This window comes from Aeromonas sp. sif0611 (assembly GCF_019218845.1).
GTDB lineage: Bacteria > Pseudomonadota > Gammaproteobacteria > Enterobacterales > Aeromonadaceae > Aeromonas > Aeromonas media.
In genome coordinates this window covers 57,672-115,342 of the sequence record NZ_JAHUWU010000001.1, presented here as the reverse complement: position 1 = coordinate 115,342, position 57,671 = coordinate 57,672, and the positions used below count along the sequence as shown (strand labels likewise).

The 57,671-nt window shown below is 60.5% G+C and carries 51 protein-coding genes (2 of these 51 cut by a window edge); 22 read left to right on the top strand and 29 right to left on the bottom strand.

Annotated features, from left to right (window positions below):
• Nucleotides 1–175: the end of a hypothetical protein gene (locus tag KW824_RS00500; RefSeq protein ID WP_218408566.1), read on the top strand. The gene continues 308 nt to the left of window position 1, outside the view; only the last 175 of its 483 coding nucleotides appear in the window; its start codon lies off the left edge, out of view; the stop codon is at nt 173–175.
• A complete protein-coding gene (locus KW824_RS00495; protein WP_218408565.1) occupies nt 172–1,830 on the top strand; it encodes a diguanylate cyclase in 1,659 nt (552 codons plus the stop codon). The genes KW824_RS00500 and KW824_RS00495 overlap by 4 nt, the downstream gene beginning before the upstream one ends.
• 63 nt (nt 1,831–1,893) lie before the next feature.
• On the opposite strand, the gene KW824_RS00490 is transcribed toward KW824_RS00495, so the two are convergent.
• The 7 genes from KW824_RS00490 to KW824_RS00460 all read right to left on the bottom strand — a co-directional run bounded on the left by KW824_RS00490 (nt 1,894) and on the right by KW824_RS00460 (nt 8,653).
• Nucleotides 1,894–2,922, bottom strand: coding sequence for a substrate-binding domain-containing protein (locus tag KW824_RS00490; protein WP_042648233.1), 1,029 nt, complete (start codon nt 2,920–2,922; stop codon nt 1,894–1,896).
• Nucleotides 2,922–3,854: a ribokinase gene (rbsK, locus tag KW824_RS00485; protein ID WP_218408564.1), complete on the bottom strand. Its 933-nt coding sequence runs from the start codon at nt 3,852–3,854 to the stop codon at nt 2,922–2,924. The genes KW824_RS00490 and rbsK overlap by 1 nt, the downstream gene beginning before the upstream one ends.
• Nucleotides 3,855–3,956: 102 nt before the next feature.
• Nucleotides 3,957–4,832 carry a ribose ABC transporter substrate-binding protein RbsB gene (rbsB, locus tag KW824_RS00480; RefSeq protein WP_041205808.1) on the bottom strand — a complete coding sequence of 292 codons (876 nt, stop codon included), beginning with the start codon at nt 4,830–4,832 and terminating at the stop codon, nt 3,957–3,959.
• Nucleotides 4,833–4,853: 21 nt separating this feature from the next.
• A complete protein-coding gene (rbsC, locus tag KW824_RS00475; protein WP_041205806.1) occupies nt 4,854–5,819 on the bottom strand; it encodes a ribose ABC transporter permease in 966 nt (321 codons plus the stop codon).
• Nucleotides 5,816–7,387, bottom strand: a complete 1,572-nt coding sequence (gene rbsA / locus KW824_RS00470) for a ribose ABC transporter ATP-binding protein RbsA (RefSeq protein WP_218408563.1) — start codon at nt 7,385–7,387, stop codon at nt 5,816–5,818. Before rbsA ends, rbsC begins: the two co-directional genes overlap by 4 nt.
• 21 nt (nt 7,388–7,408) lie before the next feature.
• Entirely contained in the window at nt 7,409–7,828 is a 420-nt protein-coding gene (gene rbsD, locus KW824_RS00465; RefSeq protein WP_139750710.1) for a D-ribose pyranase, read from the bottom strand.
• A 207-nt stretch (nt 7,829–8,035) separates the two neighbouring features.
• Nucleotides 8,036–8,653 carry a glutathione S-transferase family protein gene (locus tag KW824_RS00460; protein ID WP_218408562.1) on the bottom strand — a complete coding sequence of 206 codons (618 nt, stop codon included), beginning with the start codon at nt 8,651–8,653 and terminating at the stop codon, nt 8,036–8,038.
• A gap of 279 nt (nt 8,654–8,932) precedes the next feature.
• Between KW824_RS00460 and KW824_RS00455 the strand changes: the two genes are divergently transcribed.
• On the top strand, nt 8,933–9,691 hold the full coding sequence (locus tag KW824_RS00455) for a hypothetical protein (protein ID WP_005329651.1): 759 nt from the start codon (nt 8,933–8,935) through the stop codon (nt 9,689–9,691).
• A gap of 16 nt (nt 9,692–9,707) precedes the next feature.
• Nucleotides 9,708–10,385, top strand: coding sequence for a DUF2987 domain-containing protein (locus KW824_RS00450; RefSeq protein ID WP_218408561.1), 678 nt, complete (start codon nt 9,708–9,710; stop codon nt 10,383–10,385).
• A gap of 72 nt (nt 10,386–10,457) precedes the next feature.
• Here KW824_RS00450 and ttcA read toward each other — a convergent pair whose 3' ends face one another.
• From ttcA to ccoN, 11 genes are all read right to left on the bottom strand, one after another.
• Nucleotides 10,458–11,366, bottom strand: coding sequence for a tRNA 2-thiocytidine(32) synthetase TtcA (ttcA, locus tag KW824_RS00445; RefSeq protein ID WP_042648240.1), 909 nt, complete (start codon nt 11,364–11,366; stop codon nt 10,458–10,460).
• A gap of 67 nt (nt 11,367–11,433) precedes the next feature.
• The gene (uspE, locus tag KW824_RS00440; RefSeq protein WP_005329645.1) at nt 11,434–12,381 is read right to left on the bottom strand and encodes a universal stress protein UspE; all 948 of its coding nucleotides are present in this window, start codon (nt 12,379–12,381) and stop codon (nt 11,434–11,436) included.
• 137 nt (nt 12,382–12,518) lie between these two features.
• A complete protein-coding gene (locus KW824_RS00435) occupies nt 12,519–13,274 on the bottom strand; it encodes an FNR family transcription factor (RefSeq protein ID WP_043131810.1) in 756 nt (251 codons plus the stop codon).
• A gap of 68 nt (nt 13,275–13,342) precedes the next feature.
• Nucleotides 13,343–14,029, bottom strand: a complete 687-nt coding sequence (locus tag KW824_RS00430; RefSeq protein WP_218408560.1) for a sulfite exporter TauE/SafE family protein — start codon at nt 14,027–14,029, stop codon at nt 13,343–13,345.
• A complete protein-coding gene (ccoS, locus tag KW824_RS00425) occupies nt 14,013–14,201 on the bottom strand; it encodes a cbb3-type cytochrome oxidase assembly protein CcoS (RefSeq protein ID WP_005329639.1) in 189 nt (62 codons plus the stop codon). The genes KW824_RS00430 and ccoS overlap by 17 nt, the downstream gene beginning before the upstream one ends.
• Nucleotides 14,202–14,336: 135 nt before the next feature.
• Nucleotides 14,337–16,721 carry a heavy metal translocating P-type ATPase gene (locus KW824_RS00420; RefSeq protein ID WP_218408559.1) on the bottom strand — a complete coding sequence of 795 codons (2,385 nt, stop codon included), beginning with the start codon at nt 16,719–16,721 and terminating at the stop codon, nt 14,337–14,339.
• An 89-nt stretch (nt 16,722–16,810) separates the two neighbouring features.
• Nucleotides 16,811–17,299, bottom strand: a complete 489-nt coding sequence (locus KW824_RS00415) for a FixH family protein (RefSeq protein WP_182310707.1) — start codon at nt 17,297–17,299, stop codon at nt 16,811–16,813.
• A gap of 125 nt (nt 17,300–17,424) precedes the next feature.
• Nucleotides 17,425–18,402, bottom strand: a complete 978-nt coding sequence (gene ccoP / locus KW824_RS00410) for a cytochrome-c oxidase, cbb3-type subunit III (protein WP_218408558.1) — start codon at nt 18,400–18,402, stop codon at nt 17,425–17,427.
• Nucleotides 18,402–18,581 (bottom strand): CcoQ/FixQ family Cbb3-type cytochrome c oxidase assembly chaperone, encoded by a 180-nt coding sequence (locus KW824_RS00405; RefSeq protein ID WP_005329633.1) that lies wholly within the window; start codon nt 18,579–18,581, stop codon nt 18,402–18,404. Before KW824_RS00405 ends, ccoP begins: the two co-directional genes overlap by 1 nt.
• A gap of 11 nt (nt 18,582–18,592) precedes the next feature.
• Nucleotides 18,593–19,207 carry a cytochrome-c oxidase, cbb3-type subunit II gene (gene ccoO / locus KW824_RS00400; protein ID WP_005329630.1) on the bottom strand — a complete coding sequence of 205 codons (615 nt, stop codon included), beginning with the start codon at nt 19,205–19,207 and terminating at the stop codon, nt 18,593–18,595.
• A gap of 18 nt (nt 19,208–19,225) precedes the next feature.
• Nucleotides 19,226–20,650 (bottom strand): cytochrome-c oxidase, cbb3-type subunit I, encoded by a 1,425-nt coding sequence (gene ccoN, locus KW824_RS00395; RefSeq protein ID WP_005329626.1) that lies wholly within the window; start codon nt 20,648–20,650, stop codon nt 19,226–19,228.
• A gap of 281 nt (nt 20,651–20,931) precedes the next feature.
• Between ccoN and KW824_RS00390 the strand changes: the two genes are divergently transcribed.
• The 14 genes from KW824_RS00390 (at nt 20,932) to rmf (ending at nt 41,426) form a co-directional block, all read left to right on the top strand.
• The gene (locus tag KW824_RS00390; protein WP_042648243.1) at nt 20,932–21,390 is read left to right on the top strand and encodes a hypothetical protein; all 459 of its coding nucleotides are present in this window, start codon (nt 20,932–20,934) and stop codon (nt 21,388–21,390) included.
• Between the two features lie 111 nt (nt 21,391–21,501).
• Nucleotides 21,502–21,960, top strand: a complete 459-nt coding sequence (locus KW824_RS00385; RefSeq protein WP_005329612.1) for a GAF domain-containing protein — start codon at nt 21,502–21,504, stop codon at nt 21,958–21,960.
• A 101-nt stretch (nt 21,961–22,061) separates the two neighbouring features.
• Entirely contained in the window at nt 22,062–22,703 is a 642-nt protein-coding gene (gene proQ, locus KW824_RS00380; protein WP_042648245.1) for an RNA chaperone ProQ, read from the top strand.
• An 8-nt stretch (nt 22,704–22,711) separates the two neighbouring features.
• The gene (gene prc / locus KW824_RS00375; RefSeq protein ID WP_218408557.1) at nt 22,712–24,724 is read left to right on the top strand and encodes a carboxy terminal-processing peptidase; all 2,013 of its coding nucleotides are present in this window, start codon (nt 22,712–22,714) and stop codon (nt 24,722–24,724) included.
• A gap of 138 nt (nt 24,725–24,862) precedes the next feature.
• Entirely contained in the window at nt 24,863–27,487 is a 2,625-nt protein-coding gene (gene pepN / locus KW824_RS00370) for an aminopeptidase N (RefSeq protein ID WP_218408556.1), read from the top strand.
• Between the two features lie 63 nt (nt 27,488–27,550).
• The gene (locus KW824_RS00365) at nt 27,551–27,772 is read left to right on the top strand and encodes a DUF2835 family protein (RefSeq protein WP_005329605.1); all 222 of its coding nucleotides are present in this window, start codon (nt 27,551–27,553) and stop codon (nt 27,770–27,772) included.
• Nucleotides 27,773–28,228: 456 nt separating this feature from the next.
• The gene (locus KW824_RS00360) at nt 28,229–33,091 is read left to right on the top strand and encodes an NAD-glutamate dehydrogenase (RefSeq protein WP_218408555.1); all 4,863 of its coding nucleotides are present in this window, start codon (nt 28,229–28,231) and stop codon (nt 33,089–33,091) included.
• A gap of 46 nt (nt 33,092–33,137) precedes the next feature.
• Complete coding sequence (gene pyrD, locus KW824_RS00355) at nt 33,138–34,148, top strand: quinone-dependent dihydroorotate dehydrogenase (protein WP_218408554.1); 1,011 nt, start codon at nt 33,138–33,140, stop codon at nt 34,146–34,148.
• A gap of 85 nt (nt 34,149–34,233) precedes the next feature.
• Entirely contained in the window at nt 34,234–34,770 is a 537-nt protein-coding gene (locus tag KW824_RS00350) for a cell division protein ZapC (RefSeq protein ID WP_218408553.1), read from the top strand.
• Nucleotides 34,771–35,053: 283 nt separating this feature from the next.
• The gene (rlmKL, locus tag KW824_RS00345; RefSeq protein ID WP_218408552.1) at nt 35,054–37,225 is read left to right on the top strand and encodes a bifunctional 23S rRNA (guanine(2069)-N(7))-methyltransferase RlmK/23S rRNA (guanine(2445)-N(2))-methyltransferase RlmL; all 2,172 of its coding nucleotides are present in this window, start codon (nt 35,054–35,056) and stop codon (nt 37,223–37,225) included.
• On the top strand, nt 37,225–37,455 hold the full coding sequence (locus tag KW824_RS00340) for a glutaredoxin family protein (RefSeq protein WP_218408551.1): 231 nt from the start codon (nt 37,225–37,227) through the stop codon (nt 37,453–37,455). Before rlmKL ends, KW824_RS00340 begins: the two co-directional genes overlap by 1 nt.
• A 68-nt stretch (nt 37,456–37,523) precedes the next feature.
• A complete protein-coding gene (locus KW824_RS00335) occupies nt 37,524–39,434 on the top strand; it encodes an ABC transporter ATP-binding protein (RefSeq protein ID WP_218408550.1) in 1,911 nt (636 codons plus the stop codon).
• A gap of 8 nt (nt 39,435–39,442) precedes the next feature.
• Complete coding sequence (locus KW824_RS00330; protein WP_182310714.1) at nt 39,443–41,089, top strand: DUF3466 family protein; 1,647 nt, start codon at nt 39,443–39,445, stop codon at nt 41,087–41,089.
• Between the two features lie 157 nt (nt 41,090–41,246).
• Entirely contained in the window at nt 41,247–41,426 is a 180-nt protein-coding gene (gene rmf, locus KW824_RS00325) for a ribosome modulation factor (RefSeq protein WP_005315693.1), read from the top strand.
• Nucleotides 41,427–41,509: 83 nt separating this feature from the next.
• On the opposite strand, the gene fabA is transcribed toward rmf, so the two are convergent.
• The 4 genes from fabA to KW824_RS00305 form a co-directional block, all read right to left on the bottom strand.
• Nucleotides 41,510–42,070, bottom strand: coding sequence for a 3-hydroxyacyl-[acyl-carrier-protein] dehydratase FabA (gene fabA, locus KW824_RS00320; protein ID WP_005329590.1), 561 nt, complete (start codon nt 42,068–42,070; stop codon nt 41,510–41,512).
• A 78-nt stretch (nt 42,071–42,148) separates the two neighbouring features.
• Nucleotides 42,149–44,125 carry a Lon protease family protein gene (locus KW824_RS00315; RefSeq protein ID WP_202045767.1) on the bottom strand — a complete coding sequence of 659 codons (1,977 nt, stop codon included), beginning with the start codon at nt 44,123–44,125 and terminating at the stop codon, nt 42,149–42,151.
• 201 nt (nt 44,126–44,326) lie between these two features.
• Entirely contained in the window at nt 44,327–45,604 is a 1,278-nt protein-coding gene (locus tag KW824_RS00310) for a site-specific integrase (protein ID WP_139750699.1), read from the bottom strand.
• Nucleotides 45,605–45,893: 289 nt separating this feature from the next.
• A complete protein-coding gene (locus KW824_RS00305) occupies nt 45,894–46,199 on the bottom strand; it encodes a YebG family protein (RefSeq protein WP_218408549.1) in 306 nt (101 codons plus the stop codon).
• Between the two features lie 223 nt (nt 46,200–46,422).
• Here KW824_RS00305 and KW824_RS00300 point away from each other — a divergent pair, with 223 nt between their 5' ends.
• From KW824_RS00300 to rsmF, 4 genes are all read left to right on the top strand, one after another.
• The gene (locus KW824_RS00300) at nt 46,423–47,067 is read left to right on the top strand and encodes a paraquat-inducible protein A (protein ID WP_218408548.1); all 645 of its coding nucleotides are present in this window, start codon (nt 46,423–46,425) and stop codon (nt 47,065–47,067) included.
• Nucleotides 47,045–47,653 carry a paraquat-inducible protein A gene (locus KW824_RS00295; RefSeq protein WP_171268971.1) on the top strand — a complete coding sequence of 203 codons (609 nt, stop codon included), beginning with the start codon at nt 47,045–47,047 and terminating at the stop codon, nt 47,651–47,653. The genes KW824_RS00300 and KW824_RS00295 overlap by 23 nt, the downstream gene beginning before the upstream one ends.
• Before the next feature lie 55 nt (nt 47,654–47,708).
• On the top strand, nt 47,709–50,261 hold the full coding sequence (locus KW824_RS00290) for an MlaD family protein (protein ID WP_218408547.1): 2,553 nt from the start codon (nt 47,709–47,711) through the stop codon (nt 50,259–50,261).
• 129 nt (nt 50,262–50,390) lie between these two features.
• Nucleotides 50,391–51,821, top strand: coding sequence for a 16S rRNA (cytosine(1407)-C(5))-methyltransferase RsmF (gene rsmF, locus KW824_RS00285; RefSeq protein ID WP_218408546.1), 1,431 nt, complete (start codon nt 50,391–50,393; stop codon nt 51,819–51,821).
• Nucleotides 51,822–52,016: 195 nt separating this feature from the next.
• Here rsmF and KW824_RS00280 read toward each other — a convergent pair whose 3' ends face one another.
• The 7 genes from KW824_RS00280 to pabC all read right to left on the bottom strand — a co-directional run.
• Complete coding sequence (locus KW824_RS00280) at nt 52,017–52,274, bottom strand: RepB family protein (RefSeq protein ID WP_139751745.1); 258 nt, start codon at nt 52,272–52,274, stop codon at nt 52,017–52,019.
• 212 nt (nt 52,275–52,486) lie between these two features.
• Nucleotides 52,487–53,515: a site-specific integrase gene (locus tag KW824_RS00275; RefSeq protein WP_371316566.1), complete on the bottom strand. Its 1,029-nt coding sequence runs from the start codon at nt 53,513–53,515 to the stop codon at nt 52,487–52,489.
• Nucleotides 53,516–53,802: 287 nt separating this feature from the next.
• The gene (locus KW824_RS00270; protein WP_218408545.1) at nt 53,803–54,582 is read right to left on the bottom strand and encodes a TatD family hydrolase; all 780 of its coding nucleotides are present in this window, start codon (nt 54,580–54,582) and stop codon (nt 53,803–53,805) included.
• An 18-nt stretch (nt 54,583–54,600) separates the two neighbouring features.
• Complete coding sequence (holB, locus tag KW824_RS00265; RefSeq protein ID WP_218408544.1) at nt 54,601–55,548, bottom strand: DNA polymerase III subunit delta'; 948 nt, start codon at nt 55,546–55,548, stop codon at nt 54,601–54,603.
• Complete coding sequence (gene tmk / locus KW824_RS00260) at nt 55,533–56,174, bottom strand: dTMP kinase (RefSeq protein ID WP_218408543.1); 642 nt, start codon at nt 56,172–56,174, stop codon at nt 55,533–55,535. The genes holB and tmk overlap by 16 nt, the downstream gene beginning before the upstream one ends.
• The gene (mltG, locus tag KW824_RS00255) at nt 56,174–57,175 is read right to left on the bottom strand and encodes an endolytic transglycosylase MltG (protein WP_218408542.1); all 1,002 of its coding nucleotides are present in this window, start codon (nt 57,173–57,175) and stop codon (nt 56,174–56,176) included. Before mltG ends, tmk begins: the two co-directional genes overlap by 1 nt.
• Nucleotides 57,165–57,671: the 3' portion of an aminodeoxychorismate lyase gene (gene pabC, locus KW824_RS00250; protein ID WP_218408541.1), read on the bottom strand. 300 nt of this gene lie beyond the right edge of the window; only the last 507 of its 807 coding nucleotides appear in the window; the start codon falls outside the window, past its right edge; the stop codon is at nt 57,165–57,167. Before pabC ends, mltG begins: the two co-directional genes overlap by 11 nt.

The following is a 57,671-nucleotide window of genomic DNA, read 5'->3' as shown; positions in this document are numbered from 1 at the left end:
GTTTGCCCAGGTGCCGCTGACTCTGGTGCGCTATCAGGATGACAAGCCGTTGACCCGTCGCAACAAGGGGCCAGTCTGGCTGCTGATGCCCTTCTCGGAATATCCTGAACTCGATGTCTCATCCATCCACAGCTACATGGTGTGGCAACTGGTGCGCATCGAGGTCATCCCGTGACTCGTCGACAGCGCCACAATCTGCTGCTCGCGGCCATCTCTCTGCTGTTTCTCTTTTCTTCCGTCTGGGGGCTGTTGCTGCAGAATCGGCACGAGCAACTGGTCGATATGTTCTATCGCAACACCCACTGGAACATCAGCCAGGTCATGCTGGAATCCCAGCGTTTCCTTTACGATTTGCGCCTCTATCGGGCGGGAGCCCTCGAGATGGAGACCCTGAGCCTGGATTACGATCTGCTGTGGAATCGGCTGGATGTGTTTCTGGTCAGCAGCGAAACCGCCGATGCGCGCACTCGTCATGGATTGGGAAGCGTGTTGGCCAGGTTGTTTGAGGAGGTCAAGGCACTCGAACCCCAGATGCAGGCCGGTAAGCTGCAAGAGGGCGAGGCCCTTGTCCGTTCGCAGGCCCGGATTGCAGCACTGACCCGCCAGGTGGAGCAAATAGGGGATCATATTCTCTCCGGGCAGGAGCGGGAAGCCTCGCTCAATCAATTGCGCCAGAGCCTGTTCTGGATCCAGATCTGGCAATTGATCCTGCTGGTGATGGGAGGCGTGCTGGTGTTTGCCCTGATCCGCACCAATCTGCAGAATCGCCGCCTCTCCCTGCTTGACCCCATGACCCGGCTGGGCAATCGCCGCGCCTTGCAGGGGCAGCTCAGACAATCCCTGCAGCGCAATCATGCCCAGGCCCTGGTGGTGCTGGATCTGAAACGGTTCAAGCAGGTCAATGATCTGCTCGGTTACCAGGTCGGCGACCGCCTGCTGCAGGCGGTCTCCGCCCGGCTGCGGCAAGCCTATCCCGGTCGGGCTTACCGGCTGGGGGGGGACGAATTTGCGGTGGTCCTGGCCGGCGAGCAGCCCGGCCTCGAATCCCAGATGGACGCCATGGTGAGCCTGTTGCAGTTCGAGTTCGTGACCCGGGAGAGCAGCTTCGATCTTGCCTGTCGTTTCGGGGTAGCCAGGGCTATGGAAGGGGAGGACGCGGATCAGCTGTTGGAGCAGGCCATACTGGCACTGAATCAGGCCAAGCGGGACAATGCGACCCTGATCTGGTTCCAGCCAGCGATGAAGGCCTCCCTGAGCATGAGTCAGCGTCAGCTGCATCAGTTGCGGGAGTGGTTGGCGGGGACGGCACCCTCGCCGCTGGAGACGATATCACAGACCCTGGAGGATGAGCGGGGGCAGCGGGTGCTGAACATCAGCCTGCGCTGGCGGGTGGGACAGCAGGGGTGCGACATGGACTGGATGCAGGAGCGCGGTGTGCTGGGACAAGTGGTGGCCCGATTGCTGACGGACGCCGAGCATCAGCAGCCGTTGCTGCTGGTGCTCCATCAGCAGTCTCAGCTGGCTCATGTCCTGGCCTACCTGCCCCCCTTGGAAGAGAAAGTGCTCATCCTGGCGCTGCCGACCCTGACGGAGGATGCCGCCCTGCTGGAAAAAGTCAGCCAGCGCGGCTGCGTACTGGCATTGCGTGAGCTGGGCAGTCGCGCCCCCGCACTGTTGCGCGCGGGCTGGCCGGTGCGCTACTGGCTGCCCGACCCTTCGGATCACGATGTCTTGTTGCAGCCACTGGCGCGGCAATTGGGGCTGTTGCGTCTGGGTCGCCCGGCAGAAGAGCAAGAAGGGGAGATGAGGAGACAGCGGGAGCCCTGTTGACTCGGTGGCGATGAAGGAAAGCGACAAGGGCGGCCCGAGGCCGCCCTTGTCGCTTTGAGCAAATCACTGCGGGTGGAGGGCTGCGGGGGGCGGGAAGGGGGCGCAGGAGTCTCTGATCACCAGATCTGGGTCCACGGTGATCATGCGATTATCTATCCGTTCACCGTTGATCCGCGCCAGCAAGCGGGTGACGGCGAGGCGACCCAGCTCCTCTTTCGGTTGATTGACCGTGGTCAGCGGGGGGGACATAAACTCGGCCAGTGCCACGTTGTCATAGCCGACGAGGGAGAGATCCCGCGGTATGACGAGCCCGGCTCGATGGGCGGCACTGATGACCCCCATCGCCATCATGTCATTGCAGACGAAGAGGGCGGTGGGGCGTGCAGGCAGGGCAAGCAGGCGGGTCATGGCGGCAAAGCCGCTGGCGCAGTCGAAATCCCCCTCCTGGATCCAGGCCGGATTGATGGCCCGTCCGGCCTCCTGCATGGCCTGCTCGAAGCCAGCCAGGCGCTGGTTGGCTGGGGCGCGGCGGTGGGGGCCGGTGATGCAGCCGATGTCGGTATGACCGAGTGAAAGGAGATGGCGGGTGGCGAGATAGCCGCCGCGATGGGAGTTGTCGGCGATGAGATCCACCTCCTTGCTCTCCATGCCCCAGTCCATCACCACCACCGGCAGGCTCTTGAGCCAGTCGAGCTGGTTGAACACCTCCTGCTGTCCTTCACTGCACATGATGAGCAGACCGTCGACCCGTTTGCGCAACATCATTTTCAGGTAGGAGAGGGCCGTCTCGGCCTGCCCCTCGGTGTTGCCCAGCATCAGGTTGTAGCCCTGCTCGAAGCAGTAGCGCTCCACCCCGCGCACCACCTCGGCGAAGAAGGGGTTGCTGGAGGTGGTGACCAGCATGCCGATGCTGTTGGTCTCCTTCACCTTGAGGCTGCGGGCCACCAGGCTGGGGGCGTAGTTGAGATCGCGCATGGCACTGAAGACCCGCTCCCGGGTCTCCTCGGCCACGAAACGGGTCTCGTTGATGACGTGAGAGACGGTGGTGGTGGAGACGCCCGCTCGCGCCGCCACCTCCTTGATATTGGCCATCAGTGCCCCTGCGCCGCTTGTGCCTGCAGGAAGGTGTCGACCTCCTGCTTGCTCGGAATGGAGCTTTGGGCGCCGAACCGGGTGACAGAAAGCGCCGCCGCCCCGTGGGCGAAGCGCACCGCCTCATGGAAGTCAGCGCCGGCCAGCTCGGCCGCCAGCAGGGCGCCGTTGAAGGTATCTCCGGCGGCCGTGGTGTCCACCGCCTCGACTCGAAAGCCTGGAATGAGCGCCTGTTGTCGGCCGTTGCTGCAATAAACGCCCTGAGAGCCCAGGGTGATCATCACCTCCCCAATGCCCATCTGGTGGAAGCGGGCGGCCGCCTGTGCCGCGCTCGCCTCGTCACTCACCTTGACCCCGGTCAGCAGCTCGGCTTCGGTCTGGTTGGGAGTGATGAGATCCACCAGCGCCAACAGCTCGGCCGAGAGCGGCCGGGCGGGCGCCGGATTGAGCACCACCCGGGTGCCGTGGGTGCGGGCCAGACGGGCAGCCTCGAAGACGCTCTCCAGCGGTACTTCCAGTTGCAGCAGCAGGGTGTGGGCGTCCGCAATCAAGGCTTCGTGGCATTTCACCACGGCAGGAGTGAGGGCGCCGTTGGCCTCGGCGGAGATGCCGATGCTGTTCTCCCCCTCGTCGCTCACATAGATGATGGCGATGCCGGTGGGGAGGTGCTCGTCCTGCTCCACTGCGCTCACGTCGATGCCATCGTTGGCGAAGCCCGCCTTCATCTGGCGGCCGATGGCGTCGTCGCCGATGCGGGCGATAAAGGAGACGGCAGCACCGAGGCGAGCGGCGGCCACCGCCTGATTGGCCCCCTTGCCGCCGGGCACCACCTGATAGCTATGACCGGTCAGGGTTTCACCCGGGCGAGGAAAGTGGGGAACGCGCAGCACATGGTCTGCATTGACACTGCCCAGAACGACGAGACGATTCATGTTGACTACTCCTGATGCATCTTGGCTTGGACGCTCGGGTTGGAGCACCCAGGCCGGGAGGCATGGTAAGAGAGCGGGGGAGGCGAGCCTCCCCCGTCATGTTTACTTGCTGACGATTTGCAGCGGTACCGGGATGGACTGCTCCACCGGCTGGCCCTTGAGCACCTTGTCGGCGGTTTCCACGCCGATGGCACCGATCAACGCCGGCTGCTGGGCCACGGTGGCGGCCAGTTTACCCTTGGCCACGGCGGCCTTGCCATCGTCGGTGCCATCGAAGCCGACGATCATCACCTCTTTGCCGGCGGCTTGCACGGCGCGGATGGCACCCAGCGCCATCTCGTCGTTCTGGGCGAACACCGCCTGTACGGTCGGGTGGGCCGCCAGCAGGTTCTCCATGACGTTCAGACCCTTGGTACGATCGAAGTCGGCGGGCTGGGATGCCAGCACCTGCAACTTGTTGGCGGCCACGGCCAGGGCGAAGCCCTCGCCACGGTCACGGGCGGCGGAGGTGCCGGCGATCCCTTCGAGCTGGATCACCTTGGTGCCGGCACCCAGCTTCTCGGTGATGAAGTCACCGGCCAGCTTGCCACCGGCCACGTTGTCGGAGGCGATGTGGGCCTTGACCTCCCCCTGGGCCGCGCCGCGGTCCAGGGTCAGCACCGGGATGTTGGCTTTGTTGGCCAAGCGGATGGCGTTGCCCACCGCTTCGGAGTCGGTCGGGTTGATCAGGATGGCGTTGACCTTGCGCACGGTGAGATCTTCCACGTTGGAGAGCTCCTTGGCCGGGTCATTCTGGGAGTCCAGCACCACCAGCTCGTAACCAAGCTCCTTGGCCTTGGCTTCGGCACCCTCCTTCATGGTGACGAAGAAGGGGTTGTTGAGGGTGGAGACCACCATGGCCAGCGTCTGATCGGCGGCCTGGGCGGTACCCAGCACGGACATGATGGCGGCAGCGAGCAGGGTATTGAGCTTTTTCATCATTTCATTCCTTGTGTGTGCTTACTTGCTTTTGTTATCGATCATCACGGCGAGCAAAATGACGCTGGCCTTGGCGATCATCTGGTAATAGGAGGATACGTCGAGCAGGTTGAGGGCGTTGTTGAGGAAGCCGATGATCAAGGCACCGATCAGGGTACCCATGATGCGGCCCTTGCCGCCCATCAGGCTGGTGCCACCCAGCACCACGGCGGCGATGGCATCCAGCTCGTAACCCATGCCGGCAGTTGGCTGGGCCGAGGAGAGGCGGGAGGTGACGATGAGCCCCGCCAGCGCAGACAACATGCCGCACAAACCATAGACCGCGAGCTTGACCCTGGCCACGTTGATGCCGGAGAGGCGGGTGGCCGATTCGTTGCCGCCGAGGGCATAGATGTAGCGACCGAGGCGGGTGTGGTTGAGCAGGTACCAGGCCAGCAGGAAGACGATGGCCATCAGCCAGATGGGCACCGGCAGGCCGAACAGGTAACCAGTCCCCAGCCAGGCGAAGTGATCGGCGCCGTCACTGAAACCGGTGGAGATGGGACGCCCCTCGGTGTAAACCATGGTCACGCCGCGCAGGGCGGTCATGGTGACCAGGGTGGCGATGAAGGCCTGCACCTTGCCCTTGGCAATGATGAGGCCGCTGACGCCGCCGAGCAGGGCACCGGCCCCCAGGGTGAGGGGTACTACCAGCCAGATGGGCAGCTCCATGGCCACCATGGTGGCCGCCAGGGCGCCGCACAGGGCCAGCACAGAGCCGACCGACAGGTCGATGCCGGCGGTGAGGATGACCAGCGTCATGCCGACCGCCATGATGGCGTTGACCGAGGTCTGGCGCAGTATGTTGAGCAGGTTGTCGGCGGTGAAGAAGTTCGGGCTCAGGAAAGAGACGACGCCGATCAGCACCAGCAGCGCCACCAGGGATTTGTTCTCGATCCACCAGGCCTTGCTCATGACGCCGCGGCGGGAAAGGGTTTGGGTTGTCATTGTGCTGCCTCTTGCTCTGCTTGCCACTGTTTGCCGACTGCCGCCGCCATCAGTTTCTCCTGATTGGCCTCGCGGGTGTTGAACTCTGCGCTGATGCGCCCTTCGTGCATCACCAGGATGCGATCACTCATGCTGAGCACTTCCGGCATCTCGGAGGAGACCAGGATGATGCTCATCCCCTCCTTCTTGAACTGGTTGATGAGTTGATAAATTTCCTTCTTCGCCCCCACGTCGACGCCGCGGGTCGGCTCGTCGAGGATCAGCACCTTGGGCCTTGTCAGCAACCCCTTGGCGATGGCCACCTTCTGTTGGTTGCCGCCGGAGAGGAGCTTTATCAACTGATCCTGACTCGGGGTCTTGATGTTGAACAGGCGCACATAGTCGCCCACCGCCTGGCGTTCGGCCTTGCCGTCTATCTTGCCGTGAGTGATGAACTCGTCGAGGGCGCAGAGGCTCATGTTTTCGCGTACCGAGAGCTCCAGCACCAGGCCATCCCCCTTGCGATCCTCGGAGATGTAGGCGATGCCGGCGGCCAGGCCGTCGGCGGGGGTGCGTGGCACCAGTACCTTGCCATCAACTTCGACCGCGCCGCTGCTGATGGGGCTGGCGCCGTAGATGAGCTTCATCAGCTCGGTACGCCCGGACCCCATCAGGCCGCTGAAGCCCAGAATTTCCCCCTGGCGCAGGGAGAAACTCACCCCGCGCACGCCGAGGCCGGCCAGATCCTTCACTTGCAGGCTGACGGGACCGAGCTCGCGCGCGAGGCGCGGGTATTGCTCCTCCAGCCGGCGACCCACCATCATCTCGATGATCCTGTCTTCGTCGAGCTCACTCACCGCTTGCTCGCCTATCCACTTGCCATCGCGCAGCACGGTGACCCGGTCGCAGATCTGGAAGATCTCTTTCAGGCGGTGGGAGATGTAAACGATGCCGCAACCCTGCTCGCGCAGCTCGCGGATGACCACGAACAGCTGCTCTGTCTCTGTGTCGGTCAGGGCGTCGGTGGGCTCGTCCATGATGATGACGCTGGCATCGAACGACAGCGCCTTGGCGATCTCCACCATCTGCTGCTCGCCGATGGAGAGATCCCCGAGCCGGGTGTCCGGCCCGTGCTTGACGCCGAGGCGTGCCAGGAGGGTGCTGGCACGCTCGCGCAGTTGCTTGTGGTCAATGCTGCCAAAGCGGGTGCGCGGCTCGCGGCCGAGGAAGATATTGGCGGCAATAGAGAGCTCCGGCAGCAGGTTCAGCTCTTGGTGGATGATGCTGATCCCCTGATCCTGGGAGTCGCGCGGTCCCTTGAAGTGGACCGGTTGGCCACGATAGCTGACGGTGCCAGCATCGGCCTGGTAGATGCCGGTCAGTACCTTCATCAGGGTGGACTTGCCAGCGCCATTCTCGCCGAGCAAGGCCATCACCTGACCCGGGTAGACTCGCAGACCCGCTTCGTCGAGAGCGCGCACCCCGGGGAAGGTCTTGACGATCCCGGTGAGCTCAAGAATGGGCGAGGGGGGCGTGTTAACGCTCCCGGTGAGCCCAACAAGGGGTGAGAGGGGGGAGGTTGTGCTCATTTGCAGCTTCCTTGAAGAGGCTTAAAACGCCACACCGGCGCAGAGAATAATATTGGCGTAGGGGGTGACCTCGCCGCTGCGCACGATGGCCTTGCTCTGGTGGGAGCGGGCTTTGAACGCCTCGTGCAGGCAATATTCGACGGCGATGGGTTTGCCCTGGGCCAGGGCGTGAGCCTCGATCTGCGCAACCAGCGCCTGATGGGCATCCGGGCTGATCAATTTTATTTCGCTCGCCATGATCACCTTCTCCACCACCAGATCGGTGAGCAGAGCGGTCAGCACGGTGTCCAGGCTGGGAGTGCCCGCCATCAGTGCCAGATCGATGCGCTCAGGCCCCGCCGCAATGGGCAGGCCTGCATCGCAGACGGTGATCTCGTCGGTGTGACCCATTCGTGCCACCAGAGCACTCAGGGGAGCATTGAGCAGCTTGCCTCGTTTCATACAACACCTCGGCGGCCTGTGACCGCATCGTCGATATTTATCTGGGCAACCGGTTACGCAACCGGTTGCGTCGTTGAGGTGAAAGATAGGCGCTAACCGTTAACGGGTCTAGGAACAGATGACGAAAATGTGAAAACGATCTCAATGAAGTGGCTGACAGCAGGAAAACGGGTGCCAGAAGAGCACCCGTACAACCAGAGGAGGGGATCAGAGAATCAGGGCCTCCTGCACGGCGGGGCGTGCCAGCATGCGTCGAGTATGGGCCGCCACCTTGGGAAACTCGTCGATGGCGACCCCGTCGCTCGCGAGCCAGCTGGCCACCACGAACAGGTAGATATCGGCCAGGCTGAAACGTTCCCCCAATACCCAGGGACCGGCCAGATAGTGGTGCTCTATCTCGGCGAAACCGTCGCGCATGTTTTGCGGCATCCTGGCCTTCATGGCAGCGATGGCGTGTTCGTCATCCGCCCAGCGGCTACCGCGACGGCCATGGGCATGGGCGACGTGCACCGTCGAGGCGAGGAAGCTGTGCACCTCCTGCATTCTGGCCAGCAGGAAGGGGTCATCCAGGGGCGCCAGCCCGGCATCCGGGAAACGCTGGGCCACGTACAGCAGCAAGGCCGGGGTTTCGGTCAGTACGCCGCGCTCGGTCACCAGGGCCGGCACCCGCCCCTTGGGGTTGATGGCAAGATAGGCGGGGGTGCGTTGCTCCCCGGCGGCGAGATCGAGGCGCTTGATCCGGTGCGGGGCACCGGCTTCCACCAGGGCGATGCGCACCGCCATGGCACAGGTACCGGGGGCGAGATAGAGCGTCAGTTCGGACATTGCAGCTTTCCTTGTATGGGTTATCCGGGATGGACTGCGCGAGAGTGCGAGTCTGTCGAGTCTTGGTCATCCATCCTACGCCCATGCCGGGCGAGGGCCAAGCCAGGCAACCACGGGGCACGAATACCGGGCTGGCGACAGTGCCCTTGTCTGTGAAATCAACAGCTTTCTGAACGGAAGATAACAGGAAAAACGACTACGCATGCCCGGTCAAACCGCTATAATGTGCCACCTTGGAACAGTCGTATTTGAATGTTGGATAGTCAATTGAGTAATAGAATGCGGATCGGTGGAACCCTCGAACAGTCCCTCAGCCAGGGATACCGTCTGGACCTGCAAGGGGTGTTGAAAGAGGCCTGGCAACAGACTCGCCGCACCGGTTTCGGTCTGGCGCTGGCCATCGCCGGGGTCATGGCAATCTGGATCCTGCTGAGCAACACCCTGCTGGCCCCCTATGTCAGCCAGGAAGGGGGTGACATGGACATGGCCCTGATATTGAGCCTGCTCATCACCGTCATCATGTCCCCCATGACCTCTTCCCTCGACATGCTGGGACTGCAGCAGTCGGTGGGCGTGCGGGCCCGCCCTAACCAGGTGTTCGACTTCTTCCGTCACTTTCTGCGTCTGGGCTCCCTGAGCCTGCTCGGCAGCCTCATTACCAGCCTGTTTGGTCCCCTGTTCGAGCTGCTGGGGCTGCCGGTGATGCTGGCCTTTGTTCCTTCTGCCCTGGTGGGCATGGGGCTGGTGTTCACCGTGCCCCTGGTGCTGGAGCGCGGCCTGTCGCCGGCTCAGGCCATCCTGGTCTCCCTCAAGTTGTTCGCCCGTGGCTGGCCCAGCATAGTGCTGCTGCATGGCGTCATGCTGGCACTGTTCTTCCTGGCTCTCATTCCCATGGGCATAGGCCTCATATGGGTGGCTCCCCTCTATTTCAACCTCAAGGGGATCCTCTATCGGGATCTGTGCGGGGTTGCCGTGGAGGTGACCGAAGTGGCGGACAATGCCACCACCGGGCAGGGACCCGATCATTTCAACGCGTGATGCAAAAGGATGGCATATGAAGCTGGTTCGACATGGCATGGCGGCAAGTCTGCTGATAGTGCCCGCGCTGTGCGTGGCGGCGCCCTCGCTGGATCTGCAATACAGCACCTTCTACAGCCAGATGAAGACCTTTGCCAAGGGCGAGTTTGGTGATGCCAGGCTGGGGTTTTATCTGACCGATCCGCAAACTGGCCAGCGCTGCGGGCTCGCCTCGGCAAGGGTCTCGACCCTGGATCGGGATGTTGCCGCCGAGGTGACCATCGACAGCGAGCTGCGTCTGCCCTATGACGACGATCTCAATCTCGACAAAGCGACCGTGGTGGTGGAGCTGACCGAGCCACATGCCACCTGTGACATGTCGGTGCAGGTGATGGCCGATGCGCCCCCAGCGTCGGATAGCCAGGGGTTCAGGGTGAGCGAGGTGGTGACACGCCAGCAGGAGATGCAGTCGCTGTTGGACAAGCTGGCAGGCATGGTCGGCAAACACTTCCTGCCGGAGATGGCGGGGGTGCGGGTGACCCTGGTGCAGCCGAGCGGCACCGCCTACCTCATCGACGGTGCCCGTCAGCAGCCTCTCTCCTGGCAGGATGGCCAGCTACTGCTTCGCAATGAGCAACTCGCCGATTTCGCGGCGGGCAGGTTGCAGCTTGCGGGAGAGATACTGCGACTGACCCCCTGGTTGCACAAGGGCTGAAAAAGCCGGGTGAAAGACAGATAAAGAAAAGGAGCGCATGGCGCTCCTTTTTCGTGGTGGCTGGCAGGGCGCTCAGCGCACCTCGATCACATCCAGCACGTCCATCTCATCGATGTTGAGCAGGGGGGCGGTCGGCAGCTCGGGGGGATCGAATGCCTTGTCGCCGCCGTCGATGATGCCGGAGTCGCGGTTGATGCTCTTGAAGTCAAACAGCTTGTGATCGAGCAGGTGGCTCGGGATCACGTCCTGAATGGCGGTGAACATGGTCTCTATCCGGCCGGGGAATCGGCGATCCCAGTCCTGCATCATCTGCTTGATGGCCTTGCGCTGCAGGTTCTCCTGCGAGCCGCACAGGTTGCACGGGATGATGGGGAAGGCCTTGACCTCCGCATAGCGCACCAGATCCTTCTCCTTGCAGTAGGCCAGGGGGCGGATCACCACGTTCTTGCCATCGTCGCTCACCAGCTTGGGGGGCATGGACTTGAGCTTGCCGCCGTAGAACATGTTGAGGAACAGGGTCTCGAGGATGTCATCCCTGTGGTGGCCGAGGGCAATCTTGGTGCAGCCCAGCTCCTGGGCGGTGCGGTAGAGAATGCCGCGGCGCAGGCGGGAGCAGAGGGCGCAGGTGGTCTTGCCTTCCGGCACCTTGTCTTTGACGATGGAGTAGGTGTCTTCCTCGACGATCTTGAAGTCGACGCCGAGGGTGGCCAGGTATTCCGGCAGCACGTGTTCGGGGAAGCCGGGTTGCTTCTGATCCAGGTTGACGGCCACGAGATCGAAATGGATGGGAGCGCTGGCCTTCAGGCTCATCAGGATGTCGAGCATGGCGAAGCTGTCTTTGCCGCCAGACAGGCACACCATGATCTTGTCACCCTCTTCAATCATGTTGAAGTCGGCGATGGCCTGACCCACGTTGCGCCGCAGGCGTTTCTGCAGCTTGTTGAAACTGTATTTCTCTTTGGCGTTAAGCTCTTCTAGCATGGCCTCAAACCCGGGACAAAAATAAGCGGCTTATTATAGCCATGTCCCGGGGGAGGGCAAGAAACGCTTATGCAGGATGACGCTTGTCATCCACCGGGCAGCTGTAATCGTCCGGTTTGAGGATCAGGATGTCGCAGTTGAGCCGATCGACCACATGCTCTGCCGTGTTGCCGAGCAGGGCGGCGGAGAGGCCGGTACGGCCGACGCAACCCATGATCATCAAAGTGGCCTTGAGCTCGTCGGCCATGTCAGGCAGCACCTCCTCCGGTAATCCTTCCGCCACCTTGGTCCACATGTGATTGATGCCGAAGTGATCGGCATGTTCTCGCAGCAGATCTTCGTGATGCTTGCGGATGGCATCGTTGTAAGCGTTGGGATCGAACTCGGGCAGCTCGATGGCCACATTCACCGGTGTGCCGGGGTAGGTGTTGACCAGATAGAGGTTGGAGCCGAGCAGATCGGCGATGGCGACGCCTTCGCGGGTGATGCGCTCATTGAGGACTTTCTGCTCCAAGTCATCGCTCGAGCAGTTGATGGCTGCGATGATATTGCCGCCCCGCTGCCAGTGACCCTCTTTGACCAGCAGGACGGGACAGGGGCACTTGCGCAGCAGGTGCCAGTCGGTCGGGGTGAAGATGAAGGTTTGCAGGAAGGAGTGCTTGTGGGTCGCCTTGACCACCAGATCGTGGCGATGCTCCAGCACTTCCTGGATGACACACTCGAAGGGGCGATTGTGCCACAGCACCTTGATCTCGCACTCCAGGCCTCTGGCGCGATAGGGTTGGAGTATCTCGTCCAGCCATTCCCGACGCTGGGCAATGACGCCGTGGCGCATCTCTTCCCGCTCATCTACCGACAGCATGGCTGTCATCTCGTACGAGAAATCGTAAATCGTCAGGAGCAGGGTCAGCTGGGCGCCCTCGTCCAGCTCGGCGACCTTGACCGCGCGCTCGAGCGCGATCTGGCGCTCCTCCTCCGGGTTGATCACCACCAGAATGTTTCGGTACTTGACCATGTTCTCCTCCTTGGCAAAAACGCCAATGATGGCAACTCTTTAGCCATTACAGCTTAGCCCAAGGGGGGAGACGGGAAGGTGTGCCGGATCAAATTTCAGGGTAAACCGATCCGGCAATACAGTGGGAAAGGGCGTGATCAGCCGCAGGGAGGGCGAGTGGCACCGGCCATGACACCGAGGGCCACGTGATCCAGCACGGTGATGTATTTGCCCTTGACACTGATGAGGCCGGACTTCTGGAAACGACCGAGCAGACGGCTGATGGTCTCGACGGTGAGGCCAAGGTAGTTGCCGATGTCGCCACGGGTCATGGAGAGACGGAACTCCTTGGCGGAGAAACCGCGCTCGGAGAAACGCACCGAGAGATTGTGCAGGAAGGCGGCGAGGCGCTCTTCCGCATTCTTCTTGGAGAGCAGCAGGATCATCTCCTGATCCCCCATGATCTCGTTGCTCATCAGTCGCATGATCTGCTGGCGAAGCTTGGGCATCTTGCCGGAAAGATCGTCGAGTACATCGAACGGGATCTCGCACACCATGGCGGTTTCCAACGCCTGGGCGAAGGAGGGGTGCGCCTGCTTGTGGATGGCATCGAAACCGACCAGATCCCCTGCAAGGTGGAAGGCGGTGATCTGCTCATCGCCCTGCTCGGTGATGGTGTATGACTTGATGGTCCCGGAGCGGATGGCGTAGAGCGATTTCAGTTCATCGCCAGCCTTGAACAGTTCCTCACCCTTCTGGATCGGCTTCTTGCGCTCGATGATGCTGTCCAACTGATCGAGCTCACTGTCGTTCAGGGTGAAGGGGATGCAGAGCTGGCTGATGCTGCAATCCTGGCAATGAATTGCACAGCCACCGCTCTGAACACGTCTGCCAGGTTTCTTGTCCGGGATCATAGGCTCATATGAATAATTGATTTATATCAAACAAGTTTACCACCAACTCATCCGTTTTGGATAGGGTTTCAAAAGGACGCCAGCCCGATCCAGAGGGTATGCAGCCCATAGGCAATGAGCAGCAAGGCTCCACCCAGACGCAGGCTGCGCAGGGTCAGCCAGTAACGCAATCTGTCTGCCAGCCCGCCCAGGGCAAACAGGGTCGGCAGGGTCCCAAAACCAAAACTCAGCATGATGAGCGCCCCGCCGCCAGCGGAGCCCGCTGCCGCGCTCCAGGTCAGCATGGAGTAGACCAGGCCGCAGGGCAGCCAGCCCCACACCATGCCAAAGGGGAGCGCCTGCCAGGCCGACGTGAAGGGAATGAACTTGCCTGCCAGCGGCTTGATGAAGGGCCACATCTTGGCGCCGAGTCGCTCCAGCAGCAGGATCCCCTGCCACCAACCCGCCAGATAGAGGCCCAGCGCTATCATCAACAGGGCCGCAATGAGGCGCAAGCCGGCGATGGCATGCTTGCCGGCCCCTAGCTCGCTGGTGGTGGCGAGCAATCCCCCCACCAGGGCACCGGCAATCACATAACTCAGGATCCGGCCAAGGTTGTAGTTGAGCAGGTAACCCAGCCTGCCCCAGAAGTGCTGCTTCTCGGCGGGGATGGCCATAGAGAGGGCGGCGGAGACGCCACCACACATGGCGATACAGTGGCCTGAGCCTGCCAGTCCCACCAGCAGGGCCCCCATCAGGTCAAGGCTGCTGGTCATCGCGCGGCTTATCCTTGCTCTTGGTGGCGGGTTGCTCCTCGTCAAACAGGATGTTGGAGCCCTGTCGGTCGAGATCCTCGAACTGCTCCGAGCGAATGGCCCAGAAGAAAACGGCCCCCGCGATGATGACGAACAGGATGGCGATGGGGATGAGGACAAAAATGATGTTCATGGAAACTACCTTGGCATTTATCCGTGGCAATCGACCCCCATGGTAACCCTGTTCGGGCAGGGGGCCAGCCGCTATCAGTGAGAAATGTGGCCTGCATCGGAGGCAGGCCACATGTTCAGCGTTTTCCCTGCTTGCTCATCGATTGAGACGCATCGAGTTGGTGACGACTATGAGGGAGCTCAGGGACATGCCTGCCGCTGCCAGATAGGGGGGCAGCCAGCCGCTTGCCGCGAGTGGCAACACCAGCAGGTTGTAACCGATGGACCAGGCAAAGTTCTCCTGGATGATCCGGCGGGTGCGCAGCGCCAGGGTGCGCGCCGTCAGCAGGCGGGAGAGGTCATCGGCCAGCAGGATGGCGTCGGCGCTGTTTTTCGCCAGATCCGTGCCGCCCGCCATGGCGAAGGAGGCATGGGCACCGGCCAGCACGGGGGCGTCGTTGATGCCATCCCCCACCATGATGCTGATGTCTCCCGCCGCTTCCTGCGCCTTGAGGTACGCGAGCTTGCCATCTGGGGTGACCCCTTTCACCAGCTCATCGACCCCGAGTTCACGGGCCACAGTGTCGGCCTGAGGGGAGCTGTCGCCGGTGAGAATGGTGGTTTGCAGGCCGGCCGCCTTGAAGGCCTGGATCAAGGCCCCTGCATCCGCACGCACGGTATCAGCCAGGGTGAAGCGGGCCAGCGGCCCTGTCTCGTCGGCCAGATAGATGGCCAGTCCCTGAGCAGCATTCTGTTTGTCACTCAGCCCGAGCCAGCGGGCACTACCGATGCGGTAATGTTTGCCTGCGATCCTGCCCTCGATGCCGTGGCCGATGACGGGCGTCACCCCGCTGGCTGCCAGCAGCACGGCATCGTCTGCTCCTTTGCTGCGAAACGCGCGGGCTATGGGGTGTTCGGAGTAGGCTTCCAGCGCGCGGGCGATGGCCAGGCACTCGTCTTCGCCAAGCTCCGCCAGGAGCTGGACGCCCACCAGGCTGATATTGCCGGTGGTCAGGGTACCTGTCTTGTCCATCACGATCCGGTTGGCCCGGGTCAGCACATCCAGCACGTGGCCGCGGCGCAGCAGGATGCCGCTGCGGGTCAGGTGGGCTGTGGCCGAGGTGAGCGCCGTCGGGGTCGCCAGTGACAGGGCGCAGGGGCAGGTGGCCACCAGCACTGACAGAGTGACCCAGAAGGCCCGTTCCGGGGCATGGAAGTGCCAGAAGGTCCAGACCGCGGCGGCGATGAGCAGCAGCACCAGGATGAAATGGCGGGAGAGCACATCAGCCAGCTGGGCGATGGCGGGTTTGTCATCCAGTGCGCTGTCCTGCAACCGCATGATCTGGGCGAGGCGCGACTCTTCGATGGGGTGGTTGACCCGGATCTCCAGCGGCGCATCCGTGCTGATGGTGCCAGCGAAGACGGGATCTCCCGCCTGCTTGAGCAGGGGCAGTTGCTCGCCGGTCAGCATGGCTTCGTTGAGGCTGGCCTGCCCCTGGGTGATGATGCCGTCTGCGGGCAGGGTGGCACCGGCCAGCACCCGGACCCTGTCCCCCACCCGCAGCGTCTTGGCGGGCACCTCGTGTTCGCCCTCTGCATCGATGCGGGTGGCCATGATGGGCACCAGGCGCGCCAGGTTGGAGCTGGACTCGGACGCCTTGCGCCTCACCCTCAGCTCGAGCAGGCGCCCCAGCAGCAGGAAGAAGACGAACATGGTGATGGAGTCGTAATAGACCTCCCCCGTGTTGAAGACGGTGGCCCAGATGGAGGCGATGAAGGCACCGATGAGGGCCAGCGACACCGAGACATCCATGGAGAGGTGGCCCTGTTTCAGGCTGCGCCAGGCGCCTGCGTAAAATGGCTGGGCCGAGTAGATCATGATGGGGGTGGAGAGCAGCAGGCTTATCCACTTGAAGTAGATCATGAACTCCTCTTCCACGCTGATGAAGAGATCCATGTAGAGCGCCACGGCGCACATCATCACCTGCATGGAGCCCAGACCAGCCAGCGCCATGCGGAACATGTAGCTGCGCACCTCGCGGGCGTAGAGGGCTTCTTGCTGATGAGTCTGGAAGGGGTAGGCGCGGTAGCCTATCTTGGCGAACCCCTTGAGGATGTCGCTTAACGAGAGCCTGTCCGGATCCCACTTGATGCGGGCGCGGTGGGTGGTGGTATTGACGTTGACATAATGCAGACCTGGCAGCCCCATCAGGTGGCGCTCGATGAGCCAGGCGCAGGCGGCGCAGGTCAGCCCTTCCACGCTGAGCTGGATCTCCCGCAGCGTGCCCGTCTCGGTGACGAACTCCTGCTGCACTTCGGCCAGATCGTAGTGGGTGAGGGCCGCCAGCTCGCTCGGCACCAATTCCCCCTTGATGCCGGGGGCGGTGCGGTGCTCGTAGTAACTGGCAAGGCCGCATTCGAGAATGGTCTGTGCCACGGCCTGGCAACCAGGGCAGCACATGGGTTGCACTATCCCCTTGATCTCCAGGGTAAAGTCACTGCCAGTGGGAACCGGTTCACCACAGTGAAAACAGCCGGTCATGGTCATTATCCCTCTTGGAAGCTGCCCGCGTGGGCGAAAAAAGGGAGGACACCGTCATGCCTGGATGAACGCTGCCGCTCATCCAGGGTTCAGCGTCCCCTGGGATCGAGTTCCACTGGGGCCTTGGTCGGCAACTGCGCCGTCTCTTGCAGGCGCCACTCGTGGTTGAAGGCATCGACCCGGATGTGCCACTTGCCGGTGAGGGGCTTGTCCAGCATCAGGCGATAGACTCCCTTGCCATCGGCAGTGAGCAGATGATCGCTGTCCAGACCGGCCAGGGTCGGGTGGAACAGGGAGAGGTGCAGCGCCTGACCGGCGGGGATCGCTCCCGACAGGGGCTTCAGGGTCAGCTCCTTGTCGCTGACCGAGAGCTCGACGCGGATGCCGAGGGCCTCGGCGCGATCGAACTTGCTGAGATCCTGATTAATCTCCTTGCCCTGCTTGTAATAGTCTTCCGCCACCAGGTTGACCCCATCCTTGCTGGCGATGATGGCGGTGGCGATGCTGCCTACCACGGCGGCGCAGGGGAGGGCGATGATGAACCAGGGCCAGAATTGGCGATACCAGGGTTGAGTCATGGTGCTACCGAAACAAATGGTTAACGAAATGGAGGGATTCTAGCCAACACAAGATAACAAAAAGCCTCGAAGAGTCGAGGCTTTTTGCTGCGTAATCACGTGGTTATCACATGTTACTGCTTATTTTACTGCGCCTGGTGGGACAAACTGTAGACATAGGACGCCAGCAGGTGGACCTTGTCTTCTCCCAGGATATCCTTCCAGGCTGGCATCACGCCGTGACGCCCATGGGTGATGGTCTGCTCAACCACCTGACGGGAGCCACCATACAACCAGGTGTTGTTGGTGAGATCCGGCGCGCCGAAGGCGATGCCGCCCTTGGCATCCGGGCCGTGACAGGCGGCGCACATGGCGAAACGGGCTTCCCCCTTCTTGGCTTCCACCAGATCCACCTTGCGGCCGGAGAGGCTCAGCACGTAGGAGGCCACTTCCTTGACCCCGTCCTGACCCAGGATCTCGCCCCAGGCGGCCATGATCCCCTGACGACCGCCCATGATGGTGGTCTTGATCTGATCCGGCGCTCCGCCCCACTGCCATTCGCTGTCGGTCAGGTTCGGGAAACCGCGACCACCGCGGGCATCGGAGCCGTGGCACTGGGAGCAGTTCTGCAGGAACAGACGCTGACCCACTTTCAGGGCTTCCGGGTCCTTGGCGATCTCGGTGATTTCCTTGTAGTTCTTGCCGTCGGCCTGGTAGGTCAGCTCACGGAACTTGGCGCCATAGACCTCGTCGGCCTTGGCCAATTCCCGATCGTACTCCACCGCGCGCCCTTCATCCTTGGCAGAGGCAGCCGCCGCCTTGGATTCGGCCAGGGAGCGAACGTCCTGGTTGGAGCTCTGCCAGCCCAGCAGACCCTTCCAGTTGCCCAGACCCGGGAAGGCGAGCAGGTAGATGAGACCGGTGACGATGAAGAAGAGGAACATATAGGACCACCACTTCGGCAGGGGATTGTTGATCTCCTCTATGCCGTCGAAGGTGTGCCCCATGGGCTTGCCCTCTTCGGTCCCCATCTTGTCCTTCATGCACCACATCAGCAGCAGGAAGCAGCCGAGTATGGTGCCCAGACTTATGACGGTCACAAAAATGCTAAACAAAGTGCTCATTATTGCTTCGCTCCTGCGTTCTTGTTATCAGCACTGGGTTGCTCGTCATCGGCAAAAACCAGGTTGGCAGCCTCATCGAAGGAGGCCTTGCGGCGTTTGCTGTATGCCCAGACGATGATGCCGATCATGATGATCATCAGCAGCAGGGTGTACAGGCCGCGAAATGTGCCGTAATCCATATCCCGACTCCTTATTTCAGGGCATGACCCAGTGATTGCAGATAGGCCACCAGGGCATCCAGCTCGGTCTTGCCCTTGACTGCCTCAGACGCACCCTCGATGTCGGCATCGGTATAGGGCACCCCGAAGTGATCCCGGAACAGCGCCAGCTTCTTGCCGGTCAGCTCACCGGTCAGGACGTTGGTCTCGAGCCAGGGGAAGGCGGGCATGTTGGATTCCGGTACCACGTCCCGCGGGTTGATGAGGTGGGCGCGATGCCAGTCGTCGGAGTAGCGGCCGCCGACCCGGGCCAGATCCGGACCGGTACGCTTGGAGCCCCACAGGAAGGGGTGCTCCCACACGCTCTCACCGGCGACCGAGTAGTGGCCGTAACGCTCGGTTTCGGCGCGGAACGGACGGATCATCTGGCTGTGGCAGACGGTGCAGCCTTCGCGGATGTAGATGTCGCGTCCTTCCATCTGCAGGGCGGTGTAGGCCTTGAGGCCTTCCACCGGCTCGTTGGTCTGCTTCTGGAAGAAGAGCGGCGTGATCTCCACCAGGCCCCCCAGGCTGATGGCAAAGATGATGCCTATCACCAGCATGGGGACGCTCTTTTCAAAAATTTCGTGACGGTTGTTGTTGCTCATGCTTTAAACCCCTTCAGATCAGGCTGGCTGTGCGACGGGTTCCAGGGAACCCTTGGGCGCAGTGACGGTGCGATAGGCGTTATAGGCCATCAGCAGCATGCCGGTGACGAAGAAGCAGCCACCCAGGAAGCGCACGAAGTAGAAGGGATAGGAAGCTTGCAGCGCCTCCACGAAGCTGTAGGTCAGGGTGCCGTCATCGTTGACCGCACGCCACATCAGACCCTGCATCACCCCGGAAATCCACATGGAGACGATGTAGAGCACTGTGCCCACGGTCGCCAGCCAGAAGTGGACGTTGATCAGGCGGATGCTGTACATGCGGCCCTGATCGAACAGGTTCGGGATCAGGTGATACACGGCGCCGATGGATACCATGGCAACCCAGCCCAGGGCACCGGAGTGGACGTGACCTATGGTCCAGTCGGTGTAGTGGGAGAGGGCGTTGACCGTCTTGATCGCCATCATGGGGCCTTCGAAGGTGGACATGCCGTAGAACGACAGGGACACGATCAGGAAGCGCAGGATGGGGTCATAGCGCAGCTTGTGCCAGGCACCGGACAGGGTCATGATGCCGTTGATCATGCCGCCCCAGGAGGGGACAAACAGGATGAGGGACATCACCATGCCCAGGGACTGGGCCCAGTCAGGCAGCGCGGTGTAGTGCAGATGGTGCGGACCGGCCCAGATATAGAGGGAGATCAGCGCCCAGAAGTGCACGATGGAGAGGCGGTAGGAGTAGACCGGACGTCCCGCCTGCTTGGGCACGAAATAGTACATCATCCCCAGGAAGCCGGCGGTGAGCAGGAAACCGACCGCGTTGTGGCCATACCACCACTGCACCATGGCATCCATGGCGCCGGAGTACATGGAGTAGGACTTCATGCCGGAGAGTGGCACTTCCATGTTGTTGACGATGTGCAGCACGGCCACCGTGATGATGAAGGCACCGAAGAACCAGTTCGCCACATAGATGTGGGAGGTGGTGCGCTTGACCAGGGTGCCGAAGAAGACAATGGCATAGCTCACCCAGACCACGGCGATGGCGATATCGATGGGCCATTCCAGCTCGGCATACTCCTTGGAGGTGGTGTATCCCAGTGGCAGACTGATGGCGGCGGCGAGGATGATCGCCTGCCAGCCCCAGAACACGAAGGAGGCGAGCGGGCCGCCAAACAGTCTTGCCTGGCAGGTGCGCTGTACCACGTAGAAGGAGGTGGCCATCAGGGCACTGCAACCAAACGCAAAGATGACCGCGTTGGTATGCAGGGGACGCAGGCGACTGTAAGTCAGCCAGGGGGTATCAAAGTTGAGGGCAGGCCAGATCAACTGGGCTGCGATCAGTACACCAACCGACATACCGACAATTCCCCAGACAATCGTCATGACGGTGAACTGGCGCACAACGGTATAGTTGTACTCAGGGTGGTTTGTTGTATGGCTCATCGTTGTATTCCGCTTCCGATGCTGTTGTTTGTTTTTCGCCCGGTAATCGGGGCCATTTTCACCCCTGATTTGCAAAATCCTCTCGTTAACATCTGTTAATAAAAGGAAAAGCAAAAGGTGGTTAAATGAAAATTCATTGAGAATGATACTGAACTGACCGGTAAAATAACAGTACAAACAGTGATATATTTGGCTCCAGCGGGTCTGGTGCCCGCCAGTTTTTACCTTGCGCAAGATCACGAAAATCGCATTTTTAAAGTACCTTACAGGGCTGTTTTTTCATGAAAGAGAGACTCACTTCACGCAAAATCGTGCACTTGACGATCGTTTTGGCCATTTTGCTCTCCCTGATGGCCTATCGGACCTGGTTTTCGGGCCCGCCGAGCGGGGAGGCGAAGGCAACAAATGATCAGATTTGTGATCTGTCCCACAGCAGTTGTTCCCTTCTCGTCGGCGATCAGCCCCTGACGGCCAGCGTAGACGGCTTGCCGATCCGCCCTGAACATGACTTTGTGCTGCGTCTTCAGGGAGGTTCTCCCGCCATCACCCCCATCAAGGCCTGGCTGGAGGGCAGAACCATGTTCATGGGACGCATTCCCGTGCAATTCGAGGCGAAGGAGGGAGGCTGGCAGGGGGCCGCTCAGGTGGGGAGTTGCACCACTGAGACCATGGAGTGGCTGCTCAATATCGAGTGGAGCAATGGCCAGCGCCAGCAACTGACACTGGGAATTTCCCCCTGACAGGAGGCTGACGTTTGTGGCCCAGGAGGGGGGATAAGTGAAATTTGATTTGAATTTTTCAGGCAGGTCGGTACCTTGCATTCATTATCAAGGAGTGAAGTTCATTTAATCATGATTGAAAAACAAGCATTTTATCGCACCCTCAACCAACAGGCCCAGGCGCTGCTGGAGGGTGAACCCGACCTGATTGCCAACCTGGCGAACCTGTCTGCCCTGCTCAATCAGGAGCTGGCTGACATTAACTGGGTCGGTTTTTATCTGTTGCAAGGGGAAACCCTGGTGCTCGGCCCCTTCCAGGGCAAGCCGGCCTGCGTGCGCATTCCGGTGGGCCGCGGCGTCTGCGGCACGGCGGTGGCCGAGGGCAAGACCCAGCTGGTGGACGACGTACACCAGTTTACGGGTCACATCGCCTGCGACGGCGCCAGCAATTCGGAAATCGTGATTCCGCTGCGTCGCGGTGGTGAGATCATCGGGGTGCTGGACGTGGATAGTCCGATTTTTAACCGTTTCGACCAGGAGGACCGGATTGGCCTCGAAGAAACGGTGCAAATTTTGGAAAGCATGCTCTAAGTCATTGCTAGATGGTTCGCAAAAGGTCCCAAGCTCTCTATAATAGGGCCTTTGTTGTGTTCGGGCATGCCCGTGCGTCTATATGAAAGCCAAGGTTATACATGGAAAACACTGAAAAGCTGAAGAACAGTAAAGAGATCGTTGCCTACCTGGTCGAGAAATTCCCGGCCTGCTTCATCGCTGAAGGAGAGGCCAAGCCACTCAAGATTGGCATCTTCCAGGATCTGGCCGCGCGTCTTGCTGATGACGAGAGAGTCTCCAAGACCATGCTGCGCTCTGCTCTGCGTCAATACACCTCCAGCTGGCGTTACCTGCATGGCCTCAAGGCTGGCCAGGCCCGTGTCGATCTGGATGGCAATCCCGGTGAGCTGCTGACCGAAGAGCACATCGAGCATGCCAAACAGGCGCTCAAGGAGAGCAAAGAGCGTGTCTTTGCCAGCCGCCGTACCAACACCAAGGAGAAGGAAGACAAGCCCAAGCAGCCGCGCCGCAACGCGCCGCGCAAGGCCGATGCGCCCCGCTCCGACAAGCCCAAGTCTGCTGCCCCCAAGGCCGCACCTGTAGCCGATGCTCCCCTGGTCAAAGTGGATGCCGCCACCCTGAAAGTGGATCAAGGCGTGCGCGTCGTGCTGGGCAAATCTCCCGTGCCTGCGACCATCAAGGAAGTGACCAAGGATGACGTACAGGTTCAATTGCAGACCGGCATGATGTTGCGGGTCAAGTTCGAGCATCTGGTTCTCTAAGGAGACGAATGTTGAAGCATGGCGTGATTCGTTTTTCCCTCGTTGCCTGTAGCCTGGCGCTCGCCGGGCTCGCACAGGCCATCGAGCCGGTGCTCAAGGAAAGTGATTTGCCTGTGTTGGCTCAGGAGAGCCAACATGCTACGGCCAGCAAGCGAATTGCCAATCTGTTTACCCGCTCTCATTACAAACAGTTCAAGCTGGACGATGCCTTTTCCTCCGTGATTTTTGACAAATATCTGGAGAATCTGGACTACAGCCGCAACCTGTTTCTGGCCTCTGACATCAGCCGTTTTGAAAAGTACCGTACCGGTTTTGACACCGACCTCGAGAGAGGGCGTCTGGCTCCGGCCTACGAGATGTTCAACCTGAGTCAGCAGCGGCGTTACGAGCGGTTCGAATACGCCCTCAAACTGCTCGACACTCCCCTGGATTTCACCCAGCCCGACAATTACATCTTCGATCGGGAAGGGGCTCCCTGGCCCAAAGACGAGGCTGAGCTCGACGAGCTGTGGCGTCAGCGGGTCAAGTTTGATGCCCTGAGTCTCAAGCTCAGCGGCAAGGAGTGGCCCGAGATCAAGGAGCTGCTTGGCAAGCGTTACAACAACGCCATCAAGCGGATGTCCCAGACCGAGAGCGAGGATGTGTTCCAGCTCTTCATGAACTCCTTCGCCCGTGCCATCGAGCCGCACACCAGCTACCTCTCGCCGCGCAGCGCCGATCGCTTCAACACCGAGATGAACCTCTCGCTGGAAGGTATTGGGGCCGTGCTGCAGGCGGAAGATGACTTCACCGTCATCCGCTCCCTGGTGCCCGGCGGCCCGGCAGCCAAGTCCAACCACCTCAAGCCCGATGACAAGATCACCGGGGTGGGGCAGGACGACGGCAAGATTGTCGATGTGATCGGCTGGCGTCTCGATGATGTGGTCGAACTCATCAAGGGCCCGAAAGGCAGCAAGGTGAAGCTGGAGATCCAGCGCGGCAAGGGCGCGACCGCCAAGACCGAGCTGGTTGAGCTGACCCGTGACAAGGTGCGTCTGGAAGACAGGGCCGCCAAGTCCAAGGTGATCACCGCCGAAGGCAAGAAGATAGGGGTGCTCGAGGTCCCGAGCTTCTACGTCAATCTCCATGACGACGTCATCAAGGAACTCTCCAGTCTCAACAAGCAGAAGATCGATGGTCTCATCGTCGATCTGCGTGGCAACGGCGGCGGTGCCCTGACCGAAGCCTCGGCCCTGAGCGGTCTGTTCTTCGCCAGCGGTCCCGTGGTGCAAATTCGTGATCATATGGGCCGTATCACGGTCAATGGTGACGACGACGGCAACGTCTACTACGGCGGCCCCATGTCGGTGATGATCGACCGTTACAGCGCCTCGGCCTCCGAGATCTTCGCCGCTGCCATGCAGGATTACGGCCGCGCCCTGATCCTCGGTGAGAACTCGTTCGGCAAGGGCACGGTGCAGCAGCATCGCAGCCTCGCCAAGGTCTACGACTTCTACGAGCAGCCGCTGGGTCACGTTCAGTACACCATCGCCAAGTTCTACCGGATCGATGGTGGCAGCACCCAGAACAAGGGGGTGGCACCGGACATCGGCTTCCCGACCGCGGTCTCGCCGGACGAGACCGGGGAGAGCCGGGAGTTCAACGCCTTGCCCTGGGACAAGATAGCTTCGGCCAGTTACGACAAGCTGGGGGACTTCTCCAGTCTGCTGCCCAGGTTGAAGTCGGCTCACGAGGCGCGGATCGCCAAGGATCCTGAATTTGCCTACGTGCTGCAGGACATCAAGGAGTATCAGGCGGATCAGGACAAGAAGTCGGTCTCCCTGAACGAAGCCGAGCGACTGGCGGATCAGGCCAAGCAGGACGAGAAGGCGCTGGCGCGAGCCAACGAGCGACTGACCCGTCTTGGCAAGCCGACGGTGAAGAGCCGGGATGAACTGCCGACCGATTTCGAGGCCCCTGACGAGTATCAGATTGAAGCCGCGAACATCACGGCGGATCTGGCGAGGCTCAGCAAGGGCTGAGAATCCAGGGTGCATCAGCATGAATACAAGGGCGACTTCGGTCGCCCTCTCTTTTGGCGGAATGCAAACTATTTGACCCTGCCGAATCGTTGTGACAGCCTCTGACACGTCAATAACAAAGCGTGGAAGCACACAATAATGACCGATCACTCCCAGGCCATGACGGCCAAGTATCGCCAGGATTACCGGGCGCCCCTCTACTGGATCGACAGCATCGATCTCGATTTTCAACTGCAGGAGCCCCTGACCCGGGTCACCGCCATCTCCCGCCTGCGCCGCAACGGCGAGCACAACGAGCCGCTGGTGCTGGATGGGGAAGGATTGGTCTTGCACAGCGTCAGCGTGGACGGTGTCCCCTTCACCCAGTTCGAGCAAGGGGAGAGCAGTCTGACCCTGTTCAACCTGCCTGCCGAATGTGTGCTGACCATAGTCACGGATCTGGACCCCGCCGCCAACACGGCGCTGGAAGGGCTCTACAAGTCCGGCGATGCCTACTGCACCCAGTGTGAGGCAGAGGGCTTTCGCCGCATCACCTATTACCTGGACAGGCCCGACATCCTGGCCCGCTACAGCACCCGCATCAGCGCCGACAAGGCCAAATACCCCTACCTGCTCTCCAACGGCAACAAGGTCGACAGCGGCGAACTGGAAGGTGGTCGCCACTTTGTGCAGTGGCAGGATCCCTTCCCCAAGCCGAGCTACCTGTTTGCCCTGGTGGCCGGTGATTTTGACGTGGAGCGGGGTAGCTACGCTACCCAAAGTGGCCGCGAGGTGGCTCTGGAGATCTTCGTCGACAAGGGGAACCTCGATCGCGCCGGTTTCGCCATGGAGAGCCTGATCAACGCGATGCGCTGGGACGAGCAGCGTTTCGGCCTCGAGTATGACCTCGACATCTATATGATCGTGGCGGTGGACTTCTTCAACATGGGCGCCATGGAGAACAAGGGGCTGAACATCTTCAACTCCAAGTTCGTGCTGGCCAACCCGGCGACCGCCACCGACAGTGACTACCACGGCATCGAGCGGGTCATCGCCCACGAATACTTCCACAACTGGACCGGCAACCGCGTTACCTGCCGCGACTGGTTCCAGCTCAGTCTCAAAGAGGGGCTGACGGTGTTCCGGGATCAGGAGTTCTCCTCGGATCTGGGCTCACGCGGCGTCAACCGCATCAACAACGTGCGTACCGTGCGCGGGCCGCAGTTCGCCGAAGATGCCGGCCCCATGGCTCACCCCATTCGCCCGGATGTGGTGATCGAGATGAACAACTTCTACACCCTGACCGTCTACGAGAAGGGCTCTGAAGTGATCCGCATGCTGCATACCCTGCTGGGTGAGGATAAGTTCCAGGCCGGCATGCGCCTCTACTTCGAGCGTCACGACGGCTCGGCCGCCACCTGCGATGATTTCGTGCAGGCGATGGAGGATGCTTCCGGTGTGGATCTCGGCCGTTTCCGCCGTTGGTACAGCCAGTCCGGCACGCCCGAGCTGACCGTGACCGACGAATACGATGCCGAAAGCGGCGTCTATTGTCTGCACGTGCGCCAGCACACGCCGCCGACCCAGGATCAGCCGCAGAAGCTGCCACTGCACATTCCCCTCGACATCGAACTCTATGACGAGCAGGGTGCCGTCATTGCGCTGCAGTATCAGGGCAAGGCCATCGGCAACGTGCTCGATGTGCTGGAAGAAGAGCAGACCTTCGAATTCGATCAGGTGCCGGTCAAGCCGGTGCCCTCCCTGCTGCGGGACTTCTCCGCGCCGGTCAAGCTGCGCTATGACTACAGTGATGAGGCGCTCGCCTTCCTGATGCGCTTTGCCCGCAACGAGTTTGCCCGCTGGGATGCCGCCCAGATGCTGATCAACAAGGCGGTCATCGACGGGGTGGTGCGGGTGCAGCAGGGGCAGGGGGTTGAGCTCTCCCAAACCCTGCTGGCCGCCTTCGTCGCCATTCTGGACGAGGCCGAGCTGGACTCGGCTCTCAAGGCGGAGATCCTGGCGCTGCCCGGTGAGGCGACCCTGGCCGAGCTGTTCGAGGTGGCCGACATCGATGCCATCCATCGGGTGCGGGATGCCATCCATGGCCAGCTCGCCGAGGCCTTCGGCGCGCGCCTGACGGCTACCTATGAGCGCCTGCGGCTGACGAGGTATAGGGTGATCCATGCCGACACCGCCAAGCGCGCCCTCAAGGGGGTGGTACTCGGCTATCTGGCGGCGCTGGATGCAGAGCATGCCGATGCGCTGGTGCGCGAGCAGTATGCAACCGCCGACAACATGACCGACACCCTGGCGGCGCTGCAGGTGGCCAACGGCTATCTACTGCCATGCCGCGCCGCACTGCTGGCCGATTTTGAGGGCAAGTGGGCCCATGACGGCCTGGTGCTGGACAACTGGCTGCGCCTGGTGGGCTGCAAGCCTGCCGCCGACGTGCTGGATGAGGTGAAACAGGCCATGAGCCACCCCACCTTCAGCATCCGCAACCCGAACCGGTTGCGGGCCCTGATCGGCAGCTTCGCCATGAGCAATCAGGTGCAGTTCCATGCGGTGGATGGCAGCGGCTATCGCTTCCTGACCGACCTCCTGATCGCGCTCAACGAGGTCAACCCCCAGGTGGCGTCCCGCCTCATCACCCCGCTCATCCAGTTCAAGCGGCTGGATGAGGGGCGCAAGACGCTTATCCGCGCCGAGCTGACCCGTCTGGCCAACCTCGAGGGACTGGCGCGGGATCTGTTCGAGAAGGTAAGCAAGGCACTGGCGCAGTAAGGTTGCAGGTCACGGGCAGGGGAGCCAGGTTCTCCTGCCCGTTTTTCATCAAGAGGAGGGGGAATGAGGCAGTACACCTTTCGGCTGGCCCTCAGCCGCGACGAGATCATGCTGATGTACCAGGGCCAGGCCAGACGGCTGGTGGTGCGCACCGAGCAGGGGTTGACCATAGAGTTGGGCCTGGAAAAGATCCGCTCCTTCGTCAGCGTCAACGGGGTGCACGGCTACTTTCGGCTGGTCACCCAGGAAGATCACCGCTTTGTTCGCCTGGAGAGGCTCTCCTGAGTGCCGCTCACTCTCTAAGAAAGCGATGTCCTTCTTGGATCATTCCGTAGGTTTCTGCCTAGAAAGGGTCGCTTGCCGTAGTCGAACCACTCGTGTGAGCGTCCTATAGAGGGGAATACGCCTGCTTGCGACGCCAAATACAGGACGATGAACGTCTGGTTAGCCCGAAACGCATAAATTAACAAAACATGAACACAATTCCGGGTAAATATCTGCTTTAAGTCACTATCTATCCGGTTAATCGACTGACAGGCAGTGCGATTTTCTAAATTTTAGCGACTTGGCAAAATTTATCACAACCCAAGCCGTGATCTGCCCCTTGTTTTTAACATCCCGTTATCACCTTTGCTCGCCTTCCTTGATCCAACTCATTACACTTCGCAGCAACTCTGTACCGGCGCACATCCTGGGTGGATGTCGCCGTGTCTGTGATGTCGTCCGATAAGGAAACTAGCAATGGCATTGAAAGACGCCCCTACCTCAGTTCTGCTCGAAAACGTTCTCAGCCTGATCCATCAGAAATTGCCCAAGAACAGCGCCTCCCTGGTCGAATGCTTCGTCGCCAAGTTCTACGGCAACATGGCGAGCACCGACCTGCACGATCGCAATGACAGCGATCTCTACGGGGCGGCGCTGAGCCTGTGGAATGCGCTCAACCAGCGCACCAGCACAGAGCCCTATATCCGGGTCTACAACCCCGAGCTGACCCGCCACGGATGGCAGTCTCCCCATACCATCGTCGAGATCATCCTGCAGGACTCCCCGTTCCTGGTGGATTCCATCCGCATGGCCCTCAAGCGTCGGGGCATCACGGCCCACATGATGCTACACCAGCCGCTGCACCTCATTCGCGGCAGCGAAGGCAAGATAGGCGCCATCCTGGATCTCGACAATACGGCTTCCCAGACCTCGGTCGAGACCGCCTTCCTCATCGAGATCGATCATCTTACGGATGAGGAACAGATGGATGCCCTGACCGCCGAGCTCAACTCGGTGGCGAGGGAAGTGGCCCTGGCGGTCGGGGATTGGCAACCCATGCTGGGTCGCCTGAACGAGATCATCGAGGAGTTGCCCAAGCGCAAGAACCCGGTCAGCCAGGCCGAGGTGGACTCCTGCGTCGCCTTCCTCAAATGGGTGGCTGCCCACAACTTCACCCTGATGGGCTATCGCCGTTATGACGTGAAAGCGGTGGAGGGGGATCACGAGATCCTGCCCCAGCCGGAATCCAGCCTGGGCCTGATGAAGAACTCCATCAAGGACGAAGGCCAGCGCCTGGGCAGCATGCCCGCCAGCGCCCGTCACGCGGCCCTGAGCTCTGACTTGCTGATCCTCACCAAGTCCAACGCCAAGTCCCGGGTACACCGTCCGGCCTATGTGGATTACATCGGCATCAAGCGCTTCGACGAACACGGCAAGGTGGTGGGGGAAGATCGCTTCATCGGTCTCTACGCCTCCTCCATCTACAACACCAGTGCCACCCAGATCCCCCTCATCAGCCACCGCCTCGAGCGCATCATGGCCGCCTCCGGTCACGAGAAGGGCTCCCACGCCTACAAGGCGTTGCTCAACGTGCTGGAGACCTATCCGCGCGACGAGCTTATTCAGGCCCGTGAAGAGGAGCTGCTGGCCACCGGCCTCGGCGTGCTGGAGATGCAAGAGCGTGACATGCTGCGCCTGTTCGTGCGTCGCGACGTCTACGGCCGTTTCTTCTCCTGCATGGTCTATGTCACCAAGGAGCGCTACAACACGGCGCTGCGGGTCAAGACCCAGCAAATTTTGCAGAAGTATTTTGGCAGCAGCTTTGATGTGGAGTTCAACGTCTACTTCACCGAAGGCGTACTGGCACGGACCCACTACATAGTGCGGGTCAACAACAACAACGTGGATGTGGATGTGAACGAAGTACAGAACAACCTGATTGAAGCGGCCCGCAGCTGGGACGACCGCCTGGACTCCGTGCTGCTCTCCCATTATGGGGAAGCCCGAGGCAACGAACTGCGCCGCCGTTTCAGCACTGCCTTCCCTCGTGCTTACAAGGAAGACGTGCTGCCGGGCTCTGCCGTGGCCGACATCATGGCCCTCGATAGCCTGAGTGAAGCCGAGCCGCTGGGCATGCTGTTCTACCGTGCCCAGGAAGAAGAGAACGATCGCCGGGTGCGTCTCAAGCTGTTCCACCGCACCGAACCCATCCACCTCTCCGACGTCTTGCCCATGCTGGAAAACATGGGGCTGCGCGTCATCGGTGAGACGCCCTATCAGGTGCGCACCCCGAGTGGCGAGATCTTCTGGATCCTCGACTTCTCCATGCTGCTGCGCGGCGATCAGCCATTCGATCTGGCCCAGAGCCAGCAGCGCTTCCAGCAGGCCTTCGCCGCCATCTGGAACAAGACCCTGGAAGATGACGGCTTCAACCGTCTGGTACTGGGGGCAGGCCTCACCGGTCGCCAGGTCTCTGTGCTGCGCGCCTATGCGAAATACATGCGCCAGACCGGCGTCTCCTTCAGCCAGTCCTATATCGAGGAGACCCTGACCCGTTATCCCGACATCGCAGAGCTGCTGTTCACCCTGTTCGATCTGCGACTCAATCCTGCCATCAAGCAGGACGCCAAGGCGCCATCGCAAGATGCCAAGGCATTAGCCAAGCTGCACGAGCAGCTCGCCGCCAAGCTGGATCAGGTGGCGAACCTGGACGACGATCGCATCATCCGCCGCTACATGGAGATGATCGACGCCACCCTGCGCACCAACTACTACCAGCCGGATCAGGAGGGTCAGGCCAAGCCCTACATCTCCTTCAAGCTGGCCCCCTCCAGCATCACCGACATGCCGCTGCCGCTGCCGAAATTCGAGATCTTCGTCTACTCGCCGCGGGTGGAAGGGGTGCATCTGCGCTGGGGCAAGGTGGCCCGTGGCGGCCTGCGCTGGTCCGATCGCAAGGAGGACTTCCGCACCGAGGTACTGGGGCTGGTCAAGGCGCAGCAGGTGAAGAACACCGTCATCGTGCCGGTCGGCGCCAAGGGCGGTTTCTATTGCAAGCAGATGCCGGTGGGCGCGCCCCGCGCCGTCATCCAGGAAGAGGGCAAGGCCTGCTACCGCCTGTTCATCCGCGGCCTGCTCGATGTCACCGACAACATCATCAAGGGGGAGGTGATCCCGCCGAAATCCGTGGTGCGTCACGACGAGGATGACTACTACCTGGTCGTGGCCGCCGACAAGGGCACCGCCACCTTCTCCGACATCGCCAACGAGATAAGCCAGGAGTATGGCCACTGGCTCGGTGATGCCTTCGCCTCCGGCGGCTCGGTCGGTTATGACCACAAGAAGATGGGCATCACGGCGCGCGGCGCCTGGGAATCGGTCAAGCGTCACTTCCGCGAGATCGGCGTCAACTGCCAGACCACCGACTTCACCTGCGTGGGGATAGGTGACATGGCCGGCGACGTGTTCGGCAATGGCATGCTGCTCTCCGAGCACACCCAGCTGGTGGGCGCCTTTAACCACATGCACATCTTCATCGACCCGACCCCCGATGCGGCCAGGAGCTTCGTCGAGCGGCAGCGGCTGTTCGAGCTGCCGGGTTCGAGCTGGGATGACTACAACCGGGAGCTCATCTCGGCAGGGGGCGGCATCTTCCTGCGCTCCGCCAAGTCCATCAAGCTGAGCCCGCAAATTCAGACCCTGCTCGGCACCGACAAGGCCAGCATGGCCCCGAACGAGCTGATCAAAGCGCTGCTCTGCCTCAACGTGGACCTGCTCTGGAACGGCGGCATCGGCACCTATGTGAAGAGCGCCCGCGAGAGCGACGCCGACGTGGGGGATCGCAGCAACGACGTGCTGCGGGTCAATGGCCGTGACCTGCGTGCCCGCATCGTGGGAGAGGGCGGCAACCTGGGCTTCACCCAGCTCGGTCGGGTGGAGTACGCCAGCCAGGGCGGTCACATCAACACCGACTTTACCGACAACGTGGGCGGGGTGGATTGCTCCGACAACGAGGTCAACATCAAGATACTGCTGAACCAGCTGGTGGCCGCCGGCGACATGACCCTCAAGCAGCGCAACCAGATGCTGTACGAGATGACCGACGACGTGGCCCAGATCGTCATCACCAACGCCTATCGCCAGTCCCAGTCCATCTCGGTCACGGCGTTCCGTGGCGCCGAGCAGTTGAAAGAGCAGCAACGCTTCATCCAGGGGCTGGAGCGGGAAGGCAAGCTGGACCGTGCGCTGGAGTTCCTGCCCTCCGACGAGGAGCTCTCCGAGCGGATGGCAGCAGGGCAGGGGCTGACCCGTCCCGAGCTGGCGGTGCTGGTGGCCTACGGCAAAATGGTACTGAAAGAGCAGCTCAACTGCCCGGAAGTGACCGAGGAGCCCTTCCTCGCCAACATGCTGGTCACCAGCTTCCCGGCCCAGTTGCAGCAGCAGTTCGGTGCCGAGCTGGCTCAGCACCCGCTGCGCGGCGAAATCATCGCGACCCGGGTGGCCAACATGCTGGTCAACGACATGGGGCTCAACTTCGCCAGCCGGATGAAGGACGAGACTGGTGTCTCGGTAGCCGAAGTGGCTTGCTGCTTCGCCATGGCCCGTGAGGTATTTGGTCTGGGTACCCTGTGGCGTGACATCGAAGGGTGTGACAACCTGGTGAGTGCCGAGACCCAGCTCGAGCTGATGTTCTACAGCCGCCGCATCGTGCGCCGCGCCACCCGCTGGTTCCTGCGCGCCCGCAACCGCACCTGGAGCATCGGCGAGAACATAGCCTTCTTCCGTCCGGCCTTCGAGACCCTGGGGGAGCACCTCTACGAGGTGATGGACGAGAGCGAAGTGGCCGAGCATCGCCAGGCCGTCGCCGCCCTGGTGGCCAAACAGGTGCCGGAAGCCATCGCCCGTCAGGTGGCTCATATGAGCAGCCTGTTCTCCAGCCTGGATCTGGCGCAGATTGCCGCGGAGCACAAGACCGACATCCTGCGCGCCGCCAACGTTTACTACCGTCTCGGCGCCAAGCTCGATCTGCACTGGTTCCTCGAGCAGATCAACCATCAACCGGTGGGCAACCACTGGCAGGCGATGGCCCGGGCCTCCTTCCGCGAGGATCTGGACTGGCAGCAACGCAGCCTCACCTCAGTGGTACTGGAAGGGTGCAAAGAGCAGGGAGAATGCGCTACCATACTGGCCGACTGGATTTCGGAGCATGAGCAACTCTTGTCCCGTTGGACCCACATGTTGGCCGACTTCAAGACCACGAGTACTCACGAGTTCGCCAAGTTCTCGGTGGCCTTGCGAGAGTTGAACCTGCTCCAGTTGAATTGCCGAACCTCGGCATAACCCCAAAAGCCCCGGCCAGTTGCCGGGGCTTTTTTAAGGAGCAAACATGCTGTACCCCCTCGCCAGGCATTTTCTGTTCAAACTCAATCCCGAACAGGCACACGATCTCTCCATCAAGTATTTGCCCCGCCTTCTCGGTACACCGCTCGATTGTTTCTTCCGTCATTCACTCCCCCAACGCCCCGTCACTGTCATGGGGCTTAATTTTGCCAATCCGGTGGGACTGGCGGCCGGTCTCGATAAAGACGGGGAGTGTATCGACGCATTTGGTGCCATGGGGTTCGGTTTTATTGAAGTAGGGACTGTGACCCCCAAGCCCCAGAGTGGAAATGACAAGCCGCGGTTGTTCCGGGTAATTCCGGCGGAAGGGATCATCAACCGGATGGGATTCAACAACAAGGGTGTCGATCATCTGGTGGCCAAGGTGAAAGAGGCCAAATATCAGGGGGTGATCGGCATCAATATCGGCAAGAACAAGGACACTCCCATCGAGCAGGGCAAGGACGATTATCTGATCTGCATGGACAAGGTCTATAATCATGCCGGTTATATTGCCGTCAATATCTCTTCCCCCAACACCCCGGGGCTGCGTTCGCTGCAATATGGAGAGGCGCTGGATGAATTGCTGGCTGCCCTCAAGGTGCGCCAGCAGGAGCTGGCCGTGCAATATAAGAAGTACGTGCCGCTAGCCGTTAAAATTGCCCCCGACCTCAGCCTGGATGAAATTAATCAGGTTGCCGCCTCCTTGATCAAAAACGGGATCGATGGCGTCATCGCCACCAATACCACCCTGGAGCGCGACATGATTTATGACATGCCCCATGCCGGTGAAGCAGGGGGTCTTAGTGGTCGTCCGCTCCAGCACAAGAGCACAGAGGTGATCCGCCTGCTGGCCAAGGCCCTCAATGGGGCTCTGCCGATCATAGGGGTGGGCGGTATTGACAGCGCCATGGCCGCCCGGGAGAAATTAGCGGCGGGTGCCAGTCTGGTCCAGATTTACAGCGGCTTTATTTATAAGGGTCCGAGTCTGGTCAAAGAGATCGTTACCCATATTTAAAAGATAACCGGTTGCCCTTATTTAAAGTTGCTCAAATTCTCGACATGGAATAAAGTCGAGGAACGGCTTAAGTAAGGGCAACTCCATGTGTATCCAACCCAATGACAATTGGCAGTGGCATTATGATGCTCAGGATGACCGTCTGATGCTGGATTTATCCGATCGCATGATATTCGCCACCGAATATAAGGGGCGACAGCTCGTTCCCAGCTCCTTCACGACCCAGCCTTTTTGCGTCGACGATGCCGCCCTCTATTATCAGCTGATGGACAAGGCCGCCGAACTCGATTGGAGTGTTCCCCATCAGGTTCAGCTGGTACTCAATGCCATCGCCGTCAGTCGCTTTTATAAACCCCTGATGCCACAAAGCTGGTTCTTTCATGAACAGCAGACTCACTTTATTCCGGATATGGGCGCCCTGGTGTGGATGGAGACTCCCCATGGCAGGGGAGAGTTCATGGTCATCGAGGCCGGTGATCAGGCGAGCGTCTGCCTGAACCTGACCGAGGAACTGGTGCTGACCGCCAGCAAGATCCTGCCAAGGTTCGCGGTGATCAAGGTGATGAATAACCGGATGCAGACCAGGACTCGTGTCCACGCACAATATCGACAGGTCAGCTGATACTGCCTCTGCTCGTTATTTTTGGTTGATATTCATACGCCCTCGAAATAACCGACACCGGTTATTTATCGCTCGTCTCTCCCATGCCGTTGCGGCACCTTCCTTGAGTCAATTCGTCGCCGTTTGGCGCATGCCCTTCTGCACTGGATATTGCGTTGCATCGTCTTGCACGCGCCTCTGTGCTGGCGACAAGAGCAAGAACGGAGGGGATTGCGCCGGCCAGCCCCTTTATATTCGCGCGAACCCCAAGGTTCGGATGCCGAGTGCGGGCCGATAAGGTATAATGCGGCACTATTTTTATGGCATCCCCGTGAGCGTGATGAAAGAATTTTTTGCAACCTGCCCCAAGGGGCTGGAAAACCTGCTGGCCGTCGAGCTGACCACCCTGGGCGCGGAGCAGGTCCGTGAGACCGTGGCCGGCGTCCACTTCAAAGGCGAACTGGCCATTGGCTACAAGGCCTGTCTGTGGAGCCGTTTTGCCTCCCGCATCGTGCTGGTGCTCTCCGAATTCCAGATGAACGACGATCTGGATCTCTATCTCGGTGCCCACACCATTCCCTGGGAAGAGCACTTCCCCGGCACTGCCACCATCGCCGTGGACTTCACCGGTACCAACCCGGCCATTCGCAACACCCAGTACGGCGCGCTGAAGATCAAGGATGCCATCGTTGATCGCTTCACCAAGCGCGGCCATGTGCGCCCGGACGTCGACAAGAAGTCGCCGGACATCCGCATCATGGCGCACCTGGGCAAGGGCAAGGCCAATATCACCCTGGACCTGTCCGGCCCTGCGCTGCACCAGCGCTTCTACCGTCAGGGCACAGGCGAGGCGCCGCTCAAAGAGAACCTGGCCTGCGCCATGATTGCCCGCAGCGGCTGGACCGGCGAGCCCATGATGGACCCCATGTGCGGCTCAGGTACTCTGCTCATCGAAGCGGCCTTCATCGCCGCCGACATGGCGCCGGCCCTGCGCCGCGAACGCTTCGGTTTCGATCGCTGGCTGCAACACGATGGCGAACTGTGGCAGAGCCTGATGATGGAAGCCCAGGTGCGCGCCAAGCGCGGCATGCAGCGCTGCGAAGCCAAGCTGTTTGGCTGCGATGCCGACCCTCGCGTGCTGATGAAGGCCCGCGACAACGCCAAGGCGGCCGGGGTGGCCCACCTCATCACCTTCAAGCAGGCCGACGTGACCGCGCTCGAGAACCCGCTGCCGATGCCTGCAGTGGAAGGGGAGGCCCGCGAGATCGGCATGCTGATCTCCAACCCGCCCTATGGCGAGCGTCTGGGGGAGTTCCCGGCCCTGCTGGAAGTGCACCAGGCCCTGGGCGATGCCTTGCGCCGCAGCTTCCAGGGCTGGAAGGTCACCATACTGTCTGCCTCCCCTGAGCTCCTGAGCTGCCTGCGCCTGCGGGCGGACAAGCAGTATCGCCTGTTCAACGGGGCACTGGAGTGCCAGCTGCGCAACTACCAGATTGCGCTCGACTCCGTGGCCTCCCAGAAAGAGGTGGCCCAGGACTTTGCAAACCGCCTGCGCAAGAATCTGAAGACCCTCGAGAAGTGGGCCAGCAAGGAGGGGATCGACTGCTATCGCCTCTATGACGCCGACCTGCCGGAATACAACGCCGCCATCGACCGCTATCGGGACTACCTGGTGGTGCAGGAGTACGCCGCGCCCAAGGACATCCCCGCCCAGAAGACCCGTCAGCGTCTGCTCGACATGGTGCAGGCCGCCATCAAGGTGACCGGCATGGACGGCGAGAAGGTGATCCTGAAGGTGCGTGAGCGTCAGGAAGGCAAGCAGCAGTACCAGAAGCTCTCCGAAGAGCAGCACCGGATGGAGGTGCAGGAGTACGGCGCCCGTCTGTGGGTCAACCTCTACGACTACCTGGATACCGGCCTGTTCCTCGATCACCGTCAGACCCGTCGCATGCTGGGTCAGATGGCCCGCGGCAAGCGCTTCCTGAACCTGTTCGCCTACACCGGCAGTGCCACCGTGCACGCGGGCCTTGGCGGGGCGAGCGAAACCACGACGGTGGACATGTCCCACACCTACCTCAACTGGGCGCAGGACAACATGCGGCTCAACTCGCTGGTGGGCCGTCAGCACAAGTTCGTCCAGGCCGATTGCCTGAAGTGGCTCTCCGAGGCCGAGGATCAGTACGATCTCATCTTCATCGATCCGCCCACCTTCTCCAACTCCAAGCGGATGGACGAGAGCTTCGACGTGCAGCGGGATCACCTGCTGCTGATGCAGCACCTCAAGCGCCTGCTGGCGGCGGACGGCACCCTGGTGTTCTCCAACAACAAGCGTCACTTCAAGATGGATCTGGCCGGTCTCGAGGCCGCTGGCCTCAAGGCCCAGAACATCACCGGCAAGACCCGGCCGAAGGATTTCGAGCGCAACCAGCATATCCACAACTGCTGGATCATCACCCACGCCGAGACGCAGGCCTGATGCTGACCCTGTTTCACACCGACGGCTGCCACCTGTGCGAACAGGCCTGGGCGCTGGTGGAGGAGGCTGGCCTTGCCGCCAATACTCGCCAGTGCGACATCCTGGAGGACGAGCAGTGGCTTGCGGCCTACCGGGTGCGCATCCCGGTGCTGCGGGATGACGCCGGCCGCGAACTGGGCTGGCCCTTCACCCTGGCACAGCTCAAGGGCTGGCTTGCCCGTCAGGGGTGAGACTGATTTGACGATGAAACGGGGGCAGAGTCTGCCGCCCGTTTTTTCATAAGTAACAAGGAACAAACATGGCACTTTTGACATTGCACGGCGCTTGTCTGTCGTTCAGTGATTTCCCGCTGCTCGACAACGCCGAGCTGACCATAGAGCGCGGCGAGCGCCTCTGTCTGGTGGGCCGCAACGGGGCGGGCAAGTCCACCCTGATGAAGGTCATCGCGGGCGAGCTGTCTCTGGATGACGGCCGTCTGGTGTTGCAGCAGGACTTGAAGGTGACCCGTCTCGAGCAGGATCCGCCCGCCTCGAGCGAGCTGACCGTGTTCGACTATGCCGCTGAAGGGCTGGCCGGGGTGGGGGAGCTGCTCAAGCAGTACCACCACATCTCCCTGGAGCTGGGCCATGATCCCTCCGACGCCAACATCCGCAAGATGAGCGAATTGCAGGAGCAGCTCGACTACCAGAACGGCTGGCAGCTCGAGACCCGCATCAATCAGGTGCTGACCCTGCTGGGGCTGGATCCCGACGTGACCCTCGACAGTTTATCCGGTGGCTGGCTGCGCAAGGTGGCCCTGGCCCGTGCGCTCGCCTGCGACCCCGATCTGCTGCTGCTGGACGAGCCGACCAACCACCTGGACATCGACGCCATCAACTGGCTGGAAGAGTTCCTCAAGGATTTTCGCGGCGCCATCGTCTTCATCTCCCACGATCGGGAGTTCATCCACAAGCTGGCGACCCGGATCATCGATCTCGATCGGGGCGCCATCACCTCCTGGCCCGGCAATTACGATCAGTACCTGCAAGGGAAGGAGGAGTGGCTGCGGGTCGAGGAGCTGAAAAACGCCGAGTTCGACCGCAAGCTTGCCCAGGAAGAGGTGTGGGTGCGTCAGGGCATCAAGGCCCGCCGCACCCGCAACGAAGGGCGGGTGCGCGCCCTTGAGGCGATGCGCATGGAACGTTCCCAGCGCCGCGAGCTGCAGGGCAAGGCCAAGCTGCAGCTGGACGACGTCAACCGCTCCGGCAAGCTGGTGTTCGAGACCGAAGGGCTCGGCCTGGACTTTGGTGATCGCACCCTGTTCCAGGGGCTGGATCTGCAGGTGCTGCGGGGCGACAAGATTGCGCTGGTCGGCCCCAACGGCTGCGGCAAATCCACCCTCATCAAGCTCCTGCTGGGTCAGCTCGAGCCGAGCCGCGGGCGGGTCAAGGGCGGCACCAACCTGGAAGTGGCCTATTTCGATCAGTATCGCGAGCAGCTCGATCCCGAGCAGACCGTGGTGGACAACGTGGGGGAGGGCAAGCAGGAAGTGATGGTGCGTGGCCGCTCCCGCCACATCCTGGGCTACCTGCAGGACTTCCTGTTTGAGCCCAAACGGGCGCGGACCCCGGTCAAGGCCTTGTCAGGGGGCGAGAAAAACCGTCTACTGTTGGCCAAGCTGTTCCTCAAACCCAGTAACTTGTTGATTTTGGATGAACCAACCAACGACCTGGATGTCGAAACGCTGGAACTTTTGGAAGAGCTGCTGACCGATTACCCCGGTACCCTGCTGCTGGTCAGCCACGATCGCCGCTTCATCGACAATACGGTGACCGGCTGCTGGCTGTTTGAAGGGGACGGGCGGATCAGCGATTATGTGGGCGGCTATGCAGACATGATGGCCACCCGCGCCCTGCAGAGTCAGCAACAGGCGGCCAAGGCAACTGCGGCCAAAGTGGCAGAGCCTGTCGTGTTGGCGGCTGAGCCGGCGAAAAAAACACGCAAACTCTCTTACAAGTTGCAACTGGAGCTGGATAATCTGCCAGCCCGGCTGGAGCAGCTGGAAACGGAACTCGATGCCCTGCAGGCGGAGATCAACCATCCCGGGTTCTTCTCCCTGCCAGCGGAGCAGACCCAGTCCAAACTCGATGCATTGCATGCGGCAGAGTCCGCATTGGAACACGCCTTCTCCCGTTGGGAGGAGTTGGAAGCGTTGAAACATCAAGACTAAGGAAGTAGATGAAAAAGCAATTATCCATGCTGGCCATCCTGGTCGGCGCCAGCCTCAACGCGCAGGCGGCACAAAGCTCCTTCTTCACCATTGTCGATGACGAAGTCAAAGGATATGCCAGCGGGATCAGTGCCGATGGCAGCGGACTCATCGGGATCAACACCAAGAACAACATGGCCGAGTACTTCTCGACCGTGCGCTCTGCCGACTTCCTGGTCGATCGTTTCCGCTTTGAGCAGGGCTGTTTCCTCTCAAGCTCCGTTTGTGACTCCTTCTGGAATGACAACCCCGGGTTTGCCTACCAGTGGCGCCGTGACTTCCTTGATGGTGTCGATCAGCGCAGCGGCGTCGGTTATGTCGTCAGCAGTGAGACAGATGGTCTGGTGACGGCACTGGGTGAGACACCGGACACCCAGGTGGGCTACAAGATGAATGGCAAATTGCGCACCGCCTTTGCGGTCGCGGGGGATGGCAACACGGTTGAGCTGAAAGATGCCGCCAGCACCCACAGCCTGAGTGTCCCGACCAGCATCAAGAAACTGGACAACGGTCAGTACCTGGTGACCGGCACGGCCGCCAGCGGCAAGTACCGCCACAACGTGGGCGGTGACTTCTATAACTGGTGTTTCGCAGGCAATGACGACGAATACGGCGACTTCCGTTACTGTCCCGGGGTCGATACCCAGGCCAGCTTCTGGCTGCTCAATGGCTCAGGTGGCTTCAACAAGCTGATGCAGGCCAGTACGTATGGCCGTCAACGCGACGAAGTGCTGCAGACGGCCTCTGCTTTCGGTGCTGCGACGTTCAATGGCACCCTGTACGGCGTGGGCTACAGCTCCACCGGTGAAGTGGGTTCGGGGGATCTCGACGGCCGCAACCTGGCCAGTTACTGGACCCTGGATCTCGATGCCGGCACTGTGGGTACCACCAAGATAATCCCGCTGCCCGATGGCGAGCCGGGCAAGGATGACAGTGTGCTGCAAAATAGCTGGGCGGTGTCTGTCAACGAGAATGGTTATGTGATCGGCAACCAGCGTTACAGCATCAACAAGGGTCAGAACCGGCCGACCGAGATGTTCCTCTTCAATCTGAACAATCCGAGTTCGGCGGCAACCATACCCTTGCAGGACAAGCCGCTCTCCGGCTCCGGCTCCGAGGGCGCGGCCATCAACGATCACAACATGGTGGTCGGCTGGCGTGACTCCCGTCATCAGACCCAGCCTGTGGCCAACGGCACCAACCGCATGCAGGAAGCCTTCCTGCTCAATGCGGCCTCCCCGAACAACAACTGGTACCTGAACGACCTGATCTGTGGTCTGGATGATGCCGGCGCCAAGCAGTGTGCCCAGAATGGCAAGTATTACCATATTGCTTACGCCAGCGGTATCAGCAGCGATGGCACCATAGCCGCCACCGCCTATCGCTATAACAGCGAGAGCGATCTGAACCTGCGTACCAACGCGACCGTGGTCGCTGTCAAGTTGACGCCGACCGTGGCGGACTATCAGGGCAACACACCGGCCAACTATGTGGTCAGCAATGCGCCGGTCAACAACCAGACCGGTCAGGATGGTGAAGATGGCGGTGGTGGCAGCTTGTTCTGGTTGACACTGCTGGCCTTGCCCTTCGCCTGGCTGCGCCGTTACCAGCGATAAAAAATGCGTCATCAAAAATTAATGCAGTTCAGTATCTTGTGTCACAACGTCTGAATAGCATGGAATTTTTTGTTTGACCCTGCTTCCCCCCTGGGGTAAAGATGAAAGCGACCGGTGAAAACTTGGTCGCTTTTTTGTTCCACGAAGAGGGTCGTAGATGATGAAGAGACAGAAACGGGACCGTCTGGAGAGAGCTCGCGCTCGTGGTTATCAGGCTGGCGTAGTCGGCAAACAGAAAGAAGCGTGTCCGTATCAATGCCTGGATGCCAGAGGGCACTGGCTTGGTGGTTGGCGCGACGCCATGGAGGGGCGAGGCTCAGGCCTCTTCATGAAGTAACCGAGACTTCATCACTCATTACAAAAGGAAAGGGGCCATGGCGGCCCCTTTACGTTGTCACTCTCTGACCGGGTCAGAGCAGATCAGAATGCGGTGGTGTCTTTGAACAGGCCCACTTTCAGGTCGGTCGCGCTGTAGATCGGACGACCATCCACCTCGACCACGCCGTCGGCAATCCCCATCACCAGTTTGCGGTTGATGACGCGTTTGAAGGTGATCTTGTAGGTCACTTTCTTGGCGGTCGGCAGGATCTGGCCGGTGAATTTCACCTCGCCCACGCCCAGAGCGCGTCCCTTGCCAGGACCGCCTTTCCAGCCCAGGAAGAAACCGACCAGTTGCCACATGGCGTCGAGCCCCAGACAGCCCGGCATGACGGGGTCGCCAGGGAAATGGCAGTCAAAGAACCAGAGATCCGGAGTGATATCGAGTTCGGCCAGGATTTCGCCTTTGCCGTGCTCACCACCGTTGTCATTGATCTTGACGATGCGATCCATCATCAGCATGTTGGGGGCGGGCAGTTGGCTGTTACCCTCACCAAATAATTCGCCACGGCTGCAGGCAAGCAGCTCTTCACGGGTAAACGACTCTTTACCTTGTTCACACAGGGAGAGGCGGGGATTAGTGGTGTCGTTATCTAGGGTCACGCTGTTTATCCTTCATATGGGTCAAAGCCGGGTCAATTTAGCTTACAGTTGTTCGCTAAACAACTCCGATCACTTTATTTAGAGGCCGAATAGACGGCCCAGCAGGTTGCGCAGCACGCCACTCTTGGGTGCAGTGCCATTGAGTTCATCCAGTCTGTCCTGAATCCGGCCAAACAGGGTGTCCGGCATGTCAGGCTCTCCGGCCACACAGCCGGTCAACAATTCGATGGCCTCTTCCACATGATCCACCGGGTGGATATGGAACTGACCCGCTTCGACGGCGGCAATCACCTCATCGGAGAGGTTGAGCTGCTGGGCGTTGGTACCGGGCAGGATAATGCCCTGCTTGCCGGTGATGCCATGGATCTTGCACACCCGGAAGAAGCCTTCGATCTTCTCGTTGACGCCACCGACAGCCTGCACGTTGCCGAACTGATCGACCGCGCCGGTTACCGCGAAACGCTGGGAGATGGGTTGGCGGGCGAGGGCAGAGAGCAGGGCGCACAGACCTGTCAGGGAGGCGCTGTCGCCGTCAATCTCGTGATAGGACTGCTCGAACACCAGGTTTGCCGAGAGCGGCGAGGGGTTCTCTGCGCCGAACTTGTTGGAGAGATAGCCGTGGATGATCATCATCGCCTTGGCGTGAATGTGGCCGGCGAGCTCAGCCTTGCGCTCGATGTCGGCCACGTCGCCATCCCCCAGATGCACAGTGGCGGTCAGTCGTACCGGTTCACCGAAGTCATAGGGATGACCGGCCACCTGGATGACGGAGAGGCCGTTGATCTGGCCCACCTCTTCACCGTCGGTCTGCAGCAGGATCTGGCCATCGATGACCCCCTGATCGGATTGTTCCACCAGGTAGTTGAGACGGTAATCCTGCTCCTCCAGGGCGAGCAGTATGTGCTCGTCGGTCACCTTCTCCGCCTCCAGCTCCCGGGCCAGGCTGTCAGCCATGCGCATGATGGCGCTGAGCTGCACCTCCGAGAGGGAGAGCCACTCCTGATGGTCACAGAGACGACTGGCATGGCGACACAGGGCGAGGAGGGCACCCGGAGTGAAGTCCAGCAGGTTCCAGCGCAGCCGCAGCCAGGCCAAGTATTGCAGAAACTCGGGCAAGTCCTCTTCGATGTTCACCTCGGACACCAGATCGGCGCGCAGGAAGATGCGTTCGGACATGTCCCTGTCCAGCATCTGGAATTCGGCCACATCCAGCCGGTCGCCCACCAGGATCAGTTTGAACCGGATAGGCGTGGCCTCTGGGGTGAAGAAGGGGGTCAGGGTCTTGCCTTCCTGATAGGCATTCCAGTCCAGCTCGCCTTTTTGCATGGCGTTCTTGAGCTTGAACCAGAGATGGGGCTGATCGAGCAGCTCGTCGAGTTGCAAGATGAGGTAGCCGCCGTTGGCTTCCCGCAGCAGGCCCGGCTCCAGCAAGTGCTGGTTGGCATAGACGGAGCCTTGCTCGGTCTGGTAGTTGATGGAGCCAAACAGAGTGTCCCAGTTCAAGTCCCGACCATAGATGACGGGGGCTTGCTGCTCTTCGTGATGGATCAGCAGGTTGATGAGCACCGGGTGCTGGAATTCGAGCCCCTGGGCCACGTGCGCCGCCAGATCGGAGAGAAAGTCCACGATCTTGGGGTCATTTTCCTGCTTGCGGATGATGCGGGTGACTAGGCGCTCGGCATCCAGATGATGGCTCATCAGCTTGAGCAGTTCACCAACCATCTCGCAGAATTCAAACCCGGTACCGGGTTGCAGGCGTAGCCAGATAGGCTTGAACGGGTTGTTGAGGTTTTCGGTGTAGCAGAGATCGAACAGGTCGCCATCCTTGCCATTGGAAGAGGCGATCAAGGTCTGGCAGACACTCTCATAATCTGCACCCGGGAATCCATTGAGCAACATGACCGGGCAGTCACCATCAAAACTGGCCAGTCGCTTGATGCCGGAAATTGCTCTGGGTTGCAGGGCGGCAAAAGGGATGGGTTCGAGCTCGCTGAGCGTGGGGAACTGCTCAATCGTGAAAGCGGGTTTTAATTGTTCTGATGTTAATTCAGCCACTTAAGACATCCGGTCGGGGATAGGATCAATTGTTTCCATTATACACAGTTCAATTGGCGGTAACAGGAATCAAGCATACATCATTTAACATAATATACATTATGCGCGGTTTAGTTGAGAGGTGACTGGCAGGCATATTTTCCCGCAATCTGGCACTTGGCCGATACACTGATGCTTTTTGCGCAGTCTGCGTACCGGCACTCATTCATGCAGGCGATTCAGAGGCTTATGGTTGGCACTCTCGTGCCGTTCGCTGTTGCCGGTGTGCAGGTATTTGGAGGTGGTGTCTATGCTGTCGTGTCCGGCGTCGGCTTGCACGTGTGACAGCGGTCGGCCATGCAGATTGATGTCGTGGGTGATGCCGGTATGGCGGATGGAGTGTGGCGTCAGGGTGCGCATCTCGGCGGCATCCTGAGCAAAGCCATCCTGCTCGGCCTGGTTGGCTGCTTGCTCGAAGACCGCCATCACCAGGTCCCGCAGTTGGCGGATGCCGAGATTGGCATTGAGCTCGCCTTGCTCACGGCCATGGGCGGCCGCCTTGTGGCGCACGAAGAGCGGCGTCTGTTCGCCCGGGGCTGGCAGCGGCGAGAGCCCAAGAAAGGTGCGATAGCGTGCCAATGCATCCAGCAAGGCTTGTGAGACGGCCACTGTGCGGCGTTTGCCACCCTTGCTGCGCGGTATGTCATAACCCCAGACCCCGGTCTTGCTGTCGCGGCGAAACTGGCTCATGACGGGGCTGAAGCCCGGTCTGGCCGCCACCTCGGAGATACGCAGATAACAGGCGTACATGAGGCAGATGAGAAATCGGCTGCGTTCATGCTGGGCCGGGCATTCGGTTGCCAACTGTTCGGCAGCCTGCATCACATAGGACCACTGCAATTCGGTAAAGGACTGGGCCTCTTCACCGGCGTCCTGGCTGTCCGGCCGCTTGACCCGTTGCAGCAAGAGTGCAGGATTGAGGTCCATGTACTCCTCCTGGATCAGGAATTGAAAGAAGGCCGACAGTATGGCGAGCTTGGTTTTCATCGCCTGCTCGCTCAGGCGATATGGCAGCTCGCGGCCCAGTTCCCGCTTGCCGAGAAACGGTCGCCACAAGGGGTTGGGCAGCCGCTCTCCCCACTCCTTGTCGAGTACGAACTGGGCTACGTTTCGGTATGCGATCAGCGCCTGTGGCGGTGCCTGGCAGTAGTCCAGGTAGCGCATCATGATGCGCCTGGTGAGATCCTTGGGGCTGATGGCCACTTCGCAGAAACACCAATGCAGGAAGGTGGTCAGCTCGCTGCGGTAGGTCTTGTAGTTGTTCTCGCTGTGGCGCTGCTCCAGCAGCCAGTCGACGGCCAGCTCATAGACGAGGCCGGCATCGGGAACATTGCCCAGGCTGAGAGTGGCCAGATACTGGTTGACCTGGGGGTTGCCCGCCTCCAAATGGAGCAGATTATCGAACAACGGCATGGCAGGTGGCAGTGACGGATGAGTCATGATGGTGCTTGTGAGTCTTGTTGAGTGAGGCTGGCCCGGTGCCGCGCAATCCTGATGCCGATAAATGGGGTTATCGGCATCAGGAGATGCCAGATGGTCCGGGGATGAGTCTTCAAGGCTTTCCCTGGCGGACACAGCTCAGGATAGAGCATGGTTTTTATTCAATGAATATGCACTCTTGTTGGAAATTTCTCGGGGTAAATAGCGACAAGAGTGACTGGAAATGGGCCCTGCATGAATATTGTGGTGCGGGGCCCAGGGCTGGACGCCCTGCCCCGTCCTTTCCTTATCAGGCCACACTCTTGAGGGATTTTCCCTTGGGCTTCTCGGCGTCCACCTTGTCTTCCTTGGTGCTGATCCCCTGCCCCTTACCACCGCGCAGCACGTTTTGCAGCAGATCCCGCTGCTCGGCCAGGTAAAAGGCCAGGCTCTCCTGCTGCTCGGGCGCCAGCTGGACAGGCGCTCCGGCCAGCAGCGTCATCAGTTCATCGGCGGTATCCAGCAGCTTGTCATAGGCATCCGCCTCTTTCTTGCTGGCAAAGGTCATCTTCTCCACTCCCCCACGCACGACAACATACTTGATCTCAACGGCCATAGTGGCGTCCTCCTCATGATAGTGACTGCAAGTATATGTATGAATATACAGTGTTGCAAATATCACTCAGGTCCGCCAACGCGCCCTCTGTCCCGTGTTTCTTTCTATTGCCCTGGGAGTTGGCAGGCCGGGCCATCTTTTCTTGGCCAGAGACGGAGCTCCGGCAAGACAGCGAAGGCGTTTTAGGGTAAATTTTATCAATTCCTTCAACAGGTTGAATCGTATGTCGGATCCCCACTCCGTGATCGTCTGCCCGGCGTGTGACTTGCTGATCGAACGCAAGCTGTTGCCCCTGCGTCGTCACGCCCATTGTCCTCGCTGTCACCAGCATCTCTATGGTCGCTATGCCTTTCGTCCTTCCCAGTTGATGGCCCTCACCATCACCGGCTTCCTACTGCTGCCCTCCACCCTCTTCGAGCCCCTGCTCTACCTGCGCCTGGCCGGTGTCAATTCCGATGCCAACCTGCTCAAAGGCATTCTGATGCTGTTTGGGGAGGGCGAACTCTGGGTGGCGAGCCTGGTGCTCTGGTGCGCAGTGCTGGCGCCAGTGGGGCTGCTGCTCGGCATCTTTGCGCTCGCCTCCGGCCTTGCCAAGCGCTGGCACATACTGGCCCCGACGCTCAAGGCCGTAGAGGTGTTCCGGCATTGGGCCATGCTGGAGGTCTACATCGTCAGTCTGATGGTCGCCCTGTTCAAGCTCATTGACATCGCCGACGTGCGTCTGGGGGGCGGCCTGCTCAGCCTGGGAATCTTGATGCTGCTCAACATGACGCTGCTGATCCTCTTTGATCCTGCCCCCTATTGGGAGCGGATACCGTTGCAAAATGCCTCGCAGGAGCCGGAACATGATCCCGACCAGCGCCCGTGAACTGGGGCTTTGCCGCTGCCACACCTGCGGCCTGCTGGTGCGTTACCAGAGCGCCATGAGTTGCCCCCGTTGCCACAGCCCTTTGCAGATGCGGATCCCCCATTCGCTCGCCTGGTCATGGGGGTTGCTGGCGCTCGCCAGCTTCATGTTGCTGCCCGCGAACCTGCTGCCCATCACCCACTTCTACAACAAGGGATTACTGCAGTCCGATACCATTTTCAGCGGTATCATGGCGCTCTATCGCAGCAAGATGTCGGGCATCGCCACCATAGTGCTGACCGCGAGCATCATAGTCCCCATCGGCAAGATACTGGGGCTGGGCTGGATCTGCTGGCAGTTGCAACGCAGCAAACCGGTGCGGCGCAAGCGTCAGCTCATCATGTATCGCATCATCGATTTCATCGGTCGCTGGTCCATGCTGGATCTGTTCGTGATCTCGCTGATGGTGGCTCTGGTGGACCGCGGGGTCTTGCTCAACGTACGGGCCGGGCCTGGGGCAACCGCCTTTGCCGGCGTGGTGATCCTCACCATGATGTCGGCCCGGATGCTAGATACCCGTCTGTTATGGGACAAGGCGGCCCGTTAATGCATTTTTTCTGTATCGGATGTGCTGTGCATCACAGCCAACTTAAGGAGTCGGTATGATCGGGGCTGAACCCGTCATTGAGAAACGTCGCTGGTTATCTCCAGTCTGGCTGTTGCCCTTCATCGCCCTCTTGCTGGCAGGGGGGTTCATCTACCAGCAGTGGACAACCAGTGGTCAGCTCATTCGCATCAACTTTGCCCAGGGTAACGGCATCTTGCCGGGCAAGACCCAACTGCGTTATCAGGGGGTGGCCATCGGGGTGGTTCAGGAACTGGAGCTGGCTCAGGACGGTCGCAAGATAGCCGTGCTCGCCAAGGTCGACAGCCGTGCCCGCCCGCTCATTCGCAAGGGGTCTGACTTCTGGCTGGTAAGCCCCAAGGCCTCCCTCACCGAGATCTCCGGTTTAGATACCCTGGTCTCCGGCAACTACATCAACCTGCAACCCGGCCGTGACAACAACCCGCTGGAGGATGAGTTCGATGCTCTGGACGGCCCTCCCCCCGGCTATCAGGCCCAGGGGCGGACCCTACACCTGACCGCCGATTCGCTGGGCTCGGTCGGCATCGGAGCCAGGATCTACTTCCGCGGGATCGAGGTGGGCAGCGTCATCAACACCCGCCTGGGGGAGGACAACCAGAATGTGATCCTGGATCTGGTGATAGAGCCGCGCTTCGAGCACCTGGTCAAGGTGGATACCCGTTTCTGGAACATCAGCGGCATCAAGGGCTCCTTCAGTCTGGCTGGCGTCAGCGTGGAGGCAGGTAGCCTCACCTCCATCCTGAGCGGCGGCATTGCGTTCGACTCCCCCAAAGCGTCGCCTGTCGCGCAAAAGGGGCTCAATTTCACCCTTTATAAAGGGCTGGCCGAGGCGGCCCGGGGCGAGCGCATCACCATCCAGGCGGGCTCTCTGCCCGTCAAGGATGGCATGCCCATCCTCTATGAAGGGATCGAGATTGGCAGGATTGATCCCATTCGCCTGACCGAGCAGGGCCGGGTCGTCACGGCGCTGATCAACCCCGAGCAGGCATTTCGCATGACCGGCAAGAGCCGCCTGGTCTGGGAGACGGTCTCCCTCTCCCCCACCGGGGTCAAGCATGCGGATCGCCTGCTGACCGGACCGGCCATCCGCCTCGATTATGTGGCGGGCGAGCAGGTCAATACCATGACGCTGGAGAGCCAGGCCCAGATCAGCGGGATCAAGCTCACCCTGCAGGCGGACGATCTCGCCGGGTTGAACGAGGGCGCACCGCTCTGGTTCAAGGGGTTGCAGATAGGCCAGCTGGGGGCGCTGACCCTGGATGCCAGCGGCAATGCCAGCGTCAGCCTGGTGGTGAACGAGCGCTATCAACATCTGCTGAAACGGGCCCGTTTCTATCGTGCATCCCCTCTGCAGGTCCAGGCCGATCTGAGCGGCGTCAAGGTGGAGACCAGCCCGGCAAGTGCCTGGCTGGCGGGTGGGATCAAGCTGGTCCAGGCTGCCGGGGGGGATCGTATCGACCGCCTCTATCCGAGCGAGGAACTGGCCCTGCTTGGCAGTCGCAACGCCCAACCCGAGCGCTGGACACTGCACGCCGAGCAAGCAGACGGGATTGGCGTGGGTTCCCCCGTCTTCTATCTGGGGTTGGAGGCGGGCAAGGTCAAGGCGTTGAAAGCCGAGGAGCGCGGGGTGGCCATCACCCTGGAGATCGACGCCGTCTATGCGCCCCTGCTCAGGCAGCAGCCCCAGTTCTGGAAGAAGGCAGCCATCGAGGGCAAGATCCGGCTCGACGGCGTGCAGGTCAAGATGGGCAACCTCGCCACCCTGCTGCGGGGTGCCATCGAGTTTGACCTGCTCGGCACCGGCCGCAGCAGCCATCAGCTGTTTGACAGCAAGGCGCAGGCCAGTACCCAGGTCCGCACCCTCACGCTGACCGCCGACAGCAACCCCGGACTCGGAGTGGGCAGCCCCATCCGTTATCGCGGTGTGGACATCGGCAAGGTGGAGCAGATCGAGCTGGATCCCACCCTGGGCCAGGTGCGTTTCAAGGCCGAGCTGGATGGGCAGTATGCCGCCCGTTTCCTGCAGAGCGGAGCACGCTACACCCTGGTGCAGGCCAAGCTCGGGCTGGGGGGCGTCTCCCATCTGGACACCCTGATCAAGGGCGCCTTCGTGGAGGCAAGCCCGGGCCAGGGCGCGGGCAAGGAGCACTTCCCCTTGAGTCTGAGCGCCCCCATCGGATTGGCCCTGACCCTCAAGAGCCCCTCCGTGAGCGGCATCAGCGTCGGCAGCCCCCTGCTGTTTCGCAAGATGGTGGTGGGTAGCGTCAGCGGTGTGGCGCTGGCCCGTGATGGCAGCGAGGTGCTGATCGAGGTGAACATCGACAGGAATTACGCTCACCTGGTGCGCGCCAACAGCCGCTTCTGGAACGTGTCCGGGGTCAAGGCAGACATCGGCCTGACCGGCGGCACCATAGAGGTGGAAACCGTGCAGAGCCTGCTGGCCGGCGGCATCGCCTTCAACACCCCGGAGCGGGAGATGGGGCCGACCGTCAAGGCCGGCCACAGCTACCCGCTTCATGGCAAGGCGGAGAAGGAGTGGCTGGAGTGGAGCCCCCGCATCCAGCCCTGATGCTCCCCTGACCCTTTGACCCAAGCCCGGCCCAGTGCCGGGCTTGTTCGTTTTACCCATCGCCCATTCAGAATATTCCGACCCCTGTGGTACTATGTCGCCCCTCTTTTGGGTCAGCGAGACGGCACCGTGCACGACAATACCTACCTTCCCGAACACTTCCTGCGTCATATCGCGGACATCATGCCGACCCATCTCTCCATGGATGCGTTCGTGGCGAGCTGTCGGCGGCCGCTGCGGCGCAGCATCCGGGTCAACACCCTCAAGATCTCCGTGCCCGAATTCGTGACACGCATGGCGTCACTGGGCTGGCAGCTGGATCCCGTGCCCTGGTGCGAAACCGGCTTCTGGCTGACCCGGGCCGACGAGAGCGTGCCCCTTGGCAACACTGCCGAGCACCTGTGCGGCCTCTTCTACATCCAGGAGGCGAGCTCCATGCTGCCGGTGACGGCGCTCTTTGCCAGCGAGCGGATAAAGCACGATGGCATGCTGCTGGATGCGGCGGCGGCGCCCGGCTCAAAGACCACCCAGGTAGCGGCCCTGATGAACAACCAAGGCATGCTGGTTGCCAATGAGTTTTCCAGCAGCCGGCTCAAGGTGCTGAGCGCCAATATCCAGCGCTGTGGCGTGACCAATGTGGCCATGACCCATTTCGATGCCAAGGTGTTTGGTCAGTGGTTGCCGGAAACCTTCGATGCCATCCTGCTCGATGCCCCCTGCTCGGGGGAAGGCACGGTGCGCAAGGATGAAGATGCCCTGCGCAACTGGAGTCTCGAAAGCATCGAGGAGATTGCCGCTGTGCAGCAAGGGCTGCTGGAGAGCGCCTTCCACGCCCTCAAACCCGGTGGCGTACTGGTCTACTCCACCTGCACCCTGAGCCTGCAGGAGAACCAGGCGGTCTGTCAGTCGCTACAAGACAAGTTCGGCGACGCCCTGAGCGTCGACTCCCTAGCCTCTCTCTTCCCCGGTGCCGGGCAAGCCTGCACCCCCGAGGGTTACCTGCATGTCTGGCCCCAGATCTTCGACAGCGAGGGCTTCTTCGTCGCCAGGATCAGCAAGCACCACTCAGTGCCCAACACCATGTTCAAGCCGGGCAAACTCGGCAAGTTCCCCTTCTCCCCTCTGCCGGCGAAAGAGGCCGAGCCCATGTTGCAGGAGATAGAGGCGAGCTTCGGGGTCGCTGCGCGGGGTCAGCTGTTTGGTCGCAATGGCGAGATCTGGCTCTTCCCTCACGCCTTTGAGCAGGTGCAGGGCAAGCTGCGCTTCGATCGCATCGGCATTAAGCTGGCAGAAACCTTCAAGAAGGGTTATCGCCTCACCCACGAATGGGCGCTGGCCTATGGCAGCCTGGCCACCCGGGGGTGTGTCGAGCTGGATGCTGCCAACGGGCGTGAATTCATGATGGGACGGGATGTCTGGCCCGAGCTGGCCCCGGGAACGGGGGAAGTGATCGTCCGCTATCAGGGTTACCCGCTTGGTATGGGGAAATGGGTGGGGAGCCGCATCAAGAATGCCCTGCCCCGTGAGCTGGTGCGGGACAACAACTTGTTCAATGAGTGAGATGCCGGCGGCCAGTTCATGCTGAGACACCTGTTCGAGTCTGGAAAACCCACACTCTGGTTGAACTTTTAGTCACTTCTTGAAATGCCTCGCACCTTGTCTAAGCTTAAGGCAATCCGCATATCAATTAGCGCACGGCTCTGCAAGGAGCCAATTCCCCTATGCCAGGTACAAGGAATTCGTACCTGGCTTTTTTTATTCGCTGATCTCCGTGAGTGCTTTCTCCGGTCGCCCCTGGGGCACCAGCTCGTGCTGGTAAAGCAGATCGATCGCCTGCTCGATGAGGGAGGCCTGATTGTCTTCCAGGTGCAGACCGAGTTCTTGCAACCGCTGGGCATGGCGATTGCTGATCCAGCATTGCAGCCTGCTGTGGGTTTCCTGCTTGCGTTTCACGTGTTGGCGTTGCCGCTCGGCATTGTCTTGCGCCACATTCATCTTTATTTCCTGGCTCATATGACCTTGCTAACTAAGAGTTCCTGGTTTGTTATCTCTCATTCTATTCGGCAGGATGAGACTCTCCCCTGCCAGGGGTGAGAGCCGCCGTCTGTGCCTGGCTCTTTCCCCTTCATGGTGACCCTTCACCGGCACTGCGTCGGAGTACGACAAATATATCATCAAATCAATCAGATGGTATTTAACATAAAAAACAACGTGGCGCGGTTATCTTACAGTAATCCTGCGAGGGCATGATCGGAGAACTTGTGCGCATCGTCGAAATACTCCTGCAGGGTACGCATGTCCTTGTGCCGTGTCACCTCGATGATCTTGTTCATCGGCTTGCCCGCGGTCACCGCCGAGGTGATGAAACCTCGGCGCAGGCTGTGGCCACTGACATAGAGATCGTCGATGACCTGGCCGGTTCGCCGCTTGATCATCAGGTTGATGCCTTGCGGGCCCAGGGGATCTACGGTGAGCTGCCCCCAGCGGGTCATGCGGCGAAACAGCGGGCCCTGGCTTATGCGGCTCGCTTTCAACCAGCGGCCGAGGGCGGTTACCGGGCAATACTGCTTGCCGGGAATGAGCGCGATCTCGGTTTCATGGAGTTGATGCTTGCTCGGCTTGAGCCGTAGCCGGATCCCCTGCCCCACGAAGTCGAGATCGCTCACCTCGATACGAGCTGCTTCTGAGCGGCGCAGGGCGCCGCTGAACATCAAGAGTAGCAAGGTGTGGTCCCGCAGCCCCGCCAGGGTGGAAGTGTCTATTTCGTTGAGCACCCGGGTCAGGGGTTGCAGGGTCAGGGCTCCCGTCTTGCGTTTGCGGTTATCCCCGAGGCGCACTATGCCCCGCATCATCTCCTTTATTTCCGCATGCTCGGTCGGCATGGGATGAATGCCCTTCTGCTTGAAGGCATAGCGGATACCGGCGAGCCGCCGCACCAGGGTGGCGGGTTTTCGAGGCTCCCCGTTGCGCAGCTCCCCCTTCCCCTCCTCTTTATCCAGCCATACCCAGTCTGCCAATATGCCGTCAGCCTGATCCGCCAGAAAGTTCATGATGTCGTGATGGGTTGTTTGCAGCGGATCCAGCTCATGCAACTGGCACCAGAATACGAAGATACGAGTGTCTGCCTGATAGGCATTGAGGGTGGAATCCGCTTTTGCACTGCGCAGGAAACGCCGCGCCCGGCTATTGAGCGCAGGATCGAATACCGTCTGCAGTGACTGATGAACAGGTGGTGAAATGGTTGGGTAGGCCACGTAAGTCTATGATTCGATATGGAGTTTAAGAGGATCTTACAGGATCTTACCGATCCATCAAGTATCGATAATGAATATTATCGATACTTAAAGGGTATTGATTCATTGCCTCCAACCTCACGGAGATAATAAACAGGCTTACTCTATATCCGGAGAAAACGTTATCCAGAAGATGGGTCCGTATCGGATGCGGAGTGAGAGATAACGAGGTGGGTGGTTGATATTTCCGCGGGTAATCAGGCTGATGATTTTAAATTAAGAGCCCCGTTTGTCGGGGCTCCTTGGGATTATTTTTTAGCCAGCTTGAATAGCTCAAAGAAATTGTGGCTGGTGGCCTCTGCCAATTCGGCCAGCGATATCTGCCGTAGATCGGCAATAAATTGCGCGACGTCTCGTACGAAGGCGGGCTCGTTCTCCTTCCCCCGGTGAGGAACAGGGGCAAGATAAGGAGAGTCCGTCTCTATCAGCAATCGCTCCAGTGGCAATGCCTTGACCACGGACTGCAGTGCCGAGGCATTCTTGAAGGTGGCTATCCCCGAGATGGAGATGTAAAAGCCCATCTCCATGGCGGCCTCGGCCATCTCTAGCGATTCGGTGAAACAGTGCAGCACGCCCCCCACCTGTTCGGCCCCCTCTTCGCGCATGATCTGTAGGGTGTCTTGCTGGGCATCCCGGGTATGGATGATGAGGGGCTTGTTCAATGCCCGGGCTACCCGGATATGTTCCCGGAAGGAGGCCTGCTGCACCTCCTTGTTTTCCGGCGAATAGAAGTAGTCGAGCCCGGTTTCGCCTATGGCCACCACTCTTTCATCCGCCGCCTGCGTCAACAGCAAGGCGGCATCCACCCCGGGATCCTGATTGAGCGGATGGACGCCACAGGAGGCAAACACCTGGGGATAAGGGGCGATCGCCGCCAGCATGGTCGGGAACTGTGCCTGGGTCACGCTGACACAGAGAAAATATCCCACATCCAGTTTCGCGGCCTTGGCCAAGACATCGGCCATGTCGGTCTGCTTGCTGCCATAGTTGAGACGGTCGAGATGGCAATGGGAATCAACGAGTAACATAGACAACCTTGTAACTTGTCATAACCAGCGATTAAGCCAGTTCATCAGATGGATGGTGGGATTGGAGAGCTGGCCCGGCTGGCAGGCCGCTTTCAGGGCGACGAGCTGCTGCTCCGCCTCCAGCAATCTTTCGCTGGAGTGCAGCTGTGACAGCTGCTCGCTGAGGGCGGCCAGATCCGGCATCGCCAGCTGGTGATGACCACAGCCCGCCTGGGTCTTGAGGGCATCGCACAGGAAGAGTTGCAACCAGTGCAACCTGATCTGGCTCTCCTGTGCCAGCTGGGAGCAGACACTCGCCGCCCGGGTCGGCGTCTGTGACAGGGAGACGAAACTCTCCAACAGATCCCGGCGTGCACTGTCTTGCTGTTCTTCGATATAGCCCAGCACCCGAAGCGGCGCCCCCTGGCAGATCCGCACCTGGGCCTGAGTGGCCTGATGGCCCTGTTCACTCAGCCAGCGCAGGGTTTCCCCCTCCGTCGGCAGCTGACAGACATGCTTGTGACAACGGCTGAGGATGGTGGGCAGCAGGCGAGAAACTTGAGATGCGATCAGCAACAGCAGACTGTCGCCGGCCGGCTCTTCCAGGGTTTTCAGCAGGGCGTTGGCGGCGGACTCCGTCATCCGCTCCGCGTCCGGAATGATCACCACCTTGCCGCGCCCCAGCTGGGAAGTGCTCTGCAGGCGGCCGCAGATCTCGCGGATGGCCTCGACCCCTATGCTCTTGCTGTCGGCGCTAATGGTGCCGAGATCCGGATGATGGCCCTTGTCGAACAATTGACAGGCGTGGCAGTGACCGCAGGGTTCACCGCGATCCGGCTGCTGGCAGAGGTGCAGGCGCGCCAATCGTTCTGCAAGCTGTTCCTTGCCAAGGCCGGGATCCCCGAGCAGCAGCCAGGCGTGGCCCAGACGGCCGGCCTGGGCCGTCTGGCTCAGGGCATGCCAGTCCGGGATCAGCCAGGGATACATGGGGACTCATCTTTCAGGTAGTCGGCCAGTGCTGCCTCGATGGCGGCCTTGACCCGATCCGGCGTCTGACTCGCATCGATCACCAGGATGGTGTCATCCTTGGCCGCGAGTTCCAGGTAGCGGGCGCGGGTGCGCTCAAAGAAACTGAGTTGCTCCAGCTCAATCCTGTCGAGCTCACCGCGATGGCGTGCTCGTTGCAGACCGAGGGCGGGATCGATATCGAGGTAGAGGGTCAAATCCGGCTTGAAGTCACCGAGTACCGCCTGCTTGATGGCGCCAATGAGCTGGGCATTTATGCCGCGACCGCCCCCCTGATAGGCCTGGGAGGAGAGATCGTGGCGATCACCGACTACCCAGATGCCCTCGGCCAGTGCCGGCTTGATCCGGGTCTCCACGAGCTGCACCCGGGAGGCATACATCAGCAGCAATTCGGCTTCGACAGTGAGGCGCTCGTCGTGCACCTCCTTGACGATAGCGCGCATCCGCTCCGCCAGAGGGGTGCCACCCGGTTCACGGGTGCACTCAATCCTGTCGATGCCGTAGGCATGGAGATAGTCGGTCACATAGCGCACCGCGGAGCTCTTCCCTGCCCCTTCCAGTCCTTCAATCACGATAAATTTAGACATTAGGGTTTCTTCAATATGTATTCGCGAACCGCCCGATTGTGTTCATCGAGGGTCTTGGAGAAATAGTGGGCCCCGCCCCCCTTGGCGACGAAATAGAGATAGTCGGTCGACTTGGGGTTGAGCGCCGCCTCGATGGATGCCTTGCCCGGCATGGCGATGGGGGTCGGCGGCAAGCCATCGATCACATAGGTGTTGTAGGGGTTAACATCGGTGAGATCGCTACGGCGAATATTGCCATCGTACCTGTCCTTCACCCCGTAGATGACGGTGGGGTCGGTCTGCAGCTTCATGCCAAGGCGCAGCCGATTGACGAACACGGAAGCGATCTGCGCCCGCTCGTCCGGTTGGCCCGTCTCCTTTTCGATGATGGAGGCCATGATGAGCGCCTCATAGGGCGTCTTGTAGGGCAGATCGGCTTGACGCTTCTCCCAGTTCTCCTGCAGGAAGGTTTTCATGTCCTGATAGGCACGGCGCAGGATGGAGATGTCGCTGGCATGGGTGGTGTAGGCGTAGGTTTCCGGCAGGAACCAGCCCTCCAGCTTGCCGTTGTCGATGCCAAGCTCTTGCGCCAGCTCAGTCTCGCTCTGCTCCACGGTCAGCCGCTCCAGGTAAGGAGCGCTCGAGAGCTGTTTCAACCAGTCTTCGAAACGGGAACCCTCGACAAAGGTCAGGCTGAAATGAAATTCCTTGCCGGAAGCAAACAGGGAGAGGGTCTCCTTGAGCGGGGCCCCTTCCTTGATCTCATAGGTACCAGACTTGATGGCGACCAGTTCAGGGTGGCCACGCAGCCAGAGCCGCACCGCCCAGGGGCTGGTTTCTCCCTCCCCCAGTTCGGCAATCAGGCGCGCCGCATGGGCGCCTTTTTCGACGGTAAAGAGGCGCGTCGGCCCCTTGTTGGTGAGCGTCTCCACCTCTTGCCATTTGTAATATACATAACCCCCGGCGACGGCAACGGTCAGGGCTGCCCCCGCGAGCAGGGTGTAGAGCCGATTAAACTTCAATGACCAAACGCTCCTGTAAACGGCGGATCAATACCGGGCTGGGATATTGCATATCCCCAATGCTGGTGACCGGCACTATGCCCATCAGGGTATTGGTCAACCAGACTTCTTCGGCCTGCCACAGTGACTCCAGCGGAGCCTCCACGACACGCAGTTCAATACCCATCTGTTTAAGCATCATCATCACGCGCTTGCGCATGATGCCATCGATCCCGGCGCGTGCGAGATCCGGTGTGAACACCGTCTTGCCACGGCGCCAAAACAGATTTGCACTGACCCCTTCTACCAGAAATCCACGGCTGTTCAAGACTATACCTTCGACTCCGCCCCGCGCGGCAAGTTCGCTTTTGAGCAGAACTTGTTCCAGACGACCCAGGGTCTTGAGCCCTGCCAGCATGGGAGCATCACCAAGCTGCTGCTGACAGACCAGGGCCGCGATGCCGTTTTGCTGCCAGTCAAGATAGTGCGCCGGGTATGGCTCCAGGGAGACAATGCG

What these genes read in the sequence shown, in the direction of transcription:
- KW824_RS00490 (WP_042648233.1), bottom strand. Translation starts at nt 2,922, where the DNA reads ATGGCCAATATCAAGGAGGTGGCGGCGCGAGCGGGCGTCTCCACCACC.
- rbsK (WP_218408564.1), bottom strand. Translation starts at nt 3,854, where the DNA reads ATGAATCGTCTCGTCGTTCTGGGCAGTGTCAATGCAGACCATGTGCTG.
- rbsB (WP_041205808.1), bottom strand. Translation starts at nt 4,832, where the DNA reads ATGAAAAAGCTCAATACCCTGCTCGCTGCCGCCATCATGTCCGTGCTG.
- rbsC (WP_041205806.1), bottom strand. Translation starts at nt 5,819, where the DNA reads ATGACAACCCAAACCCTTTCCCGCCGCGGCGTCATGAGCAAGGCCTGG.
- rbsA (WP_218408563.1), bottom strand. Translation starts at nt 7,387, where the DNA reads ATGAGCACAACCTCCCCCCTCTCACCCCTTGTTGGGCTCACCGGGAGC.
- rbsD (WP_139750710.1), bottom strand. Translation starts at nt 7,828, where the DNA reads ATGAAACGAGGCAAGCTGCTCAATGCTCCCCTGAGTGCTCTGGTGGCA.
- KW824_RS00460 (WP_218408562.1), bottom strand. Translation starts at nt 8,653, where the DNA reads ATGTCCGAACTGACGCTCTATCTCGCCCCCGGTACCTGTGCCATGGCG.
- KW824_RS00455 (WP_005329651.1), top strand. Translation starts at nt 8,933, where the DNA reads ATGCGGATCGGTGGAACCCTCGAACAGTCCCTCAGCCAGGGATACCGT.
- KW824_RS00450 (WP_218408561.1), top strand. Translation starts at nt 9,708, where the DNA reads ATGAAGCTGGTTCGACATGGCATGGCGGCAAGTCTGCTGATAGTGCCC.
- ttcA (WP_042648240.1), bottom strand. Translation starts at nt 11,366, where the DNA reads ATGCTAGAAGAGCTTAACGCCAAAGAGAAATACAGTTTCAACAAGCTG.
- uspE (WP_005329645.1), bottom strand. Translation starts at nt 12,381, where the DNA reads ATGGTCAAGTACCGAAACATTCTGGTGGTGATCAACCCGGAGGAGGAG.
- KW824_RS00435 (WP_043131810.1), bottom strand. Translation starts at nt 13,274, where the DNA reads ATGATCCCGGACAAGAAACCTGGCAGACGTGTTCAGAGCGGTGGCTGT.
- KW824_RS00430 (WP_218408560.1), bottom strand. Translation starts at nt 14,029, where the DNA reads ATGACCAGCAGCCTTGACCTGATGGGGGCCCTGCTGGTGGGACTGGCA.
- ccoS (WP_005329639.1), bottom strand. Translation starts at nt 14,201, where the DNA reads ATGAACATCATTTTTGTCCTCATCCCCATCGCCATCCTGTTCGTCATC.
- KW824_RS00420 (WP_218408559.1), bottom strand. Translation starts at nt 16,721, where the DNA reads ATGACCGGCTGTTTTCACTGTGGTGAACCGGTTCCCACTGGCAGTGAC.
- KW824_RS00415 (WP_182310707.1), bottom strand. Translation starts at nt 17,299, where the DNA reads ATGACTCAACCCTGGTATCGCCAATTCTGGCCCTGGTTCATCATCGCC.
- ccoP (WP_218408558.1), bottom strand. Translation starts at nt 18,402, where the DNA reads ATGAGCACTTTGTTTAGCATTTTTGTGACCGTCATAAGTCTGGGCACC.
- KW824_RS00405 (WP_005329633.1), bottom strand. Translation starts at nt 18,581, where the DNA reads ATGGATTACGGCACATTTCGCGGCCTGTACACCCTGCTGCTGATGATC.
- ccoO (WP_005329630.1), bottom strand. Translation starts at nt 19,207, where the DNA reads ATGAGCAACAACAACCGTCACGAAATTTTTGAAAAGAGCGTCCCCATG.
- ccoN (WP_005329626.1), bottom strand. Translation starts at nt 20,650, where the DNA reads ATGAGCCATACAACAAACCACCCTGAGTACAACTATACCGTTGTGCGC.
- KW824_RS00390 (WP_042648243.1), top strand. Translation starts at nt 20,932, where the DNA reads ATGAAAGAGAGACTCACTTCACGCAAAATCGTGCACTTGACGATCGTT.
- KW824_RS00385 (WP_005329612.1), top strand. Translation starts at nt 21,502, where the DNA reads ATGATTGAAAAACAAGCATTTTATCGCACCCTCAACCAACAGGCCCAG.
- proQ (WP_042648245.1), top strand. Translation starts at nt 22,062, where the DNA reads ATGGAAAACACTGAAAAGCTGAAGAACAGTAAAGAGATCGTTGCCTAC.
- prc (WP_218408557.1), top strand. Translation starts at nt 22,712, where the DNA reads ATGTTGAAGCATGGCGTGATTCGTTTTTCCCTCGTTGCCTGTAGCCTG.
- pepN (WP_218408556.1), top strand. Translation starts at nt 24,863, where the DNA reads ATGACCGATCACTCCCAGGCCATGACGGCCAAGTATCGCCAGGATTAC.
- KW824_RS00365 (WP_005329605.1), top strand. Translation starts at nt 27,551, where the DNA reads ATGAGGCAGTACACCTTTCGGCTGGCCCTCAGCCGCGACGAGATCATG.
- KW824_RS00360 (WP_218408555.1), top strand. Translation starts at nt 28,229, where the DNA reads ATGGCATTGAAAGACGCCCCTACCTCAGTTCTGCTCGAAAACGTTCTC.
- pyrD (WP_218408554.1), top strand. Translation starts at nt 33,138, where the DNA reads ATGCTGTACCCCCTCGCCAGGCATTTTCTGTTCAAACTCAATCCCGAA.
- KW824_RS00350 (WP_218408553.1), top strand. Translation starts at nt 34,234, where the DNA reads ATGTGTATCCAACCCAATGACAATTGGCAGTGGCATTATGATGCTCAG.
- rlmKL (WP_218408552.1), top strand. Translation starts at nt 35,054, where the DNA reads ATGCGGCACTATTTTTATGGCATCCCCGTGAGCGTGATGAAAGAATTT.
- KW824_RS00340 (WP_218408551.1), top strand. Translation starts at nt 37,225, where the DNA reads ATGCTGACCCTGTTTCACACCGACGGCTGCCACCTGTGCGAACAGGCC.
- KW824_RS00335 (WP_218408550.1), top strand. Translation starts at nt 37,524, where the DNA reads ATGGCACTTTTGACATTGCACGGCGCTTGTCTGTCGTTCAGTGATTTC.
- KW824_RS00330 (WP_182310714.1), top strand. Translation starts at nt 39,443, where the DNA reads ATGAAAAAGCAATTATCCATGCTGGCCATCCTGGTCGGCGCCAGCCTC.
- rmf (WP_005315693.1), top strand. Translation starts at nt 41,247, where the DNA reads ATGATGAAGAGACAGAAACGGGACCGTCTGGAGAGAGCTCGCGCTCGT.
- KW824_RS00310 (WP_139750699.1), bottom strand. Translation starts at nt 45,604, where the DNA reads ATGACTCATCCGTCACTGCCACCTGCCATGCCGTTGTTCGATAATCTG.
- KW824_RS00305 (WP_218408549.1), bottom strand. Translation starts at nt 46,199, where the DNA reads ATGGCCGTTGAGATCAAGTATGTTGTCGTGCGTGGGGGAGTGGAGAAG.
- KW824_RS00300 (WP_218408548.1), top strand. Translation starts at nt 46,423, where the DNA reads ATGTCGGATCCCCACTCCGTGATCGTCTGCCCGGCGTGTGACTTGCTG.
- KW824_RS00295 (WP_171268971.1), top strand. Translation starts at nt 47,045, where the DNA reads ATGATCCCGACCAGCGCCCGTGAACTGGGGCTTTGCCGCTGCCACACC.
- KW824_RS00290 (WP_218408547.1), top strand. Translation starts at nt 47,709, where the DNA reads ATGATCGGGGCTGAACCCGTCATTGAGAAACGTCGCTGGTTATCTCCA.
- KW824_RS00280 (WP_139751745.1), bottom strand. Translation starts at nt 52,274, where the DNA reads ATGAGCCAGGAAATAAAGATGAATGTGGCGCAAGACAATGCCGAGCGG.
- KW824_RS00270 (WP_218408545.1), bottom strand. Translation starts at nt 54,582, where the DNA reads ATGTTACTCGTTGATTCCCATTGCCATCTCGACCGTCTCAACTATGGC.
- holB (WP_218408544.1), bottom strand. Translation starts at nt 55,548, where the DNA reads ATGTATCCCTGGCTGATCCCGGACTGGCATGCCCTGAGCCAGACGGCC.
- tmk (WP_218408543.1), bottom strand. Translation starts at nt 56,174, where the DNA reads ATGTCTAAATTTATCGTGATTGAAGGACTGGAAGGGGCAGGGAAGAGC.